At 68.7% G+C, this 54,685-nt stretch carries 57 protein-coding genes (2 of these 57 running past the window's edge); 27 read left to right on the top strand and 30 right to left on the bottom strand.

Features of this window, described 5'->3' with window-relative positions; genetic code table 11:
* The 4 genes from JKL49_RS05880 to ubiG all read right to left on the bottom strand — a co-directional run.
* Positions 1–686, bottom strand: the 5' portion of a protein-coding gene (locus JKL49_RS05880) for an alpha/beta fold hydrolase (protein WP_215338947.1). The gene continues 238 nt to the left of window position 1, outside the view; the window shows 686 of its 924 coding nt (coding positions 1–686); the start codon lies at positions 684–686; the stop codon falls past the left edge of the window.
* 75 nt (positions 687–761) lie between these two features.
* Positions 762–2,384 carry a long-chain fatty acid--CoA ligase gene (locus JKL49_RS05875; protein WP_215338946.1) on the bottom strand — a complete coding sequence of 541 codons (1,623 nt, stop codon included), beginning with the start codon at positions 2,382–2,384 and terminating at the stop codon, positions 762–764.
* 69 nt (positions 2,385–2,453) lie between these two features.
* Positions 2,454–3,257 (bottom strand): FkbM family methyltransferase, encoded by an 804-nt coding sequence (locus JKL49_RS05870; protein WP_215338945.1) that lies wholly within the window; start codon positions 3,255–3,257, stop codon positions 2,454–2,456.
* A 26-nt stretch (positions 3,258–3,283) separates the two neighbouring features.
* Positions 3,284–4,030 carry a bifunctional 2-polyprenyl-6-hydroxyphenol methylase/3-demethylubiquinol 3-O-methyltransferase UbiG gene (gene ubiG, locus JKL49_RS05865; protein ID WP_215338944.1) on the bottom strand — a complete coding sequence of 249 codons (747 nt, stop codon included), beginning with the start codon at positions 4,028–4,030 and terminating at the stop codon, positions 3,284–3,286.
* 115 nt (positions 4,031–4,145) lie between these two features.
* Between ubiG and JKL49_RS05860 the strand changes: the two genes are divergently transcribed.
* A complete protein-coding gene (locus JKL49_RS05860) occupies positions 4,146–5,396 on the top strand; it encodes an aspartate kinase (RefSeq protein WP_215342699.1) in 1,251 nt (416 codons plus the stop codon).
* Here the strand turns inward: JKL49_RS05860 and JKL49_RS05855 are convergent.
* Positions 5,393–6,796 carry an MFS transporter gene (locus JKL49_RS05855; protein WP_215338943.1) on the bottom strand — a complete coding sequence of 468 codons (1,404 nt, stop codon included), beginning with the start codon at positions 6,794–6,796 and terminating at the stop codon, positions 5,393–5,395. The genes JKL49_RS05860 and JKL49_RS05855 overlap by 4 nt on opposite strands.
* 75 nt (positions 6,797–6,871) lie before the next feature.
* Between JKL49_RS05855 and JKL49_RS05850 the strand changes: the two genes are divergently transcribed.
* Together JKL49_RS05850 and JKL49_RS05845 are read left to right on the top strand one after the other, a co-directional pair.
* Entirely contained in the window at positions 6,872–7,486 is a 615-nt protein-coding gene (locus tag JKL49_RS05850; RefSeq protein ID WP_215338941.1) for a helix-turn-helix transcriptional regulator, read from the top strand.
* A gap of 71 nt (positions 7,487–7,557) precedes the next feature.
* Positions 7,558–7,956: an RcnB family protein gene (locus tag JKL49_RS05845; protein ID WP_215338939.1), complete on the top strand. Its 399-nt coding sequence runs from the start codon at positions 7,558–7,560 to the stop codon at positions 7,954–7,956.
* Positions 7,957–7,993: 37 nt separating this feature from the next.
* Here the strand turns inward: JKL49_RS05845 and JKL49_RS05840 are convergent, their stop codons facing one another.
* Positions 7,994–9,730 (bottom strand): alpha/beta hydrolase, encoded by a 1,737-nt coding sequence (locus JKL49_RS05840; protein WP_215338937.1) that lies wholly within the window; start codon positions 9,728–9,730, stop codon positions 7,994–7,996.
* A gap of 264 nt (positions 9,731–9,994) precedes the next feature.
* On the opposite strand from JKL49_RS05840, the gene JKL49_RS05835 reads away from it, so the two are divergent.
* The 5 genes from JKL49_RS05835 (at position 9,995) to ptsP (ending at position 16,328) form a co-directional block, all read left to right on the top strand.
* On the top strand, positions 9,995–11,293 hold the full coding sequence (locus tag JKL49_RS05835; RefSeq protein ID WP_215338935.1) for an O-acetylhomoserine aminocarboxypropyltransferase/cysteine synthase family protein: 1,299 nt from the start codon (positions 9,995–9,997) through the stop codon (positions 11,291–11,293).
* Positions 11,294–11,555: 262 nt separating this feature from the next.
* Positions 11,556–12,560 (top strand): TIM44-like domain-containing protein, encoded by a 1,005-nt coding sequence (locus JKL49_RS05830; RefSeq protein ID WP_215338934.1) that lies wholly within the window; start codon positions 11,556–11,558, stop codon positions 12,558–12,560.
* Between the two features lie 122 nt (positions 12,561–12,682).
* A complete protein-coding gene (gene folE / locus JKL49_RS05825; RefSeq protein WP_215338933.1) occupies positions 12,683–13,378 on the top strand; it encodes a GTP cyclohydrolase I in 696 nt (231 codons plus the stop codon).
* Between the two features lie 7 nt (positions 13,379–13,385).
* Positions 13,386–13,814 carry a BLUF domain-containing protein gene (locus JKL49_RS05820; RefSeq protein ID WP_215338931.1) on the top strand — a complete coding sequence of 143 codons (429 nt, stop codon included), beginning with the start codon at positions 13,386–13,388 and terminating at the stop codon, positions 13,812–13,814.
* 249 nt (positions 13,815–14,063) lie between these two features.
* Positions 14,064–16,328, top strand: coding sequence for a phosphoenolpyruvate--protein phosphotransferase (gene ptsP / locus JKL49_RS05815; RefSeq protein WP_215338929.1), 2,265 nt, complete (start codon positions 14,064–14,066; stop codon positions 16,326–16,328).
* 20 nt (positions 16,329–16,348) lie between these two features.
* Here the strand turns inward: ptsP and JKL49_RS05810 are convergent, their stop codons facing one another.
* The 3 genes from JKL49_RS05810 to JKL49_RS05800 all read right to left on the bottom strand — a co-directional run bounded on the left by JKL49_RS05810 (position 16,349) and on the right by JKL49_RS05800 (position 18,920).
* The gene (locus JKL49_RS05810) at positions 16,349–17,134 is read right to left on the bottom strand and encodes a hypothetical protein (RefSeq protein ID WP_215338927.1); all 786 of its coding nucleotides are present in this window, start codon (positions 17,132–17,134) and stop codon (positions 16,349–16,351) included.
* A gap of 109 nt (positions 17,135–17,243) precedes the next feature.
* Positions 17,244–17,723: a transcription elongation factor GreA gene (greA, locus tag JKL49_RS05805; protein ID WP_215338925.1), complete on the bottom strand. Its 480-nt coding sequence runs from the start codon at positions 17,721–17,723 to the stop codon at positions 17,244–17,246.
* 45 nt (positions 17,724–17,768) lie between these two features.
* Entirely contained in the window at positions 17,769–18,920 is a 1,152-nt protein-coding gene (locus JKL49_RS05800; RefSeq protein WP_215338923.1) for a saccharopine dehydrogenase family protein, read from the bottom strand.
* A 243-nt stretch (positions 18,921–19,163) separates the two neighbouring features.
* Here JKL49_RS05800 and JKL49_RS05795 point away from each other — a divergent pair, with 243 nt between their 5' ends.
* Positions 19,164–19,928: a hypothetical protein gene (locus tag JKL49_RS05795; protein ID WP_215338921.1), complete on the top strand. Its 765-nt coding sequence runs from the start codon at positions 19,164–19,166 to the stop codon at positions 19,926–19,928.
* 150 nt (positions 19,929–20,078) lie between these two features.
* Here JKL49_RS05795 and JKL49_RS05790 read toward each other — a convergent pair whose 3' ends face one another.
* Positions 20,079–20,870 carry a class I SAM-dependent methyltransferase gene (locus tag JKL49_RS05790; RefSeq protein ID WP_215338919.1) on the bottom strand — a complete coding sequence of 264 codons (792 nt, stop codon included), beginning with the start codon at positions 20,868–20,870 and terminating at the stop codon, positions 20,079–20,081.
* Between the two features lie 426 nt (positions 20,871–21,296).
* Here JKL49_RS05790 and JKL49_RS05785 point away from each other — a divergent pair, with 426 nt between their 5' ends.
* The 4 genes from JKL49_RS05785 (at position 21,297) to JKL49_RS05770 (ending at position 24,543) form a co-directional block, all read left to right on the top strand.
* Positions 21,297–22,223, top strand: a complete 927-nt coding sequence (locus tag JKL49_RS05785) for a helix-turn-helix domain-containing protein (RefSeq protein ID WP_249778036.1) — start codon at positions 21,297–21,299, stop codon at positions 22,221–22,223.
* A gap of 65 nt (positions 22,224–22,288) precedes the next feature.
* Positions 22,289–23,422 (top strand): flavodoxin-dependent (E)-4-hydroxy-3-methylbut-2-enyl-diphosphate synthase, encoded by a 1,134-nt coding sequence (ispG, locus tag JKL49_RS05780; protein WP_215338915.1) that lies wholly within the window; start codon positions 22,289–22,291, stop codon positions 23,420–23,422.
* A 146-nt stretch (positions 23,423–23,568) separates the two neighbouring features.
* Positions 23,569–23,862, top strand: coding sequence for a hypothetical protein (locus tag JKL49_RS05775; protein ID WP_215338913.1), 294 nt, complete (start codon positions 23,569–23,571; stop codon positions 23,860–23,862).
* A 198-nt stretch (positions 23,863–24,060) separates the two neighbouring features.
* On the top strand, positions 24,061–24,543 hold the full coding sequence (locus tag JKL49_RS05770; protein WP_215338912.1) for a hypothetical protein: 483 nt from the start codon (positions 24,061–24,063) through the stop codon (positions 24,541–24,543).
* A gap of 118 nt (positions 24,544–24,661) precedes the next feature.
* On the opposite strand, the gene JKL49_RS05765 is transcribed toward JKL49_RS05770, so the two are convergent.
* On the bottom strand, positions 24,662–24,964 hold the full coding sequence (locus JKL49_RS05765; protein WP_215338911.1) for a hypothetical protein: 303 nt from the start codon (positions 24,962–24,964) through the stop codon (positions 24,662–24,664).
* 166 nt (positions 24,965–25,130) lie between these two features.
* Positions 25,131–25,739 (bottom strand): hypothetical protein, encoded by a 609-nt coding sequence (locus JKL49_RS05760; protein ID WP_215338909.1) that lies wholly within the window; start codon positions 25,737–25,739, stop codon positions 25,131–25,133.
* Positions 25,740–25,933: 194 nt separating this feature from the next.
* On the opposite strand from JKL49_RS05760, the gene prfA reads away from it, so the two are divergent.
* A complete protein-coding gene (prfA, locus tag JKL49_RS05755) occupies positions 25,934–27,010 on the top strand; it encodes a peptide chain release factor 1 (RefSeq protein WP_215338907.1) in 1,077 nt (358 codons plus the stop codon).
* On the opposite strand, the gene JKL49_RS05750 is transcribed toward prfA, so the two are convergent.
* Positions 26,968–28,218, bottom strand: a complete 1,251-nt coding sequence (locus JKL49_RS05750) for a YihY/virulence factor BrkB family protein (RefSeq protein WP_347340358.1) — start codon at positions 28,216–28,218, stop codon at positions 26,968–26,970. The two genes, prfA and JKL49_RS05750, sit on opposite strands and share 43 nt — an antisense overlap.
* A 162-nt stretch (positions 28,219–28,380) precedes the next feature.
* Between JKL49_RS05750 and JKL49_RS05745 the strand changes: the two genes are divergently transcribed.
* From JKL49_RS05745 to JKL49_RS05730, 4 genes are all read left to right on the top strand, one after another.
* Positions 28,381–29,157: an MOSC domain-containing protein gene (locus JKL49_RS05745; RefSeq protein ID WP_215338905.1), complete on the top strand. Its 777-nt coding sequence runs from the start codon at positions 28,381–28,383 to the stop codon at positions 29,155–29,157.
* Complete coding sequence (gene prmC / locus JKL49_RS05740) at positions 29,154–30,023, top strand: peptide chain release factor N(5)-glutamine methyltransferase (protein ID WP_215338903.1); 870 nt, start codon at positions 29,154–29,156, stop codon at positions 30,021–30,023. Before JKL49_RS05745 ends, prmC begins: the two co-directional genes overlap by 4 nt.
* Positions 30,024–30,291: 268 nt before the next feature.
* On the top strand, positions 30,292–31,380 hold the full coding sequence (locus tag JKL49_RS05735) for a DUF4167 domain-containing protein (protein ID WP_249778035.1): 1,089 nt from the start codon (positions 30,292–30,294) through the stop codon (positions 31,378–31,380).
* Positions 31,381–31,486: 106 nt separating this feature from the next.
* Positions 31,487–31,963, top strand: coding sequence for a Fur family transcriptional regulator (locus JKL49_RS05730; RefSeq protein WP_215338899.1), 477 nt, complete (start codon positions 31,487–31,489; stop codon positions 31,961–31,963).
* A gap of 152 nt (positions 31,964–32,115) precedes the next feature.
* On the opposite strand, the gene JKL49_RS05725 is transcribed toward JKL49_RS05730, so the two are convergent.
* Entirely contained in the window at positions 32,116–32,607 is a 492-nt protein-coding gene (locus JKL49_RS05725) for a GNAT family N-acetyltransferase (protein ID WP_215338897.1), read from the bottom strand.
* Positions 32,608–32,809: 202 nt separating this feature from the next.
* Here JKL49_RS05725 and arfB point away from each other — a divergent pair, with 202 nt between their 5' ends.
* Positions 32,810–33,235 carry an alternative ribosome rescue aminoacyl-tRNA hydrolase ArfB gene (arfB, locus tag JKL49_RS05720; RefSeq protein WP_215338895.1) on the top strand — a complete coding sequence of 142 codons (426 nt, stop codon included), beginning with the start codon at positions 32,810–32,812 and terminating at the stop codon, positions 33,233–33,235.
* 62 nt (positions 33,236–33,297) lie between these two features.
* A complete protein-coding gene (locus JKL49_RS05715) occupies positions 33,298–33,843 on the top strand; it encodes a hypothetical protein (RefSeq protein ID WP_215338893.1) in 546 nt (181 codons plus the stop codon).
* Between the two features lie 133 nt (positions 33,844–33,976).
* Here JKL49_RS05715 and JKL49_RS05710 read toward each other — a convergent pair whose 3' ends face one another.
* On the bottom strand, positions 33,977–34,315 hold the full coding sequence (locus JKL49_RS05710; protein ID WP_215338891.1) for a hypothetical protein: 339 nt from the start codon (positions 34,313–34,315) through the stop codon (positions 33,977–33,979).
* Positions 34,316–34,485: 170 nt separating this feature from the next.
* On the opposite strand from JKL49_RS05710, the gene JKL49_RS05705 reads away from it, so the two are divergent.
* The gene (locus tag JKL49_RS05705) at positions 34,486–34,842 is read left to right on the top strand and encodes a BA14K family protein (protein ID WP_215338889.1); all 357 of its coding nucleotides are present in this window, start codon (positions 34,486–34,488) and stop codon (positions 34,840–34,842) included.
* A 64-nt stretch (positions 34,843–34,906) separates the two neighbouring features.
* Here the strand turns inward: JKL49_RS05705 and clpB are convergent, their stop codons facing one another.
* From clpB to JKL49_RS05685, 4 genes are all read right to left on the bottom strand, one after another.
* Positions 34,907–37,489, bottom strand: a complete 2,583-nt coding sequence (gene clpB / locus JKL49_RS05700; RefSeq protein ID WP_215338887.1) for an ATP-dependent chaperone ClpB — start codon at positions 37,487–37,489, stop codon at positions 34,907–34,909.
* Positions 37,490–37,620: 131 nt separating this feature from the next.
* Positions 37,621–38,103: a nuclear transport factor 2 family protein gene (locus JKL49_RS05695; RefSeq protein ID WP_215338885.1), complete on the bottom strand. Its 483-nt coding sequence runs from the start codon at positions 38,101–38,103 to the stop codon at positions 37,621–37,623.
* Positions 38,100–38,735 carry a pyridoxamine 5'-phosphate oxidase family protein gene (locus JKL49_RS05690; protein ID WP_215338883.1) on the bottom strand — a complete coding sequence of 212 codons (636 nt, stop codon included), beginning with the start codon at positions 38,733–38,735 and terminating at the stop codon, positions 38,100–38,102. Before JKL49_RS05690 ends, JKL49_RS05695 begins: the two co-directional genes overlap by 4 nt.
* Before the next feature lie 54 nt (positions 38,736–38,789).
* Positions 38,790–39,344: a carboxymuconolactone decarboxylase family protein gene (locus JKL49_RS05685; RefSeq protein WP_215338881.1), complete on the bottom strand. Its 555-nt coding sequence runs from the start codon at positions 39,342–39,344 to the stop codon at positions 38,790–38,792.
* A gap of 117 nt (positions 39,345–39,461) precedes the next feature.
* On the opposite strand from JKL49_RS05685, the gene JKL49_RS05680 reads away from it, so the two are divergent.
* On the top strand, positions 39,462–40,352 hold the full coding sequence (locus JKL49_RS05680) for a LysR family transcriptional regulator (protein WP_215338879.1): 891 nt from the start codon (positions 39,462–39,464) through the stop codon (positions 40,350–40,352).
* A 10-nt stretch (positions 40,353–40,362) separates the two neighbouring features.
* Here the strand turns inward: JKL49_RS05680 and JKL49_RS05675 are convergent, their stop codons facing one another.
* The gene (locus JKL49_RS05675) at positions 40,363–41,334 is read right to left on the bottom strand and encodes a class I SAM-dependent methyltransferase (protein ID WP_215338877.1); all 972 of its coding nucleotides are present in this window, start codon (positions 41,332–41,334) and stop codon (positions 40,363–40,365) included.
* Positions 41,335–41,487: 153 nt separating this feature from the next.
* Between JKL49_RS05675 and JKL49_RS05670 the strand changes: the two genes are divergently transcribed.
* The gene (locus JKL49_RS05670; RefSeq protein WP_215338875.1) at positions 41,488–42,009 is read left to right on the top strand and encodes a TetR/AcrR family transcriptional regulator; all 522 of its coding nucleotides are present in this window, start codon (positions 41,488–41,490) and stop codon (positions 42,007–42,009) included.
* A gap of 4 nt (positions 42,010–42,013) precedes the next feature.
* Here JKL49_RS05670 and JKL49_RS05665 read toward each other — a convergent pair whose 3' ends face one another.
* From JKL49_RS05665 to JKL49_RS05635, 7 genes are all read right to left on the bottom strand, one after another.
* Positions 42,014–44,245: an arylsulfatase gene (locus JKL49_RS05665; RefSeq protein ID WP_215338873.1), complete on the bottom strand. Its 2,232-nt coding sequence runs from the start codon at positions 44,243–44,245 to the stop codon at positions 42,014–42,016.
* A 76-nt stretch (positions 44,246–44,321) separates the two neighbouring features.
* Entirely contained in the window at positions 44,322–45,728 is a 1,407-nt protein-coding gene (locus JKL49_RS05660) for a M20/M25/M40 family metallo-hydrolase (RefSeq protein WP_215338871.1), read from the bottom strand.
* 116 nt (positions 45,729–45,844) lie between these two features.
* Entirely contained in the window at positions 45,845–47,068 is a 1,224-nt protein-coding gene (locus tag JKL49_RS05655) for a DUF3617 domain-containing protein (protein WP_215338869.1), read from the bottom strand.
* A 74-nt stretch (positions 47,069–47,142) separates the two neighbouring features.
* Complete coding sequence (locus tag JKL49_RS05650) at positions 47,143–47,571, bottom strand: DUF1178 family protein (RefSeq protein ID WP_215338867.1); 429 nt, start codon at positions 47,569–47,571, stop codon at positions 47,143–47,145.
* Positions 47,568–48,401 (bottom strand): carbon-nitrogen hydrolase family protein, encoded by an 834-nt coding sequence (locus JKL49_RS05645; RefSeq protein WP_215338865.1) that lies wholly within the window; start codon positions 48,399–48,401, stop codon positions 47,568–47,570. The genes JKL49_RS05650 and JKL49_RS05645 overlap by 4 nt, the downstream gene beginning before the upstream one ends.
* 142 nt (positions 48,402–48,543) lie before the next feature.
* Positions 48,544–48,801, bottom strand: coding sequence for a glutaredoxin 3 (gene grxC, locus JKL49_RS05640; RefSeq protein ID WP_215338863.1), 258 nt, complete (start codon positions 48,799–48,801; stop codon positions 48,544–48,546).
* Between the two features lie 33 nt (positions 48,802–48,834).
* Complete coding sequence (locus JKL49_RS05635; RefSeq protein ID WP_215338861.1) at positions 48,835–49,620, bottom strand: ComF family protein; 786 nt, start codon at positions 49,618–49,620, stop codon at positions 48,835–48,837.
* On the opposite strand from JKL49_RS05635, the gene JKL49_RS05630 reads away from it, so the two are divergent.
* Positions 49,619–50,530, top strand: coding sequence for a methyltransferase domain-containing protein (locus tag JKL49_RS05630; protein ID WP_215338859.1), 912 nt, complete (start codon positions 49,619–49,621; stop codon positions 50,528–50,530). The two genes, JKL49_RS05635 and JKL49_RS05630, sit on opposite strands and share 2 nt — an antisense overlap.
* Positions 50,531–50,592: 62 nt before the next feature.
* Here JKL49_RS05630 and JKL49_RS05625 read toward each other — a convergent pair whose 3' ends face one another.
* Positions 50,593–51,336, bottom strand: coding sequence for a glutathione S-transferase family protein (locus tag JKL49_RS05625; RefSeq protein ID WP_249778033.1), 744 nt, complete (start codon positions 51,334–51,336; stop codon positions 50,593–50,595).
* Between the two features lie 84 nt (positions 51,337–51,420).
* Between JKL49_RS05625 and JKL49_RS05620 the strand changes: the two genes are divergently transcribed.
* Entirely contained in the window at positions 51,421–52,155 is a 735-nt protein-coding gene (locus JKL49_RS05620; RefSeq protein ID WP_215338857.1) for a helix-turn-helix transcriptional regulator, read from the top strand.
* A 147-nt stretch (positions 52,156–52,302) separates the two neighbouring features.
* Here the strand turns inward: JKL49_RS05620 and JKL49_RS05615 are convergent, their stop codons facing one another.
* Both JKL49_RS05615 and mutT read right to left on the bottom strand, forming a co-directional pair.
* Entirely contained in the window at positions 52,303–53,166 is an 864-nt protein-coding gene (locus JKL49_RS05615) for a kinase (protein WP_215338855.1), read from the bottom strand.
* A 2-nt stretch (positions 53,167–53,168) separates the two neighbouring features.
* Complete coding sequence (gene mutT, locus JKL49_RS05610) at positions 53,169–53,579, bottom strand: 8-oxo-dGTP diphosphatase MutT (RefSeq protein ID WP_215338853.1); 411 nt, start codon at positions 53,577–53,579, stop codon at positions 53,169–53,171.
* A gap of 130 nt (positions 53,580–53,709) precedes the next feature.
* Between mutT and JKL49_RS05605 the strand changes: the two genes are divergently transcribed.
* Positions 53,710–54,399, top strand: coding sequence for a glutathione binding-like protein (locus JKL49_RS05605; protein WP_215338851.1), 690 nt, complete (start codon positions 53,710–53,712; stop codon positions 54,397–54,399).
* Positions 54,396–54,685: the 5' end (the start) of a 2-hydroxychromene-2-carboxylate isomerase gene (locus tag JKL49_RS05600; protein WP_215338849.1), read on the top strand. Its footprint extends 322 nt past the window's final position; the window shows 290 of its 612 coding nt (coding positions 1–290); the start codon lies at positions 54,396–54,398; the stop codon falls past the right edge of the window. Before JKL49_RS05605 ends, JKL49_RS05600 begins: the two co-directional genes overlap by 4 nt.

The following is a 54,685-nucleotide window of genomic DNA, read 5'->3' as shown; positions in this document are numbered from 1 at the left end:
TCGTCCTTGTCGCCGTGAACGACATGGACCGGGACCTTAAGATTGCGCAGGGCCGCGTGCATCCCCTCCAGCTGGCCGGCCTGGTTGGTGACCTCCAGCACGGCATGGCGGACGTCGCGGGGGATGATCTTCAGCATCCGCGCCCCAACCTTCAGCAGCCACTCGGCGGTCGGTCCCGGCTGGCCGTAGTAGCCCGACAGCAGCACCAGGCCCGCGACCCTGCCGGGGTTGGCCGCCGCCATCAGGGTGGCGATGGCCGCGCCGTAGGACTGACCCACCAGCAGGATCTTCTGGCCAGACCGGGCCTGCAGCAGGGGGCTGAGCGCCAGGGCCTGCTGGCGGATGTCGCCGACATAGTCGACGGGTTCGGAGCCAGCATAGCCGGGGCGGTCCACCACCACCATCTCGCGGTCCAGCGGCAGGGCGGCGATCGCCGGCGCCCAATACTCGGCCCAGGACGGCGCGCCGGTGACGACGACGATCTTCCAGGGGGCGGGCTTGGCGCGCGGGCTCTCGATGGCCGACAGCTTCCAGCCCAGACCGCCGCCGGCGGCGAAACTGATGCGGCGCACCACGGTGTCGGGATAGTCGGCGCCGACCGGGACATGCTCCTTGCGGCCCGCCGCAGCGGACTCGGCCACGGCCCAGGTGATTTCCAGAACGCCCTTGGGCCGTTTACGCGCCACGTCTCGCACTCCAACCTCAGACTCAACTGGGAGTGTGAACGCGGGATCACAAGGCGGGTTCGGCCTCGCGGGGGCTTAGTTTTCCGGGGCTGTGCTCAACTGGTCACGCAGCTCCCGCTTGAGCACCTTTCCGGTCGGGCCGATGGGCAGGGCCTCGACGATCCGCACCTCGTCGGGCGTCCACCACTTGGCGACGCGGGCGGCGACGTGGGTCTTCAGCTCTTCCGGATCGGCGGTCTGGCCGGGGCGCAGGGTGACCAACAGCAGGGGCCGCTCGTCCCACTTGGGATGCGGCACGCCGATGGCGGCGGCCATGGCCACCGCGGGATGGGAAGAGACCGCGTCCTCCAGGTCCAGGGTGGATATCCACTCCCCGCCCGACTTGATGACGTCCTTGGCGCGGTCGGTGAGGCGCAGGTAGCCTTCAGGGTCGAGGGTGGCGATGTCACCGGTGTCAAACCAGCCGTCGTCGGTGAAGGCCTGGGCCCCCTCGTTCTTGAAATAGGCCGACGAGACCCAGGGACCCCGCACCTGCAGGGCGCCGGGGCTGGCCCCATCGCGGGGCTGTTCCGAGCCGTCCTCGGCCAGGATGCGCATCTCCACGCCCCAGAGGCCGCGGCCCTGCTTCAGCTTGCGGGTGGTCGCGACGGCGGCGTCCTCCCCGGCATGGGTCGGCAGGGGGGTGTTGATCACCCCCATGGGGCTGGTCTCGGTCATCCCCCAGATCTGGCGCACGGTGGCGCCCATCTGGTCCTCGATGCGGGAGATCAGGGCCGCGGTGGGGGCCGAGCCGCCAACGGCGACGGTGCGCACGCTGGTGAGCTTCTGCTGGGTCTGGTCCAGGTGGTCCAGCACCCCGATCCAGATGGTGGGGACGCCCAGCAGGAAGGTGGCCTTCTCCGCCACCGCCAGTTCGCAGATCGAGGGGCCGTCCAACTGGCGGCCCGGCAGGATCAGCTTGGCCCCCACCAGCGGCGCGCCATAGGGCGTGCACCAGGCGTTGGCGTGGTACATCTGAGCACACGGCAGGACCGCGTCGCGGGCCCCCAGGTCGAAGGCGTCGGGCTGCACCATGGCCATGGCGTGCAGCACGGTGGCGCGGTGCGAATAGAGCACCCCCTTCGGATTGCCAGTGGTGCCCGAGGTGTAGCAGAGGCCCGAGGCGGTCCGCTCATCAAGCTCGGGCCAAGTGAAGTCGGCCGTATTGGCGGCGATCAGGTCCTCATAGACCAGGGTCCCGGCCGGCGACTCCGGCGGCAGGTGCGCGCGGTCGGTGAGGGCCACGAAGGTCTTCACGGTGGCGAGCTTCGGGGCCAACTCGCCCACCAGCTCGCCGAAGGTGATGTCGAACAGCAGCACGCTGTCCTCGGCGTGATTGGCCACCCAGGCCACCTGGTCGGGATGCAGGCGCGGATTGATGGTGTGCAACACGGCGCCGATGCCGCTGACGGCGTAGTACAGTTCGAAGTGGCGGTGGGTGCTCCAGGCCAGGGTCGCGACCCGGTCGCCGCGCTTGACGCCCAGGGCCGTCAGGGCCTTGGCCATCTGCTTGGCGCGGACAAGGGCGTCGGCATAGGTATAGCGGTGGATCGGCCCCTCGACGGTGCGCGTCACCACCTCCCGGTCGCCGTGATAGGTCGCCGCGTATTCCAGGATGGACGGCAGGCTCAGCGCCCGGTCCATCATCAAGGCCAGCATCGCTGTCCCCTCCCCGATATCGTTGTTGCGGTGAGGTTTAGGACGCGGGCCCGGCTGCGGCTAGGGGCTCTACGCCGCCATCCGCGCCTTGAAGACGCCGTCGGGGAGTTTGGGGCCCCGGCTGGGGTGGACGAAGAAGTAGTCCTTCCAGGGCAGGTTGGGCACCACGGTGGTGCGCTCCTCCAGCCGGTCGCCGTTGAGGGCGAACATGCGATAGCCACGCGAACGGAACATCTCCACCACCGCTTCCGCCGAGCCGCCGAAGCGGGCCTCCAGCATGGCGGGGTGGATTTCCAGCAGCACGTGGGGACGGTCGCGGTCGATGATGCCCAGGGCGCCGGTCAGCGCCTTCTGCTCGGCGCCCTCGATATCCATGCGGATGAAGTCGACCCGGCCGATGCCGTTGGCCGCGCAGTAGCCGTCCAGGGTGACCACGGGGGTGGGTTGCAGCTCGACGCCGGTGTCCTCCAGGTCGGGGCGCACCTTGCCCTCCGGCGCGGTGTCGGAGACGAAGGCGTAGGCGCGGCCCATGCGCCCGGAGGTCTTCTTCGGCGTCACCAGCAGCATCTCGCCCTCGGTGTCGGAGACCGCGGCGTGCACCGGGGTCACATGGCGAGAAATGCCGTGCCAGGCCAGGCAGTGCTGCAGCACCTCGAAGGTGAAGGCCGAGGGCTCAAAAGCGTAGATGCGCGCATCGGGCGCGACCTGGGTCATGACGTAGGAATGGCGGCCATCGCTGGCGCCGACGTGCAGGCACACCGGGGCGCCGGACAGCAGGTCGGCCAGATATGGCGTTTCCGGCTCGTGCTTGGCCCACTTCATATTGCGCCGCCAAGCGCGGAAAGCGTGACCGAGCACGCGTATCGAAGCCATGGATAGGTCCTTTGAACGGGCCGTGTTTACGACGCGTCGCGGGTGACAGTCATCATGTAGTTGATGTCGCAGTCCGAAGACCGGCACCAGCGCCCATTCATGGGGTCGAAGGCCACCCCGAAGGGTCCCTGGACTTGCAGCTTCTCATCCTTGAGGAAGCCGCGCAGTTCGTCGGGCTTGAGGAATTTGGTCCAGTCGTGGGTGCCGGCCGGCAGCCAGCGCAGGACGTACTCCGCACCGACCTTGGCCAGGGCGAAGGCCTTGAGGGTGCGGTTCAGGGTCGCCACGATCATCAGGCCACCGGGCGCCAGCAGACGCGAGCAGCTGCGCAGATATTCGCCCGGATCGGCCACGTGCTCGATCACCTCCATATTGAGGATCACGTCGAAGGGGCCGGCGCCGTCGGCCTCCAGGCCCTCGGCGGTCCCGGCGCGGTAGTCGATGTCGAGCTTCTGTTCGTCGGCGTGGGCCTTGGCGGTGCCGATGTTGCGCTCCGAGGCGTCGACACCGGTGACCGAGAAGCCCAGCCGGGTCATGGGCTCGCTGAGCAGGCCGCCGCCGCAGCCGATATCCAGCAGCCTCAGACCCTCGAAGGGCTGACGCGCCTGGCTGTCGCGGCCGAAGCGGACCAGGGCCTGCTCGCGGATGAAGGACAGGCGCACAGGGTTGAATTTGTGCAGGGGCGCGAACTTGCCCTTCGGATCCCACCATTCGGCGGCGATGCGGGAGAAGCGTTCGACGTCTGCGGGGTCGATGCTGGAAGCGACGGTCATGGGCGCCCTTCTACGCCTCTCCGGGCTCCGCGCGAAGCCCAGCGTTGCCCCGCGCGCCGAGCGTCGCTAGAACGCGGCCCTTCCCTCTCCCCTCAAGGAGCTTGTGACCACGCCCATGTCCCGGCTGGTGATGAAATTCGGCGGTACGTCCGTCGCTGACCTGGAGCGCATCCGGCGCGTGGGTCGGCTGGTGGCCGCCGAGGTGGCCGCGGGCCATCAGGTGGCCGTGGTGGTTTCGGCCATGTCCGGCAAGACCAACGAGCTGGTGGCCTGGACCGACGGCGCCGGCGCAGCAGGCCAGGGCCTACCGCCCTCCGACGATGAGTACGACGTCGTGGTGGCCTCGGGCGAACAGGTGACCGCCGGCCTGCTGGCCATGACCCTGCGCAACATGGGCATCCCGGCCCGCTCCTGGATGGGCTGGCAGATCCCGATCATCGCCGACGACGCCCACGGCCGCGCGCGCATCGATGACGTGCCGCCGGAGAACCTGATCGAGGCCATGGACAAGGGTCAGGTGGCGGTGATCGCCGGCTTCCAGGGCGTCACCCGAGACGGCCGCATCGCAACGCTTGGGCGCGGCGGCTCCGACACCAGCGCCGTGGCGATCGCGGCGGCCGTGAAGGCCATCCGCTGCGACATCTATACCGACGTTGACGGCGTCTACACCACCGACCCGCGGATCGAGAGCAAGGCGCGCAAGCTCAACAAGATCTCCTACGAGGAGATGCTGGAGATGGCCTCCCTGGGCGCCAAGGTGCTGCAGACCCGCTCCGTCGAACTCGCCATGGCCCAGAACGTGCCGGTGCGGGTGCTGTCCAGTTTTGTCGAGCCCGGCGAAGCGCCCGGCCAAGGCACCATCGTGTGCGACGAGGAAGAGATCATGGAAAAGCGCATCGTGAGCGGGGTCGCCTATAGCCGCGACGAGGCCAAGATCACGCTGTACGGCCTGCCCGACCATCCCGGGGTTTCCTCGGTGATCTTCGGGGCGCTGGCCGACGCCAACGTAAATGTGGACATGATCGTCCAGAGCCACGCCCGCACCGCCGACACCGCCAATATGGAATTCACGGTGGGCAAGCGCGACGCCGCCCGCGCCGTGGAGATCGTCCGCGCCGCCCAGCCGCAGATCGGCTTCGAGGACGTGGCGGTCAACGAGGACGTGGCCAAGGTCTCGGTGATCGGGGTCGGCATGCGCAGCCACACCGGCGTCGCCAAGACCATGTTCGGCGCCCTGGCCGAGAAGGGCGTCAACATCCAGGTGATCTCGACGTCCGAGATCAAGATCAGCGTTCTGATCGATGCGGCCTATACGGAGCTGGCCGTGCGAGCGCTGCACGCGGCCTACGGGCTGGACCAGCTCTAGGCGGACTCGGCGCGATAGCTCGCCAGGCGCCGCGCGGTCCAAAGGCCCGCCAGCGCCACCGGCAGGGCCGCTGCGAAGACCCAGACGCCGGCCGACCTGGCCGTGGCGTCACTCAGGCCGTGGGAGAAGCCCACCAGATTGGCGACGGCGGCCGCGAGCGCTGCGCCCGCCGCCGAGCCGGTCAGGCGCACGGTGGTCATAGCTGCAGCCCCGATGGCGCGCTCCTCGTCGGGCAGAGCCGCCAGGATGGCCTGGCTCATGAAGGCCCAGGACAGGCCGAACCCCGCCCCCAGCGCCGCGCCGGCAAGCACGATCCCGAGAACCGAGCCTGTGGGGAAGACCAGGGCGCTGACGCCTATGCCCGCGGTGGCGCACACCGCGCCGGTGAGGATCATGCGCCCCGGCCAGCGCCCGGTGAGATGGGCGACGGCCAGACCCGCGAGGGTCCAGGCCGCCGCCTCTCCGGCGATCACATAGCCGGCGGTCAGGGCAGACAAACCGGCGAGCTGTTGCAGGATCGCGGGACCGTAGATGGAGAAGCCCATGGAGGCCGCCGTCAGCAGGAACATGGTCGCGTAGCCGGAGCCCGGGATGGTGCGCAGGGAGCCCGAGCCCTTGGGCAGCAGGCGGACCACGGCGCGCTCGTCCAGCCAGACCATGGCCAGCAGCAGGACGACGCCCACCAGGGTCAGGCCCGCCGAGCGGCCGAAGGTTCCGGCCACGTCGGCCGCGCCGATGGCCACGACGCCGCCGGCGATGAGACCGAGCTGGCCCCAGGCGACGCCCTGGCCCTGGTCGCCGTTGTCGCCCTTGGGCAGCATGACGAAGGCCGCGCCGGCGACGGCCACAGCCTGGATGGCGAAGAACCAGAAGACCCAGCGCCAGACGCCCAGGTCGGCGAAGATGCCGCCGATCATGGGCCCCACCAGGCTGGCGATGCCCCAGACGCCGGTGATGGCGGCGTAGACCCGGGGCAGCAGGCGGTTGGGGAATAGGAGGCCGATGGCGACCGAGCAGAAGCCGGTGACCCAGCCGCCGCCGATCCCCTGCAGCAGGCGGCCGATGAGGAAACTGGCCATGTCAGGCCCAGCGGCGCTGAGCGCGCAGCCGGCGGCGTAGAGCAGGGCCGCGCAGGCCGTCGCGCGCCGCAGGCCGAAGCGCCGGGCCAGCAGGCCCGAGCTCGCGCCGGCCATCACCGAGCCCAGCAGGTAGCCCGCCGTGGCCCAGCCGAAATAGGCGTAGCCGCCGAGGTCGGCGCCGACGCTGGGCATGATGGTGGCTGTGACCAGGCTGTCAGCGGCGCCCAGCCAGACCCCAAGACAGATCAGGGCGAACAGCGGCAGCCGGCCGTCGGCAACGACGTCGGCCCAGCTTCCGTCCTGGGCTTGGGCAGGTTCCATTTCGACAGGCTCAACAGGGCGAATGGCGCTCTGACTAGACGGGGCGGCGAAGATTTGCAATAGATCGATTGTCAAATGCGAAGCACGCCCGACGACCTGCTGTTCCAGATCAAGACCCGGGGGCCGAGCCGGACCCTGGCGCTTGCGCAGACGCTTGGGATCAGCCGGCAGGCGGCGCTTCAGGGCCTGGAGAAACTGACCACCGAGGGCTTGGTGGAGCACGCCACAGCCCGCGCCGGCGTGGGCCGGCCGCGCCGGTCCTGGTCGCTGACGACCAAGGGCCACGGCCGCTTCCCCGACACCCACGCCCAGATGACGGTGGATTTGATCGAGGCGGTGCGGGCCGAGTTCGGGCCCGCGGTCCTGGACCGGCTGATCGCGCGGCGCGAGCGGGTGGTGGGCGAGGGCTACAAGGCCGCCCTGCCCGACCAAGGCCTGGAGTCCAGGCTTGCCAAGCTGGCGCAGCTGCGGGCCGCCGAGGGCTACATGGCCGAATGGAGTGCGCAGGAGGACGGGTCCTACCTGCTGGTCGAGAACCACTGCCCGATCTGCGCGGCCGCCACCGCCTGCCAAGGCTTCTGCCGCGCCGAGCTTTCCCTGTTCCAGATGCTGCTGGCCCCGGCCAAGGTCGAGCGGCTGGACCACATCCTGGCCGGCGCGCGGCGGTGTGCGTACCGGATTGTCGTCTAGTCGACGGACCTTCTGACCGCGCACGGCGTTAGGGAGCCCACGAGGGACTGCGCTCCAGAAGGATCCACGCCATGAAAACCATTCTCATCGCCGCCGCCGCCGCCAGCCTGGCCCTGGCGGCCCCCGCCTTCGCCGACCCCGGCGGCCACGGTCACGACAAGGGCCACGACAAGGGCGAGAAGCACCACGATGGCGAAGACCGCGACGAACACCACGGCGCCTGGGGCCCCCCGGGCCTGGCCAACAAGCCCGGCCACATGCCCCCTGGCCAGTACAAGAAGATGTACAATCGCGGCCAGCGTCTCCCGACCACCTACATCACCCAGCGCTACTATGTGACCAACCCGCAGACATATCGCCTGCGCACGCCGCCCTACGGCTATCGCTGGGTGCGTGTGGACGACCAGTACTACCTGGCTCAGACCCGAAGCGGCCTGATCTCCGAGGTCGTCTCGGCCCTGCTCCGCTAGACCGACGCGCGCGCCGGGGCGATCCCCGGCGCGACGCCTATTTCGACGTCGCCGGCGCCCCCGGCAGCCTGAACTCCGGCGACCAGTGGGTGGCGGTGCCGGCCGTCACGTACCAGCAGATCACCATGGCGCAGATCAGGGCGCCCGGCACGTAGCTGTTGGTCCGTCGGTAGGTGAAGGCCGCGATCACGCCCACCATGGCCAGCAGGGGCACGAACTGGATGGCGATGATGGTGTTCAGCGACGCCGACGGCACGGCCAGCAGGCCGGTGGAAAACAGGCTGCCGTACTGGAGGGCCAGCAGGACGACGAAGCCCAGGCTCATGGCCAGGGCCGCGGTCAGGTAGGCGCGCACCGCCCCCTCCCCCTTCACGGCCAGGTTGGCGTGCAGGGCGCGCAGGGAGACCAGGAAGAAGCCGGTCCAGAGCGGCAGGTAGGCGAGCGCCATCACCAGGTGCGGGGCGTCCAGCGGCTTCAGCCCCAGGACCCAGAACCGGTAGTCGACCCCGAACACCGCCTGGACGGCGGCCAGCGACAGGTGCCCCACCGCCACGGTGATCACCGCGATGGCGAGGCTGCGGGGCCAGTCGTGGCTGAAGGCGCTCTTGCCGCCCTTGAGGACCAGCCCCAGCCCCAGGGTCAGCAGCCCGTTCAGCAGGGCCCAGACCAGCAGCTGGTTGGTGATGTATTGCGGGAACAGCTTCATGGGGAAGAACAGGTTTCCCACCTCCATGAAGGCGAAGAAGGTGGCGGCGGGCACGACCGCCGTCAGCATGGCCGCCAGCCACCACTTAGCCCCGCGCTCGGTGCCGACGGGCTCGGCGGGGCGGGCCAGGCCCGCCAACACCGGGACACCGAGCAGGACCTGGAAGGTCCCCAGCAGCAGGATCACAAAGCCCAGGAAGCCCGCCCCCGTGCCGACCTCCTTCCAGAGCCAGATCTGGTCGCCGGGCGGCAGGGGCCGCGCCGCGCCGGTCAGCCTGGTCTGGAACCAGTCCACCGCGTGGCCGATCCCGGCCGAGGAGAAGTGCTCCCACGGGTGGGTGATCGGGGGATTGTACAGCACCCGCGCGGTGCCCGCCGCCGGGTCGCCATAGAGGCGGCCCTCCACCACCGGACCGGTGGCGCCGAAGATCGCCTGCAGGGACTTCGACGTCTCGACGTCGCCGCCCTTGGCCACCTGCCACATCAGGGGGGCGAACTCGTCATATTGGCCGAACACGACGGCGAGGTTGCGCAAGCTACCCTTGGCGGCGGCCCCGAATACCGCCCCGATGGCGGGCGTCGAGCCCTCCAGCACCACGGCCTTGTAGGACCGCGGATAGGTCTCGGCCGCGGCCACCACCGGCCCGCCCCCCAGACTGTGGCCCTCCAGGCCGATATTGCCAGCGTCCACATAGTCGAGCGCCCGCAGGTAGCGCAGGGCGGCGGGCCCGCCGAAGCCCTGCTGGCCGACGGCGGCGCCGGAACCACCATGCCCGGTCATGTCCATGGCCAGCACCACGAAGCCGCGCCGCGACAGCTCGATGGCGAAGGGGCTCTGCATCTCGCGGGTGTTGATATAGCCGTGGCTGGCCAGGACCGCCGGCGCCGGCGTGGCCGCCGTGGCCGAGGCCGGCCGATAGAGCAGCCCGCTCATGACGACCCCCTTGTCGCCGGCGAACCGCACATCGGTGACCGTGACGCCGTGGGTGGTCTGGACGGCATGGGCGAGAACCGACCCCGCCAGGATCAGGATCAGCCCCAGGGCCAGGAGCCCGTATCTGCGTAGCATGGTCGCCTCCCCAGACGGTTGTTGGGGAGGACTATGGGGGTGGTGGGGAGGCTTGGTCCAGGGTGAGCGGTGCGGAGGCGGGAAGCGAACCTGCGCAGGGGTAGCGAAGAGCCGAGAATGGACCTCGCGAACGCCGCCTTCTATATGGCTGAACGCTGACAGTCGCTGCTGATCGAGGCCGCGATCCCGCTTGACTAGCGCGGCCTGCTCGGGCCGAAGCTGACAGCGAAATGATCGACATCTTAGAGATCGACGAGGTGAACCATGACGGCCCGATCCCTGCATCCTGAGACCCTGGCCCTGCACGCCGGATGGCGCGCCGATCCGACGACTGGTTCGGTGGCCGTGCCGATCCACCAGACGACGTCCTACCAGTTCCGGGATACCGACCATGCCTCGGCGTTGTTCGCCCTGCAGGAGATGGGCAACATCTATACGCGGATCATGAACCCGACGACCGATGTGCTCGAACAGCGCATCGCCGCTCTGGAAGGCGGCGCAGCAGCGCTGGCTGTCGCCTCGGGCCAGGCGGCCTCCGCGCTCGCGTTGCAGACCTTGGCCAAGGCCGGCGATAACGTCGTCAGCTCGACGGCCCTTTACGGGGGCACCTGGAACCTGTTCGCCAACACACTGCGCGACCAGGGCATCGAGGTGCGCTTCGTCGATCCCGCAGACCCTGAGAACTTCCGGCGCGCCACGGACGACAAGACGCGCGCCTACTACGCCGAGACCTTGCCCAACCCGAAACTCGAAGTGTTCCCAATCGCTGAGGTGGCGGCGATCGGTCGGGCATTGGGCGTCCCGTTGATCATGGACAACACCGCGGCCCCGCTGCTCTGCCGCCCCCTCGAGCATGGCGCGGCGGTGGTGGTCTATTCGGCGACCAAGTACCTCGGCGGCCACGGCACCTCGATCGGCGGCGTGATCGTCGACGGCGGCGCCTTCGACTGGGAGGCGACAGGAGATCGCCAGCCCGCTCTCAACAGTCCCGACCCCTCCTATCAAGGCGCCATCTGGACCCAGGCGGTGAAGCCGATTGGACCCGTCGCCTACATCATGCGTACGCGAACGGTGTTGTTGCGCGACCTCGGCGCTGCGATCTCACCCTTCAACGCCTTCCAGATCCTACAGGGCGTCGAGACCCTCCCCTTGCGCATGCCCCGACACTGCGAGAACGCCGACAGGGTTGCCGCCTGGCTGGCCGGGCGCGCCGGCGTCACGCGGGTCATTCATCCCAGCCAGCAGTCAGGCGAACCGCGGGCGCGGGCCGAGCGCTACCTCAAGAACGGCTTCGGCGGTCTCTTAGGCTTCGAGTTGGCCGGGGGCGTGAATGCGGGCCGCAAGTTCATCGATGGCCTGAAACTTCTCTACCATGTGGCCAACATCGGCGACGCGCGCAGCCTGGCGATCCATCCCGCATCAACGACTCACTCCCAGCTTGATGCGGAGTCGCAAACCGCCGCCGGCGTCTCCCCCGGCTACGTGCGCCTGTCGATCGGCCTTGAGCACATCGACGACATCCTGGCCGATATCGACCAGGCGCTGACAGCCGCAGGCTCCTGAACCCGCCACCCAGCCGGCGCGGTTCGTCACGGTGTTGGGGGACGGGACGAAGAAACGCCGGGCAAGGTGCGGCATCGCCCGATGCTCCCTGGATCAGGGCGTGCGGGCGTCTCCCTCTTCCGCTGGGTTCGGCCCTCGCCGGCAAGAGCGGATTTATCGTTAGCGAGCGCAACCTTCGGAGCTCACGCTGACAATCGCGTCATCGGCCCTGTCGGTGGCGCTTGTGGCGCCTTACATGCGCGGTAAAGGGAGACTTCCGACCATGAGCCGCACCGCCGCCAAACTGACCTCCATGCTGGGGGTGACCCTCGTCCTGAGCCTGATGGCGGCGGAGACCGCTGAGGCGCGGCGGGGCGGGAGCTTCGGCAGCCGGGGGATGCGGACCTATAGCGCGCCGCGGCCGACCGCGACGGCGCCTCAGGCGACCGCGCCGATCCAGCGCTCCATGACCCCCAACACCCAACGTCCGGGCGCGACGGCGCAGGCGCCGGCCAATGCGGCGGCGCAGGCCCAGGCGCCGCGGCGCGGCGGGTTCCTGGGCGGGATGGGTGGCGGCATCCTCGGCGGCCTGGTGGCCGGCGGGCTGCTGGGCATGTTCCTCGGCCACGGCTGGGGCGGCGCGGGCGCCGGGATGATGAACACCCTGATGCAGTTGGCCATCCTGGGCCTCGGCGTCGGCCTGATCGTGATGCTGTTCCGCCGCCGGCGGGCGGCGACCGCCGGCCCCGCCGGCTATGCGCGGGACAATGTGGCGCCCTTCGGCGGGGCGCGCGGGTTTGAACAACCGGCCAACAGCGGCCTGGGCGCGGGCTTCGGCGGCGGCGCCAGCGCCGTACCGCCGCCTCCCGAGCCGGAGACCGTGGAAATCGGCGTCACCCAGGCCGACCGCGACCGTTTCGAGGAACTGCTGAGCGAGGTCCAGTCCGCCTTTGGCCGCGAGGACTACGCCGCCCTGCGCGAGCGGACGACCCCGGAGATCATGAGCTACCTGTCCGAGGAGCTGAGCCAGAACGCCACCCAAGGCCGCCGCAACGAGGTGTCCGACGTGCGCCTGCTGCAGGCCGACGTGGCCGAGGCCTGGCGTGAGGACGACACCGACTACGCCACCGCCGCCCTGCGCTATTCCAGCATCGACGTGATGCGCGACCGGACCAGCAACGCGGTGCTGGAGGGCGACGCGGGCAAGGCCACCGAGACCACCGAGCACTGGACCTTCACCCGGCCACGCGGCGGGGCCTGGAAACTGTCGGCGATCCAGGAGGCCTGAGGGCCGGTCGACCCGGGAGTCGTTGCATCCGGGGCTCCGTGGGCGTCGTATAGGTTTGGGCTCGGGCCCCGGGCGGCGGACGGGCCGCGCGGGCCCGCCCAGAGTTCAGGAGCAGAGACCCGGTGAGTGAACCCCCGACCGACGAACCGGTCTCCGCCAAGATCCGCGCGCGCCTGCGGAAGTCCAAGAAGCGCTTCCACGCCAATGACAATATCGCCGCCTTCCTGGAACCCGGGGAGCTGGAGGCGCTGCTGGCCGAGGTCGAAGGCAAGTTCAAGGGCGTGCTGGAGAGCCTGGTGATCGACACCGAGAGCGATCACAACACCCAGGACACCGCCAAGCGCGTGGCCAAGATGTACCTGACCGAGGTGTTCCGCGGCCGCTACGCCGCCCCGCCGCCGGTGACCGAGTTCCCCAACGCCGAGTCGCTGAACGAGTTGATGATCGTCGGACCGATCACGATCCGCAGCGCCTGCAGCCACCACTTCTGTCCGATCATGGGCAAGCTGTGGGTGGGTCTGATGCCCAACGAGCACTCCAACCTGATCGGCCTGTCGAAATATTCGCGCCTGGCCGAATGGGTGATGTCGCGGCCGCAGATCCAGGAGGAGGCCATCACCCAGATGGCCGACCTGCTGATGGAGAAGGTGCGCCCCGACGGCCTGGCGGTGGTGATGGAGGCTGACCACTTCTGCATGCACTGGCGCGGGGTGAAGGACAACGAGACCATGATGATCAACAGCGTCATGCGCGGCTCCTTCCTGAAGGACCACCACCTGCGCAGCGAGTTCCTCTCGCTGCTGAAGCACAGATCCTGAGGCCGAGATGCTCGTTCGCTGCCTATATGCCAGCCGCCCCGCCGCCGCCCTGCAAGGCGCCGGCCTGGACCTGATCCTGGCCCAGTCGCGCAAGAACAACCCCGCCCTGGGCATCACCGGCCTGCTGTGCGTCTCGGACGACCTGTTCGTCCAGGTGATCGAGGGCGGGCGCGACGAGGTCTGCGAACTGTTCAACGCCATCGTCCGCGACGATCGCCACCAGAACGTCCGCCTGCTGACCTATGAGGAGATCAGCGAGCGGCGGTTCGGCAACTGGACCATGGGCCACGTCAGCATCGCCAAACTCAATCCGGCCCTGCTGCTGAAGTATTTCAAGAGGGTGGAACTGGACCCCTTCGACTGTTCGGGGGCGGCGACCATGGCCCTGCTGGGCGAACTGGTGGCCACCGCCTCGATCCTGAACCGCGCGGAATAGGCCCGCTTTCGCCGGGGGCGGCGTTGCGGGTGGACGGTCCGAGGCGCAGACGCCCCGCGCCGGCCCTCATCGCGCCCGGGGAAGACGGCGCTCAGCGCCCAAACTTCCACCACTCGCGACAATCCTGCACACACACTCCTCATTTCCGTCTCCGTTCCGACGTTCAAAGCTGCTAGGGAGCGGTCAAGACGGCCGGGCTGGCCGCGGGCCGTCCGGAGGGGCGCCAGTTTAGGGAGAGACGCGGGGACGATGGCCCAGCAAGGCATCGCCATTCGAGGACAGCGGAGTCTGCTGCGGCAGATCCGTGAGGCGCTGGCCGGCGGCGGGCCGGCTCAGTCACGCCTGGACATGGTGGTGCGCATCATCGCGCGCTCGATGGTGGCCGAGGTCTGCTCGCTCTACATGCGCGGCGCCTCCAACGACGTGGAGCTGTTCGCCACCGAGGGCCTGGACCCCACCGCCGTCCACGTCACCCGGCTGAAACCCGGCGAGGGCCTGGTGGGCGAGATCCTGCGTCTGGGCCGCCCGCTGAACCTGTCGGACGCCCCCAACCACCCGGCCTTCTCCTACCGCCCGGAAACCGGCGAAGACCCCTTCCACGCCTTCATGGGCGTGCCCCTGCTGCGCGGCGGCCGGGTGATCGGGGTGCTGGTGGTCCAGAACCGCACCGAGCGGGTGTATTCCGACGACGAGGTCGAGGACCTGCAGATCGTCGCCATGGTGCTGGCCGAGATGGTGGCCGGTAGCGAACTGGCCAGCGAAGGCGCGCTGAAGAACGCAGAGCTGGTGCCGCACCGCCCCGAGCGGCTGAAGGGCGCCAAGTTCGCCGACGGCCTGGCGATCGGGGTGGTGGTCCTTCACGAGCCGCCAGTGGCGACGTCCAAGCTGCTAAGCGACGACGTCCAGGCCGAGGAGCTGCGGCTGGCCGCGGCTATCGCCAGCCTGCAGGCCCAAATCGACCAGATGCTGGAGGGCCAGCACGGACTCGTCGAAGCCAGTTATGAGGTGCTCGACACCTACCGGATGTTCGCTCACGACCGCGGCTGGAACCGCAGCCTGGAGGACGCGGTGCGCAACGGCCTGACCGCCGAGGCCGCCGTCGAGCGGGTGCGCTCCGAACACCGCGCCCGGCTGGGCCAGGCCCGCGATCCCTATCTGCGCGAACGGCTGCACGACCTGGAAGACCTCAACGACCGGCTGCTGCGCCACCTGTCGGGCGAGGGCCACAAGCGGCGCGAGCTGCCGCCCAACGCCATCCTGATCGCCCGGAATCTGGGGCCCGCCGACCTGCTGGAATACGACCGCACCAAGCTGAAGGGCCTGCTGCTGGAGGAGGGCTCGGCGGCGAGCCATGCGGCCATCGTGGCCCGCGCTCTGGACATCCCCTGCGTGGGACGGCTGGCCGGCCTGCGCGACAAGGTGTCGGAGGGCGACGCGGTCATCGTCGACGCCGAGACCGGCGAGGCCTATCTGCGGCCACGTCCCGACGTCATCACGGCGCTGCAGGCCAGGCTGGAGGTTCGCACCCAGCGGCGGGCGGAGTTCGCCAAGCTGCGCGACACCCCGGCCTTCACCCGCGACGGGGCCAAGATCACGCTCTTGATGAACGCGGGCCTGGACGTCGACCTGGACATCCTGGCCGAGACCGGGGCGGAGGGCATCGGCCTGTTCCGCACCGAGTTCCAGTTCATGGTGGCCGAGGAGATGCCGCGCTTCAACGCCCAGACCGCCCTCTATGGCCGGGTGATGGACGCGGCGGGCGACATGGCGGTGACCTTCCGGACCCTCGATCTCGGCGGCGACAAGGTGCTGCCCTATCTGGAGGCCGAGCGGGAAGACAATCCGGCCCTGGGGTGGCGGGCGATCCGCATGGGGCTGGACCGGCCGGCCCTGCTGCGGCTGCAGCTGCGGGCGCTGATCGCCGCGGCGCGCGGCCGGCCACTACGGATCATGTTCCCGCTGGTGGCCAATGTGGACGAGTTCCGCGCCGCCCGCGCCCTGGTGGACCACGAGATCGCCTGGGCCCAGCGGCGGGGCCGCGCGGCGCCCTCGCGGCTGGAGGTCGGCGCCATGATCGAGGCGCCGTCGCTTATCTGGCACCTGGACGCCCTGCTACCGATGACCGACTTCGTCAGCGTCGGGACCAACGACCTGATGCAGTACCTGTTCGCCGCCGACCGGGGGAACCCCCGCGTGGCCGACCGCTACGACTTCCTGTCGCCGCCGGCCCTGCGCGCCCTGCAGCAGATCCAGCAGGCGTGCGCCGAGACCGGCACGCCGGTGTCGGTCTGCGGCGAGATGGCGGGCCGGCCCCTGGAGGCCTTCGTCCTTGTGGCGCTCGGCTTCGAGCGGCTGTCGATGCCGCCGGCGGGTCTAGGCCCCGTCAAGCAGATGGTGCTGTCCTGCGACCGCGAGGCCGCGCGCCGTGGCGTCTCGGCCCTGATCAAGAGCTCGGCCGGCTCGATCCGCAACGAGATCGAGACCCTGGCGCGCAAGACCTCCGTCGCCATCTAGACGGGCCCGTCAACCTGGGGCTAGGGCGCGGGTGGCGGCCCTGGCGGGGGCGCAAAGGCCAGCGGGGCCACGGCCTCGCCCGGCGTTCCCGCCACGACAGCGTCGTAGATCGCCCCGCCGACCGGGCTGTAGGTGATCGCCTCGGTCATCAGCAGGCATCCGATCATCGCGGCGAGTCCCCAGAGCCAGGCCGGGTGAACCCGACCGCTGCGCCGCTTGTCCGACCACATCCCAACCAGGGGGAAGATCATGCAGACCGCCAGGGTCGCCTCCCAGGCCCAGGGCGCGATCAGCGGCATGGGCAGCAGCCGCCCGAAGCCGGGGCCGAGCAACACCGACATCGCACAGAAGTGCAGGCGTCGGTGCCAGTCGCTCTGGCCCCGCATCAGGATCGCGGCCACGGTCAGGCCGGCGAAGGTCAGCAGCGACACAGGGTCGAAGACCAGGAACTGCAGCGGCTTGAAGAAGAACGGGACCCCGCCACGGCGTACGATCGCGATTGTCACAGCGAACCCCAGGACGAGCATGGGCACAACCCAGGCCGCCGCGAGCCAGCCAAGACGGCGGTGAAGGGCGGTGCGGCCCGTCGCGGCAAAAACGTTCTGCAGCAGGTAGATCACCACCCAGCCCATGAACACGATGGCATGGGCGTGGACGAGCGGCGGTGAGGAGAAGCTCGACCGCCCCATCGCCAATTGCACCGAGAAGCCGGCGACGATCACCAGAGCCATGGCGCCGGCGCCGCGCAGGAAGAAGCCCTCGTCCCGGCCGGCCGGCGCGGGCGATCCATCAGATACAGCAGCCATCTCATCCCCCCCGGGACTGTGACGCCGACCGATCGGCCCGGCCGGCTGACCATAATGTCGCAGCTTGTCGGCCTTGCGCCAAGTCTTGAGGGTCGTCTCGACCTGGGCCTCAGCTGACGGCGACGATCTCCACCTCGGCGCCTGCCAGCATGGCGGTGTCGCCGACGTGCTTGCCCATCAGGGCGCGGGCCAGGGGCGAGACGTGGGAGACGCTGCCATGAGCCGGATCGGCCTCGTCCTCGCCGACGATGCGGAAGGTCTGACGGCGGCCGTCCTCCCGGTCGATGGTGACGCCGCCGCCGAAGCGGACGGTGTCGGTCTCGGCGCTGGGTTCGATGAGCTGTGCGTTGGCGCGGCGGGCGGCGTAGTAGCGCAAATCCCGCGTCGCCCGCGCCATGGCCGTGCGGTCGGCCTCGATACCCCCGACATGCTGAGCCGCCGCATAGGCGGCGCGCGCGTCGGCCAGGGCCGCCTCGATGGCGGCCATGCCGGCGGGCGTCACCAGGTTCGGGTGCGGCGAGATCGGGCGGTCGGGGAGGTCAGCGGCGGTGGCCTCCGCATCCCCTTCCTTGGTGAACGCAACGCTCATGGAAAATCCCTCAGGGTCCGGAGCGTCTAACGCGCCAGACTGCCTTTAGCTCTCGACCTTGAAGGTCAGGCCCGCCTTGTCCGACAGCCGCTGCACCAACCGGTCGCCGAGCGCCGCGCCGGGCACCCAGATGCCGCCGGCCACGTCCGGCGCATTGACCAGCGCGATGGCCGTCTCGGCGATGATCTTGGAGGTGGACCCGTAACCCGGATCCTTGTCGCCATAGACCGAGACCTGGACCTTGCGGCCGTCCGGGGCGATGCCGATGAAGAGGCAGTCGTAGAAGCCCGCCTCGCGCTCGGCCTTGCTGGGACCCTCGCCCGGCTGCGGACCGCCCTCGGCCGGCATGTCGGCGAAGGCGGCCGGCGTCTTGGGATCGATGATCGACATCTCGTCATAGACGAAGTCGGTCCCGTAGGGGTGGCCCTGCAGCAGGTTCGAGCGGTGGACGTTCTTGGTGTTGATGGCGGCCATCATGAAGGGGCCGACGTCGGCGTCCACGTCCGGGTCGTGTTCCTGCTTGGCGCCAGTCGGCTGGGCGGGGCCCTCGAAGCCCGGGGTCAGGGCGAAGGGATTGATCATCAGGGCGAAGAGGCTGGGGTCCTTCTGCAGAGCCGCCATGGTGGCGCGGCCCGAAGCCGCCGTTCCGCCCGAAAGTCCGCCGAGCATCTTGCGCATCCGGCCCTTCACGCGCGGGACCATGGCGCCAAGTTTTTCCTTGGCGGTCTTCTGAGCGAAGTAGACGCCCAGCTCGAAGGGAATGGAGTCAAAGCCGCAGGAGAACAGGATGCGCGCGCCGCTCTGCTTGGCGGCGGCCTCATGCTTGCCGATCATCTCGGCCATCCAGTTGGGCTCCCCCGACAGGTCGAGATAGTCGGTCCCCTGGGCGGCGCACTCGGCCACCAGCTCGGAGCCATAGAGCTGGTAGGGGCCGACGGTCGTCAGGATCGCCTTGGCGCGTGCGACCATGGCCTTGACCGAGGCGGGGTCGGCGGCGTCGGCCACGATCAGGGGGGTGTCCTTGGGCGCGCCGATCTCGTCGCGGACGGCCGCCAGCTTGTCGGCGCTGCGGCCGGCCATGGCCCATTTGACGTCGCCGCCGACCCCGTAGGTCTGGGCGAGGTACTCGGCCACCAGCCGGCCGGTGAAGCCGGTGGCGCCATAGACGATGATGTCGAATTCGGCCTTCACGTTCATGGACGCGCCCTCCCGTTTGAATTGGCGCGGACCCTGCCGCGATTGAGGCCCATACGCAATTCTAGCCGAGCGCCAAAAGAAGGCGCTCTCACCTTTTGCTTGCGCGCTTTCGGACGGCGAACCGGCGTCCACTTCGCCTGAAAGCGCTGCGTGTGGCGCCCAGACCCATTGCGCAGTCGGCCTTCGGACGGCAGAGAACGGACATAGCCTTTTTCATTTCAACGAACCTGAGATCCATTTCCAATGTCTGAGATCATTGTTCCGAGACAATTCCGCGGCCCGCCCGTCACCGCCAACGGCGGCTACATCTGCGGCGTGCTTTCCAACGCGGTCGGCGGCCGTGGCAGCGCCATGCTGCGCAGCGGGGTCCCGCTGGACGTCGCCGTCACCCTGACGCCGTCCGAGGACGGTGGCGTGGTGCTGAGCAACGCCGAGGGCCAGCCGCTGGGCTCAGCCAAGCCCGCCGCCGACGACGCCATTCCGATGCCCCCCAAGCCCCCCACCGTGGAAGAGGCCAAGCGCTACGCGGCGGCGTCGCGCTTCGCCGAAAAGTCCCTGCACCGCGGCTGCTTCTCCTGCTGCATCGAGCGTGAGGACGGCGAGGGCCTGGGCGTACATGTTGGTCAGATTGATGGGGCCCCTGAGGGGGTGTGCGCCGGAACCTGGACGCCGCACGCCAACTTCGCCAACCCGGACGGCACGATGCCCGACGAGATCACCTGGGCGGCCCTGGACTGCTCGGGCTCCATGGCATGGTGGATCAAGACCGACACCCATGTGGGCCTGCTGGGCACCATGGCCGGCGAGGTCCTGGTCAAGCCGAAGGCTGGCGAGACTTATGTGGTGGTGGCCTGGGCCGACAAGGTCGACGGCCGTAAGTTCTTCGCCGGCGTCGCCCTGTTCGACTCCGCGGGCCAGGTGATGGCCCGCAGCGGCCAGATCTGGATCGGCCGCAATCCCAACGCCCCGCCCTATCAGATGCCCGCGGCGGCGACGGCGAACGCGTAAGACTTCTTGATCGTCATGGCCGGGCATGTCCCGGCCATCCATGATCTCCGAGGTTCAGCAAGCGTCCACGGCGGACGCCGTGCGCTCTGCGGTGAAACGGAGATCCTGGGTCCCCGGGACAAGCCCGGGGATGACGATTGTAATTTGATATCAAGCCGCCGGCTTGATCCCCCGTGTCGCCATACAGGTGGGGAAGTAGGCCGAGCGTACGTTCGCAGGCGCGCCGCCATCGCGGTCCTCGAACATGTGGGTGAGCACGAAGCCGGCCTGGAGCTGGCCGCCGATCTGCGCCTCCAGGGTGTGGCTGAACTCCACGGTGTGGTCGCGGGCGATCAGGCGCTGCAGGTCGTCGGCCGGCAGGTGGGTGATGTCGGCATAGGGCAAGGCGTGCTTCACGATCAGCTCGCCGCGATCCTCGGCCGCGGCGTCGAAGACATAGACCATCGGGTTCATGAAGCCCGCCAGCAGCGCCCCGCCGGGCCGCAGCACCCGGTACGCCTCGCGCCACACCGGCAAGATTTCCGGGGCGAAGCAGTTGGAGACCGGGTGGAAGATCAGGGTGAAGCTGTCGTCCGCGAACGCCGACAGATCGTGCATGAAGCCCTGGCGGGTGGTGAGGACCAGGCCGTCGCGGGCGGCGACCGCCTGGTCCTGGGCCAGCTGACGCTCGGAAGCGTCAAACACCGTCACCTTCGCGCCCGCCGCCGCCAGGATCGGCCCTTGCTGGCCGCCGCCCGAGGCGAGGCCCAGGACATCCCTGCCGTCCAGGTCGCCGAACCAGTCGCGCGGCACGGGAATGTTGGGTGTCAGGAACACCGACCAGTCGCCGGCCCGCGCGCGGGCGACCACCTCAGGTGAAACCGGCCGCGTCCAGACGTCCTGTTCTTCCACGCGGCGGTCCCAGCCCTGCTGGTTGTTTCGGGAAACCTCATCGGCGTGCATCTAATCTTCCCCCAGGCTGGCGCGCGTTATAGACGATCCTTGCCCGCACCCAGGCCTGGAACGGCACGTTCGTCGCGATAAGCGCTAGGGTGAGGGAACGGGGTCACGCCGCCGGCCGGCCAACCTGTCCCAATTTGGCGCAGGCGGCGGCAGATGACGCAAAATAACGGCCAAGCTTTCGGGTCTCGCCTGAGACGCGAGTTAACCATCAGTGGCCAAATAACGCATTGAATTCCGTAGTCTAGCGTGATATCTCGTCAGTTGTATTAACAACTCCGCACTAATGCGGAGTGGGGCAAGGCCGCGAAGTTAAGCCGCGGTCAAACAGTGGGGTGTCAGGTAGCCATGCCTCTCGATACTGGCGGGGTTACAAATCTGAATTTGCGAGCGGACGGGGAACGCGATCCCGGTCTGCCGGACTCCTATATGCCCACCATGGACACCGGACCTGACATTGGCGCGGCCCTGAAGTCGGCGCGAGAGTTCCGCGGCCTGACGCTGCAGGACGTCGCTGACACCACGCGCATCCGCCGCGCCTATCTGGCCGCGATCGAAGAGATGCGCCTGGACGAGCTGCCTTCGCGTCCCTTCACCATCGGCTATGTGCGGGCCTACGCCAATGCCCTGGGCATGGACGGCGAGGCGGCGGTCGAGCGTTTCAAGCTGGACGAGCCGGCCCATGACGAGCCGCTGCGCGCGCCGGTCGGCGTGCGGCGCGACGGCGACCCGCGGGTCATGGCCATCGTCATCGTCGGCCTGCTGATCGTCGGCGCCATCATCATGTGGAATATCGCCCAACGCGCCATGAGCGAGCAGGCCCCGCCGGCCGCCACCGCGCCGGAAGCTTCCGCAATCGGCCTGCAGACCCCCGCCGCGCCCGGCGGTCCGGTGTCTCTGGGCGCGCCCCTGCCCGCGCCGGTGGAGTCCACCACGCCCACCCCCTATGAAACTCCGGGCCTGGAAGCGGCCACAGCCGGCGACGGCTCCAGCAAGGCCGCCGACGACGCCGCCAAGTTGGCCAAGGACCATCCGGAAAACGTCATCGCCGCGCCCAGCGCGCCGCTGGCCCCGACCTTCGTCGCCAACGGCCCGGTCTATGGCGCGCCGGCGGCAGGCTCCATCGTCACCCTGCAGGCTCGCAAGCCCACCTCGCTTATCGTGCGCGGCGCCGACTCGTCGGTCTATTTCGCCCGCCAGCTCGCGGCCGGGGAAGCCTATCGGGCCCCCATGCTCAAGGGCCTGACGGTGGACGTCGCCGAGCCCTCCTCGGTCCAGGTCTTCGTGGGCGGCCAGAGCAAGGGCCTGCTGCCGGCGGCCCAGACCCTGGTCTCCAAGCTCGCCGCCCCGGAATAGTCGCCCCCCAAATTTGCGGGGGAAGCCGCTTGGGATTTCACGGTGACAGGCTTATTTTGTCGGCCATGACCGCTCACGATCACACCCATCTCCGTCCGTGGCGCACCATCACGCGCCGGCCCTCACGCAAGATCCGGGTGGGTAATGTGGAGGTCGGCGGCGACGCCCCGATCACCGTGCAGTCGATGACCAACACGCTGACGGCCGACGCCAACGCCACCATCGGCCAGATCCGTCAGCTGGAGGAGGCCGGCGCCGACATCGTCCGCGTCTCCTGCCCCGACGTGGAGTCCACCGCGGCGCTCTCTACGATCGTCAAGGCCTCCAAGGTCCCGATCGTGGCCGACATCCATTTCCACTACAAACGCGGCATCGAGGCGGCCCAGGCTGGCGCGGCCTGCCTGCGGATCAATCCGGGCAATATCGGCCGGCCCGACCGGGTGCGCGACGTCATCCAGGCGGCCCGCGACCACGGCTGTTCCATGCGCATCGGCGTCAACGCCGGGAGCCTGGAGCCCCACCTGCTGGAGAAATACGGGGAGCCCTGTCCAGAGGCCATGGTGGAGAGTGCGCTCGACCACGCCCGTATCCTGCAGGACCACGACTTCCACGAGTTCAAGATCAGCGTGAAGGCCTCGGACATCTTCATGACCGTGGCCGCCTATCAGATGCTGGCCGACGCCATCGACTGTCCGCTGCACGTGGGCGTCACCGAGGCCGGCGGCCTGCGCTCGGGCACCATCAAGTCCGCCATCGGGATGGGCAACCTGCTGTGGGCCGGGATCGGCGACACCATCCGGGTCAGCCTGGCCGCCGATCCCGTCGAGGAGATCAAGGTCGGCTTCGACATGCTGAAGTCGCTGGGCCTGCGCCACCGCGGGATCAACATCATCGCCTGCCCGTCCTGCGCCCGGCAGGGCTTCAACGTCATCAAGACCGTGGAGGCCCTAGAGGCCCGCCTGGCCCACATCGCCACGCCCATGAGCCTGTCGATCATCGGCTGCGTGGTGAACGGCCCAGGCGAGGCCCTGATGACCGATGTCGGCTTCACCGGCGGTGGCAAGGGGGCGGGCATGGTCTATCTGGCCGGCAAGCCCGACCACAAGATGGACAACGACCGGATGGTCGACCACATCGTCGAACTGGTGGAGGCCAAGGCCGCCGAACTGGACGCCAAGCGCCTGGAGGCCGCCGAGTAAGCTTGGCCGCTCTTGGGCCGCTTTTGGCTTGAGTCACCGGGCGGGCGAACCCGTTCACCGATAAATGCAAAGTTGACGCCTGCGTCACCACTTGCGCGGCGGCGATAGCCTTGATTAGGTGCCGGCCACCATAAGGGAGGGACACCATGTCCGCTGACGGCAACTGGAAGATCACCATCAACTCGCCCATGGGCGCGCAGACGGTTACGGCCTCTATCACCACCAACGGCGGAACCTTCACCGGAACCACCCAGACCCCGGCCGGTGAGCAGGCCATCGAAGGCAAGGTCGACGGCGACAAGCTGACCTGGTCGACCTCGATCACCTCGCCCATGCCCATGACGCTGGAATTCGAAGCCACCGTTTCGGGCGACGCCATGTCGGGCAATGTGAAGCTCGGCGCCTTCGGCAATGCGCCGCTGACCGGCACGCGCGCCTAGGCTCTCACGAGCGTCGGAAGTTTTGAAGGGCGGGTCGACCGATGGGTCGGACCGCCCTTTTCCGTGCGCGTTCGACCGAATGTAAACCATTGTCAAAACACCCCAATTTGGGGACCGAAGGCATCGCGCTCGAGCGAGGCTTCACCATAATGGGGTTCGACAGCGGCCCTCCGCCGCTGCGGAAACCGGGGTTTGATCGTGGACACTGAACTGAAGGAACGCCTCGCCGTGCGTATGGCGATCGGGTCGATCCTCCGGGCCGTAGATATGGTCAACCGCGAGTATGGCGGGGATATCACCGCGGCCCTGGTCTTCGCCTCGGTGGTGGAGGCCAATGTCGGCCACCTGGCCACAAATCCCGAGGCCACCGCCCAACTCGCGACCGTGGTGCGCCTGCCGCCCAACGAGATGCGCCGGCCGGTGACCGGGGTCGCCCTGGCTGCGACCCTGGGCATTCCCAACGAGACGGTGCGGCGCAAGATCAAAGGCCTCATTGATGCCGGCCTGCTGGTGCGGATCGACGGCGGCCTGATCGTCCCAACCGAAATCATGGCCAGCGAGAAGATGACCCGCCTGACCCGGGCGAGCTTCATCAACCTGCGCCGCCTGTTCATCCAGCTGCGCCGGATCGGTGTCGATATGAGCGATGACGGCGCGGAGCTGGCGGAAGCGGTGGCCTAGCGATTCCGCTCATCCCGGCGAAGGCCGGGACCCAGGTCGTAGATCTCGGCCTGAGCCAACAATCCTGAATGCGGCGGATGTATCCGGGTCCCGGCTTTCGCCGGGATGAGCGGATCTCTTACAGACTCGCCGACGCTTGCACGTCGCGGGCCGCACCGCCGGCGCGCAGGAAGGCTTCGGCCTCGGCGGTGAGCGCCCAGCGGTGGGAGCCCGGGCCGAAGGGCTTGCGGAATAGGGGCCGCACGCCGCGGCTGTCGCGGTCGGATCCGGAATGGGCGTCAAAAGCGGCCACGGCGCGGGCCCGCAGGCTCAGCTGCAGCTCGCCGTCGGCCGAGCGGTTCATGGCCAGGACTTCGAGCACGCGATCACGATGCGCCGAGCCACCCAGATGCAGCAGGGCCTCGGCGATTTCGCCGACCATGGGATCCACCCCCTTGCGGGGAAGGGTCCGGCGCGGCCTTCGGTTTTCGGGCTCTAGGATCGACGGCATGGGCTGAGCATAAGCACGGCTGCGACGCCGGGGAAGCCGGCAACCCTCAGTAGGCGAACCTTGGGCGCCCAGATTGGGTGAGAGGCGAACATCTCCCTCAATGACCGTCCTTGGCGTCGGGAACCACACGCAGGGGGGCCTCTCCGGTGCGGCTCCAGCGGTCCTGTTCGAATCCCTGATCGGCCACCTGCCAGATCAGGTTCATGTAGTCGCGGGCCTGGGCCGGATCGCCCATGGGATAGAGGATGTTGACCTCCGAGCCCGGCTCCAGCTGGGAAATCCGCTTGGCCAGATCGGCGACGCCCTTCAGCAGGACACCCTTCGTCACCAGCGAATCGATCTTGGTCTTCATGCCGGTCTTCGGCGGCTGGCGGACGTACCACTCAGACTTCGGCGAGGCGGCGCCGTTGCGGCGCTCCAGTTCGGTGAGCAGGACGGCCAGCAGCATCCGGCAGTCGGCGATCAGGCCCACAGGCGAGCGGCCGGCGGCGACGCCCGTCCACACGTCTTTGAACCCCTTGGCGAAGGCCTCGGGCACCTGGTCGCTGAAGGCCGGCGGGGCGGGCTTCTTGGGGGCTTCCGGCTTGGCCGGGGCCGGGTGGACCGGACAGGTGCAGATCATCACCGGTTGCGCGAAACCGCAGCGGCAGATGGCGTGGGCCTGCGGATGCGCGTCCGCCTTGGGCGGCGTCGGATGATCACTCATCTCCGCCCTCCCCACGCGCAACGGCGCAAGACCAACCTGAACAACACGCCCCCATGATGATGGTTAACGAGCATCAAAGCGGGAGCTTGGCAAGCCGAACACCCGTCTCGGGCGAGTGACCCGCGATCAGATGTTTGGCAAGGGGGCGGAGGGGGGGTAGAGGAAGCCTCCGTTTTCTCCCCGGTGATCCCTCCGTGCGCCTTCCCCAAGCCAGACTCGACCAGGTCCTCGACCGCTTCCGCGAGATCGAGGCCCGCATGGGCGCGGCCACCGATGGCCAGGAGATCGTGCGCCTGTCCAAGGAGCACGCCGAGCTGAAGCCCGTGGCCGACGCGGTCGTGAACCTCGCCCGGGTGCGCGCCGAGGCGCCTGAACTGGAAGAGATGGCCGCGGCGGGCGATCCCGAGATGGCGGCCATGGCTCGCGACGAACTGCAGATTCTCAGCGACAAGCTGCCGGGCCTCGAGCGCGAGGTGGCCCTGCTGCTGGCCCCCAAGGACAAGGACGAAAACGCCTCGGCGATTCTCGAAGTGCGCGCCGGCACCGGCGGTGACGAGGCGGCCCTGTTCGCCGGCGACCTGTTCCGCATGTACCAGCGCTACGCCACCACCCGGGGCTGGAAGGTGGAGATCGACAGCGTCTCGGAGGGCGAGGTCGGGGGCTACAAGGAAATCATCGCCTCGGTCACCGGGGACGGCGTGTTCGGCCGCATGAAGTTCGAGAGCGGCGTCCACCGCGTGCAGCGGGTGCCCGACACCGAGGCCGGCGGCCGCATCCACACCTCGGCCGCTACCGTCGCCGTCCTGCCCGAGGTGGAGGACGTGGAGATCGACATCAACCCGTCGGACCTGCGGATCGACACCTACCGCTCGTCCGGAGCCGGCGGCCAGCACGTCAACAAGACCGACTCCGCCGTGCGCATCACCCACCTGCCCAGCGGCATCGTCGTGACCTCGTCAGAGAAGTCGCAGCACCAGAACCGCGCCCGGGCCATGAAGGTCCTGCAGGCGCGCCTGTACGACCAGCAGCGCGACGCCCTGGACACCGCCCGCGCCGACGCCCGCAAGAGCCAGGTGGGTTCCGGCGACCGCTCGGAACGCATCCGCACCTACAACTTCCCGCAGGGCCGGGTGACGGACCACCGCATCAACCTGACCCTCTACAACCTGGCCAAGGTGATGGAAGGCGAGAGCCTGGACGACGTGATCAATCCACTGATCGCCGAGGATCAGGCCGCCCGGCTGTCGGCCCTGGAAGACGAGTTCGGCTGAGGCTTGCGCAGCCGCGCCGCCGTCAGCACCTTCTCGGCCTGATCGGTCCCGTCCACCCAGACCTTGGACAGCACTTTCTTCGCATCAAAGTGGAAGGCCAGGCCCACGGTGTCGGCCATGGCCGCGCCGCGCACACCCATGGGCTGGGCCGGGCCTGTGGTGGAATCCAGCGCCGTCTGGTGCTCGATCTCGGCGTTCAGCTCGGCGCCGATCAGCACCACCATCACCGAGAACCAGATCCACATCATGAATCCGATCACCGCCCCCAGGGAGCCGTAGGTGACGTCGAAGTGGGCGACGTTGTTGACGTACCAGGAGAAGCCCAGGGAGCCCCCCAGCCAAAGCAAGGCGGCGCAGGCCCCGCCCGGGCTCACCCACCGCCAGCGGGCGCGGGCGCGGCAAGGGCCATAGCGGTAGACCATCGAGAAGGCGGTGGCCGCGAGGCCCAGGATCACCAGCCAGCGCAGGGGGACCCAGACCAGGGGGAAATCCGCCAGGCCCGCGTCCTTCAGATAGAGCGGCACCGCCACCAGGATCGCGCTGACCAGGGTCAGGAAGACCAGCAGGCCCAAGGTGAAGGCGTAGGTCATGGCTGTGCGGACCACGTAGTTGCGCTTCTCGGCCTCGTCATAGGCGATGTTCAGGCCGTCGAAGAGCGCCTTCATCCCGGCGTTGGCGCTCCAGACCGAGAGCAGCAGGCTGATGATGAAAGCCGCGCTCAGGGAGGCGTGAGGCCGGGTCGCCAGCCGCAGCATCTGATCGCCGACGATGTCGATCACCGAGGTCGGGATGACGGCGGCGAACTGGTTCAGCTGGCTCTGGACGGCCGAGACGTCGTTGAACAGGCCGTACAGCGAGACAAACACACCAATGGCCGGGAACAGGGCCAGCAGGGTGTAGAAGGTCACGCCGCCGGCCACCGCGCTCAGCCGGTCGCAGGTGATCTCGCGATAGGTGCGCCACAGCACGTCCTTCCAGCCGCGCATGGGGATGCGGTGCGGGGCGTCGGCCAGGCGACCGCGGCCGGGCTCGGCGACTTCGAAGGATTCGGGGTCAGCGTGGGCCTGGACGCTCAAGCCCGGCTTGGGCTTGGCGTTCTTCCGCGGCCAGAAGGCGGCCACGGCGGCGAGCGCCACCCAGGGCGCGGCCTGGAACGCCAGCGGCGCCAGTCCTTCCTTCGTCCATTTTTTCGAGAACAGCTTGCGCACGTTCCCCCACCCTCCCGGCGCTAAGCCACAGCTTGAACACCCAGTGGCGACGCTCGTTCCGTGCGGACGCCGCTGTGTGACCCGCAGGCTGATCCCAAGCGGCGCCATGATTGTGGCGCGGCGCCGGTTGCGCGCGGCGGGAGCTTGCGGCAACAGGGCGGGATGACCGGTCACGTCGCCGCCCTCTACCGCCACCCGATCAAGGGGTTCACGCCCGAGCGCCTGAACCAGGCGATGCTGAGCGTCGGCCAGCCCTTCCCCTGCGACCGTATGTGGGCGGTGGAGAACGGCCCCTCGGGTTTCGATCCCGCCGCGCCGGCCTTCATCCCCAAGCAGAAGTTCGCCGTGCTGATGGCCATCGCCCACGTGGCCAAGGCCCGCACCGCCTATGACGAGGCGACAGGAATCCTGCGGGCCACCGCGCAGGGCCAGCCCGACTTCGAGGGTTCGATGGCCGACGCGCCTGGCCGCGCGGCTTTCGCCGCCTGGTTGACCGCCCTGCTGGGGGACGAGGTGCGTGGCGAGCTGAAGGTCATCCAAGCGCCCGGCCACCGGTTCATAGATCACCCCCTGGGCCACGTCTCGATCATCAACCTGGCCAGCCTGCGCGACCTGGAACAGAAGATCGGCCGCCCGGTTGATCCCTTGCGGTTCCGCGCCAACCTCTATGTCGAGGGCTGGGCGCCCTGGGCGGAGATGGACTGGGTCGGCCGGGAGCTGATGCTGGGCTTCGCGCGCGCCAAGGTGTTCAAGCCCATCGTCCGCTGCGCCGCCATCCACGTGGACCCAGAAACCGCCGAGCGCGACATGGACCTGGTAAAGGCCCTGTTCGACAACTACGGCCACATGTTCTGCGGCATCTACATGCACGTCACCGACGCGGGCCAGATCACGGTGGGCGACGCCTGCACCGCCCCCCAGATGGAGCCTGTCCGATGAGCCTGACCCTGCTGCAGGCCTGGCAGAGCGCCAAGAAGCGCCTGGAAGCCGCCCGCCTGGACGGCCCGGTGATCGAGGCGCGCCTGCTGGTGGAGGCGGCCGCCGACGCCACCCGCGCCGACATCGTCGCCGATCCCTACCGCGAGCTCACGCCCGAGCAGGAGGCGACGCTCGCCGACTACCTGCAGCGCCGGGAGAACCGCGAGCCGGTCAGCCACATCCTGGGCCGCAAGGGCTTCTGGAAAATCATGCTGTCGGTGACGCCCGATGTGCTGACCCCGCGCCCCGACACCGAAACCATCATGGACGCCGTCCTGCCGGCCTTCCCCGAGGCGATGGCGTTCTCGGTGCTGGACCTGGGGGTCGGGTCGGGCGCGATCATCCTGGCGATTCTTTCGGAGCGGCCGGCCGCCAAGGGTTTGGGCATCGACGTCTCCGAGGAGGCGCTGGCGGTCGCCCGCGAGAACGCCGCCAACCTGGGCTTGGCCAGTCGCCTGGCCCTGCTGCGCGGCGACTGGACGGCGGGCCTGGGGGACGCCAGCTTCGACCTGGTGGTCTCCAATCCACCCTACATCGCCAGCCACGTCATCGAGACCCTGGAGCCGGAGGTGCGCGACCACGAACCGCGCCTGGCCCTGGACGGCGGGGCCGACGGCCTGGACCACTACCGCCTGCTGGCGCCGGAGATTTTGCGGGTGCTGAAGCCCGGCGGGATGTTCGCCGTGGAGATCGGCTTTGACCAGAAGCTGGCGGTCGAGGCGCTGTTCAAGGCGGCCGGTGCGCAGGGGGTGTCGACCATCCCGGACCTGTCGACACGCGATCGCGTTGTCACAGGCACGAAAAACCCCTTGGAAACTCGGGGCTGAATCGCTAGATCAGTTACCTGTCTCCACCCAATTCGTCGGCGCCCGGGGTTAGGCCTCCTGAAAAACAGGATCCAGCACCACACCGACAGGCGCGGCTTTTAAGTGGCGCTCGCCTCAAGACAGGGCGGATGACGGGGAACACTTACGTCTTCAACACGAATTCTCGGGTCTTCGGGACCTGAGCAAGACGAAAAGGCAAGCCCGCGCATCTCGGCATGAGCTGGAGCGCCGGCGGAACGGTTAGCGAATAATGAGAGATTTCAAGGGTATGAAGCGTCAGCGCGGTCGCAATCGCGGCGGCGGTGGTGGTGGTGGCGGCGGGAAGCCCCAGCAGCAGAACGCCAATCGGGCGTTCGATTCCAACGGGCCGGAAGGCTCGAAGGTCCGCGGCAACGCCCAGCACGTCTTCGAAAAATACCAACAGTTGGCGCGAGACGCCTCCACGGCCGGGGACCGGGTCCTCGCCGAGAACTACCTGCAGCACGCAGAACACTATTTCCGGGTCGTCCGCGCCATGCAGCCGACCCGTGCGGCCAGCGAGATTCTGGGCCGTGACCAATTCTCCTCCGGTTTCGACATCGACTTCGAAGACGAGAGCGGCGCCCAGGCCGCGGCCCAGGCCGACGCCGACGCAGCTGAAAAGGCCGACAAGGAAGAAGCAGCCGGTGAAGGCGGCGAGGCTGTCGAGGCCCGCAGCAACAACGGTTGGCAAGACCGTCCTCAGAACGAGAATCGCAGCCGCGACGACCGTCCCCGCGACCAGGACCGCAATCGCGACGACCGCCCACGCAATGACCGTCAGGACCGCAACGACCGTCCGCGCGACGATCGTCCCCGGGATGACCGGCCCCGCGACGAGCACCGCAGCCGCGATGACCGCCCCCAGGGTGAGAACCGCAACCGCGACGACCGCCCCCGCGACGATCGTCCTCGGGATGACCGGCCGCGCGAAGACCGCCCCCAGGGCGAGAACCGCCCACAGGGTGAGAACCGTAACCGCGACGACCGCCCCCGTGACGACCGTCCGCGCCGCGACCGCTGGCGCGACCGCGATGACCGCCCGCGCGAAGACCGCCCCGAGCGCGATCCGCTGGCGGTGGTCGAACCGCAGGCCGCGCCGCTTGTGCCCGCTGAAACCCGCAGCTCGCCTGTGCTGCGCGACGACGATGGCGGCGAGAGCCACGCTCCGGCCTTCCTGAAGGCCCCGACCACTCGGGCGCCCCGCGCGCCCAAGGCCGAGACCCCGGCCGCCGTCGCCTCGACCGAGGACGCGCCGGCCAAGCCCAAGCGTCGCCGCGCCCCGCGCAGCTTCGAGGGTGGTGAAGGCGGTCCGCCTTCGGAAACCGAAGACGCGTAGCGAGAAAGCCAAGGCCGGGGTCATTGATCCCGGCCTTCGCATTTGGGGCCTGCGACACCATATTCCCCTGGTTGCGGGAAACCGCGCGGACAGGTAGCCAATAGTCATGGGAACCGAGTGCCACCATGAAGACGGCGCGCATCCGGGCATCAAGGGTGTGGACCTTCGCCATGCCCTGGTATCGGCGGAGAGCCGCTGCGTGCAGGCCCAGGAGCGCCTGACCACCCCGCGCCGCCGGGTGCTGGAGCTGCTGCTGGAGGCCAACGCGCCGCTGAAGGCCTATGATCTGATCGCCGCCTTCGGCGCGCACGGGGAACCGGCCAAGCCCCCCACCGTCTACCGCGCCCTGGAATTTCTCGAACGCCTGGGCTTCGCCCACCGCATAGAGAGCCTCAACGCCTATGTCCCCTGCCGCCGCGACAAACAGGGGCACCGGGCCGCCTTCCTGATCTGCGAGTGCTGCGGCGCGGCCGAGGAGTTCGAACCCGAGCTCGACGCCCAGATCGCCGCCGCCGCGCCCGCGGGCTACGCGGTGCGCGCGGTGACGCTGGAGGCGCGCGGGCTTTGCCTGGCGTGCCAATGAGCGCCCTCCCTTCTTGATCGTCATCCCCGGGCTTGTCCCGGGGACCCATGATCTCCGCTTGCCAGCAGATCGCGCGGCCCGCGCCGCGGATCCTTTCTGAACGACGGAGATCATGGGTGGCCGGGACAAGCCCGGCCATGACGATTCAACTTTCACGGCCTCAACCGCGCCATAGCCACCGAGTCGGCATAGGCGCCGTCGCGCCAGGCGTAGTTCCGGAACAGCCCTTCCCGCTCGAATCCGAAGCGTTCGTAGAGCGCGATGGCGCGGCTGTTGTCGGACCAGACGTTGAGTTCCAGCCGCTTGAGGTTCAGCCAGTTGTCGGCCTGGCCGACCAGGCCCGCCATCAGGGCCGTGCCCGCGCCACGCCCGGCATAGGCGTCGTGCACGGCCATGCCGATGGACCCGGCGTGGACCCGACGGTTCTCAAACCGGTTGAGGCTCGCCGAGCCTATGACCTTGCCGTCGATCACCGCCACCAGGTGCAGGTCGCCCGGCGAGCCGGCGGCGGCGCGCTTTTGGCGAGCCTCCAGGCTGACGAAGGGCATCTGCAGCGTGCCCCAGATGGCGCGTGGCTGGTTCAGCAGCTCGGTCATGTCGGCCAGGTCGGCGGGCTCTCGGGCCCGGATCAGGATGTCGCTCATGTCTCTCTCCAAGATTATCGGCGGAGAGGGCCCATGAAAAAGCCCCGTCCGTTGCCGGCGGGGCTGGTGGTCTGCGGTGTGTCTCGCTCGTCCTAGCGCACAGCAGTTCCCATCAGCCCGGGCCGGGCGGTGCAAATCTGCATAAGGGTCGCTACGTGACGCATGATGTGAGACTAGCGGCTCACAAGCGCTGCTGGAAGCCATGATCGAAGTCACCCCCGACATCACCCTGAACGACGACGAGGTCCAGGAGCGGTTCATCCGCGCCGCGGGTCCCGGCGGGCAGAACGTCAACAAGGTGTCCACGGCCGTCGAGCTGCGCTTCGACGTGCGCGGTTCGCCCTCCCTGCCCAACGACGTGGCCATCCGCCTGATGAAGCTGGGCGGGCGCAAGATCACCCTGGACGGGGTGCTGGTGCTGGTGGCCATGACCCATCGGACCCAGGAGCGGAACCGGGCCGATGCGCTCGCCCGGCTGCTGGACCTGATCCGCGAGGCCGCCAAGCCGCCGCCCCCACCCCGCAAGAAGACCAAGGTCAGCAAGGCGGCCAAGGCGCGGCGGGTGGATTCCAAGGTCAAACGCGGCGGCGTCAAGGCGACCCGAGGGAAGGTTCGCGGCGACGACTGATGTCGCGGGCGCGACGAACCCCCTTGGCGCGCAGCCCTCCCCTTGCCTATGGTGGCCGGGACATGACCCCCGCTCGTCTCCTGATCATTTCCGCCGCCCTTCTTGGGCTTTCGGCCTGCGCCACCACAGCTCCGCTGGGTCCGCCGCCGCCTCCGCCGCCGGGTACGGGCGGTCCGCCGTCGGCTGGCCTGTTCCGTCCGGGCGACTTCGCCTGGTCGGCGATCCCCGGCAAGGGCCGCATCGATGGGCGCATGACCTTCCGCAGCGGTGTTGCGCGCTACACCTGCGCCGGGGCCGGCGTGGTGCTGACGCCTGAGACGCTGTGGACGCGCCGGCGGATGACCATCCTCTACAACTCGCCCGACCGCTCGGCCCTGCCGGCCGAACAGGTGCGGGCCCGCACGCCCTCGGCCCCCAACGGCGACTATTCGGCCTTCGTGCGCCGCACCACCTGCGACGCCAGCGACCACTTCAGCTTCCAGGGCCTGGCCAATGGGGCGTGGTTCGTGATCACGGTCGCCAAGCCCGTGGGCGGCGAAGGCCCGGACATGGCCATCATGCGCCGCGTGGAGATCCGCGCGGGCAAGCCGGTGGCGATCGAGCTGTAAAATCCGCTCGTCCCGGCGCAGGCCGGGATCCAGATACATCCACCGCTTTCAGGATTCCTGGCTCGGGCAGTGACTTACGACCTGGGTCCCGGCCTGCGCCGGGATGAGCGGGCTTCCGAAGCCGCGAGCGGCTTCAGAAGCGGGCTGCGCCGCGCTTCTCGGGTTCGGCCAGCTCGGAGTCGAGCATGTCGGCCACGCGCACCAGGAATTCCTGGCGACGCGCGGCGGCGGCGATGGGGTCGGGGGTGTTCTTCACCGCCTGGGACGCGTCCTTCTTGGCTTCCGAACGCAGGCGGTCGATGACGGCGGCCAGATGGCCTTCGGCCTTGCGCGCGTCCATCAGGGCGGCGTGGGAGCGGGTTTCGGTGATGCGCTTGTTGAGCTGGGCCTCGATGTCGGACCCGGCCTCGACCCGCGACGCCATGGTGGCGAAATCGCGGACGTACATCTGGATGAATTGTTCCTCGGGCATCGTGCCGACTCCTTACTGGTCTTGGAAAACGCGCGAACGTTCGCAGACGCGAACAGCAGGGGCGCGATCAGTCATGGCCCCCTATAGCACAGATCGTCAGCTTTTGCCGAACTAACCCATTACCAGGGCGTTAACCCCATCGGGACGGATACCCACAAGGGAGACACCTGATGCGCAAACTCATCACTATCGGCCTGGCCGCCATGTCCATCGCCGCCTCGATCGGCGTTGGCGCGGCGTCCGCCCAGCCAAGGCCCTACGGCGACATGGACCGAGACGGCGTTCCGAACCGCTACGACCGCGACCGTGACGGTGACGGCGTTCGCAACCGCCACGACGGGTATGACAATCGCTACGGCCGTTGGGACAACCAGTGGGGCCGCCACCCAGCTCCCCCGCCGCGTCACTGGCGCAAGCACAATGGCTGGTACGGCCATGTCCGCGCCTGCCAGATGCGCTATCGCAGCTACAGCCCGGCCCGGGACATGTACTTCACCGGCCGCAGCTGGGTCCGCTGCCGGCTCTAGGCTGGCCTGACCCTACGTAGAATCAGGCCCCGCTCAGCGATGAGCGGGGCCTTCTTCTTGAGAGCTAGTGAACCTTGGCCTTGCCGATCTGCAGGCCTTCGTCGGTGGCGCCGACCTCGATCACCGAGCCATCCTGGAAGTCGCCGGCCAGGAGCTTCTTGGCGATGGGGTCGATCAGTTCTTTCTGGATCACCCGCTTCAGCGGCCGCGCCCCGTAGACCGGGTCGTAACCGCGCTCGGCGATCCAATGGTTGGCGGCCGCGTCCAGAGCGATGGACATCCGCCGATTGGCCAGCAGCTTCTCGACCCGCTGCATCTGGATGCCGACGATGTTGTCCATCTCCGAACGACCCAGCCGCTTGAAGAGGATGATCTCGTCGATCCGGTTGAGGAACTCGGGCCGGAAGTGGCGGCGCACGACGTCCATGACCATCGGCCGTACCTCCTCGACATCCTCGCCATCGGCCTGACCGGCCAGGAATTCCGAGCCGAGGTTGGAGGTCATGATCAGGATGGTGTTGCGGAAGTCGACCGTGCGGCCCTGGCCGTCGGTCAGGCGGCCGTCGTCCAGCACCTGCAGCAGGATGTTGAAGACGTCGGGGTGAGCCTTCTCCACCTCGTCGAACAGCACGACCTGATAGGGCCGGCGGCGCACGGCCTCGGTCAGCGCCCCGCCCTCGTCATAGCCGACATAGCCGGGGGGCGCGCCGATCATGCGGCTGACCGAGTGCTTCTCCATGTACTCGCTCATGTCCATCCGGGTGATGGCGGCCTCGTCGTCGAACATGAATTCGGCCAGCGCCTTGGTCAGCTCGGTCTTGCCCACGCCCGTGGGGCCGAGGAACAGGAACGAACCAATGGGCCGGGCAGGATCCTGCAGACCCGCACGCGCGCGGCGCACGGCGTCGGAGACGGCGACCAGCGCCTCCTCCTGGCCCACCACGCGGTGGCGCAGGCTGTCTTCCATGGCCAGCAGCTTCTCGCGCTCGCCCTCCAGCATCCGCTCGACGGGAATGCCGGTCCAGCGGCTGACCACGGCCGCGATCTGTTCGGCGTCCACCACCTCGGGACTGACGGCGTCGGTGGGCTCCTGAGCCTCCTCCTCCGCCAGACGGCGTTCGAGGCCGGGGATTTCGCCATAGGCGATCTCCGAGGCGCGCTGCAGGTCACCGCGGCGCTGGGCGGCGACGAGCTCGGCCCGCAGGCGGTCGACCGCCTCGCGGAGCTGGGCGGATTGGCCGACCTTCTCTTTCTCGGCGCGCCACTTGGCGGTCATCTCCTCGGACTCGGCTTCGAGCTCGGTGAGTTCCTCCTCGAGCTTTTCGAGGCGATGCTTGGAGGCCGCGTCGGTTTCCTTGGTCAGGGCCTCGCGCTCGATCTTCAGCTGCACGACGCGGCGGTCGATCTCGTCGAGTTCCTCGGGCTTGCTGTCCACCGCCATGCGCACGCGGCTGCCGGCCTCGTCGATGAGGTCGATGGCCTTGTCGGGCAGGAAGCGGTCGGTGATGTAGCGGTGCGACAGGGTCGCGGCGGCCACGATGGCGGAGTCAGAAATCCGCACCCCGTGGTGCAGCTCGTACTTCTCCTTCAGGCCGCGCAGGATGGAGACGGTGTCCTCCACGGTCGGCTCGTCCACGAAGACCGGCTGGAAGCGGCGGGCGAGCGCCGGGTCCTTCTCCACGTGCTTGCGGTACTCATCGAGGGTGGTGGCGCCAACGCAGTGCAGTTCGCCCCGCGCCAGGGCGGGCTTCAGCAGGTTGGAGGCGTCCATCGCCCCCTCGCTCTTCCCGGCGCCCACCAGGGTGTGCATCTCGTCGATGAACAGGATGATCGAACCTTCAGCGGCGATCACCTCGTTGAGCACCGCCTTCAGGCGCTCCTCGAACTCGCCGCGATACTTCGCCCCGGCGATCAAGGCGCCCATGTCCAGGGACAGGAGCTTCTTTTCCTTCAGGCCCTCGGGCACGTCGCCATTGATGATGCGCAGGGCCAAGCCCTCGACGATGGCGGTCTTGCCGACCCCGGGTTCGCCGATCAGGACGGGGTTGTTCTTGGTGCGGCGCTGCAGGACCTGGATGGTGCGGCGGATCTCCTCGTCGCGGCCGATCACGGGATCGAGCTTGCCGTCGCGGGCGGCCTGGGTCAGGTCGCGGGCGTAGCGCTTGAGGGCGTCATAGCCCTCCTCGGCCGAAGCGCTATCGGCGGTGCGGCCCTTACGGACGGCCTTGGCGGCCTCCTCCAGGCCCGAATTCGTGGCGCCGGCGGCCGACAAGGCCTTGCCCGCCTCGCCGCCCTCCTTGGCGATGGCGATCAGCAGGCGCTCGGTGGTGACGAAGGCGTCGCCGGCCGCCTTGGCGCCGGTCTCGGCCTCGTTGAAGACCCGCGCGGTCTCCGGCGCCATATAGATCTGGCCCGAGCCGCCCTCGACGCGGGGGCGCTTGGAGAGCAGGGCGTCGGTGGCCTGTTCGACGACGTCGGGACGTCCGCCGGCGCTCTCTATCAGGGCGCGGGACAGGCCGTCCTTCTCCTCAAGCAGGACCTTGAGCAGATGTTCGGGGGCGAGTTGTTGATGGCCACGGGCCATGGCCAAGCTTTGGGCGGACTGGATCGCTTGCTTGGCGCGATCGGAATAGAGGTCGATGTTCATGAGGTCCCCTCGTAAGGCGGATTAGCGGGGCCGCCTTGATCAAGCGCAACCTCCACGCGCTCGATGTAGGTGTGGCGCTTTCGCCACACAAGAGTGGCCGCCTGGATTTCCGGCCCGTGAGGCTCGCCGCCTCACAGGCCGAGCTGGGACAGCCCGGGATGGTCGGCCGGACGCGAAGCGTCCTGCGGCCAGTGAAACAGCCGGTCGCCCGCCAGGATGGCCACATCATTGATGCTGGCGTGCCGCTCGGCCATCAGGCCGGCGGCGTCGAAGGCCCAGTTCTCATTGCCATGGGCGCGGAACCAACCCCCGTCGGCGTCGCGCCACTCGTAGGCGAACCGGACGGCGATCCTCTCGCCCGTGAAGGCCCACAGTTCCTTGATCAGCCGATACTCATGCTCCTGCGCCCACTTGCGGGTCAGGAAGTCGATGATCGCGGGGCGGCCCTGGAGAAAGCTGCTGCGGTTCCGCCAGCGGCTGTCGGGCGTGTAGGCCAGGGCGACCTTGGCCGGGTCGCGGCCGTTCCAGGCATCCTCGGCCCGGCGGACCTTCTCGGTCGCGGACGCCAGGTCGAAGGGCGGCAGGGGTGGCCGGGGGGCGTCGGGGGTGGTCATCGGCGGGCGTCCGTCAGGGCGGCGACCTGCGCGCGCAGGGCCTGGTTCTGGGTCTCGAGTTCGGCGAGCTCGCGTCGCAGCGGCGTGAGCACGGTCTCGATCTCCGGGCCGGTGAACCGGCGGGTGATATGCTGGGGACAGTTCCAGTCGAAGGCTTCCAGCGTCAGCACGAAGCCGCGTTCCGGACGACCCTTATAGTCGGGGTCCGCCAGACGGTCCGCCAGCGCAGGGTCGGCCGCCAGATCGCGGGCCTCCATATGGGCCAGGATCTTCAGCCGCGCCTGGTTGGGATAGTCCATCAGGATCAGCGACACCCGGTCGTCGGCGGCCGTATTGCCCAGGCTGATGTACTGGCGGTTCCCGCGATAGTCGGCGAATCCCAGGGTGGTTTCGTCCAGGACCTTGAGGAAGCCCACGGGCCCGCCCCGATGCTGCACATAGGGCCAGCCGCTCTCTGAGACGCTGGCCAGGTAGAAGCTGTCGCGGTCGCCGATGAAGGCGGCCTCGGACGGGGTGAACCGCTCCGACGCCCGGTCGCCATCGAAGCGCTCCCAGATCTTTCGCGCGCCGTTGGCGGTCTGGGCCGCCTGCACACTCGGGGTGGAGAGCGGGTCGAGGAATCCATAGGCCATGGGATGGAGCTCCGGATTTGGTCCATCGACGGCGACCGCCGATGGACCCAGGGATCAGGCGGCTTGAGCGAGGTCGGCGGCCAGCACAACCGGGAAATCGATCGGGGTCCGGGCGACATTGTTGAGCAGGTTGGTCAGGAAGTTCTCCGCCACCAACGCGACGATCTCCACGACCTGGGCGTCGGTGATGCCCGCGAGCCGCACGTCGGCCAGGTCGGCGTCGGCCACCTTGCCGCGAGACTGGGCGACCTTGGCGGCGAAGGCGACCATGGCGGCGGCCCTCGGGTCGGTGGAGTCGCCCTTGCGGTTCAGGGCGATCTCGCCGGCGTCCAGCTTGGCCAGGTTGAGGCCGAGATAGGTGTGGGCCGAAAGGCAGTAGTCGCAGCCGTTCACCTGGGCCACCACCAGGGCGATCCGCTCGCGGGTCTTGACGTCCAGGGTGCGGGCCAGGGCTCCGCTGAGGCCGAGCATGCCTTGCAGGACAGCGGGGCTGAGGGCGGCCAGGCGGAAGAGATTGGGTACGACGCCGAGCTGCTTCTCAACGCCGTCGAGGAAGGGTTGGGCGGCGGCGGGAGCGGCTTCACGGGCAGGAACGGCGACACGGGACATGGGGTTCTCCAAGGTTCTGGCCGGGGTGTTCCGGCGACCCGTGAAATCTCCTACATATCTTCAGATGCGATAATATATTCATTTGACAAGTCATTATTGCGAGTTACGCAATTATCTATGGATCAATTCGACGCCATGAAGGCCTTCGTCGCCGTCGCGACCTGGGGCAGTTTCGCCGAGGCGGCGCGGCGGTTGCGGATCTCGCCTTCGGCGGTGACCCGGTCGGTGGCGCAGTTGGAGGACCGGCTGGGCCTGACCCTGCTGAGCCGCACCACCCGATCGGTACGTCTGACCGAGCGGGGCCAAATCTATCTGGAGAGCAGCCGCCGGATCCTGGAGGACCTGGAGACGGGCGAGCGGCAAGCCCGGGGCGAGAACGCCGAGCCAAGGGGCGTCCTGCATGTCGCCGCCCCGATCGTCTTCGGTCGGTTGCACGTCCTGCCGATGGTCGGGCGCCTGCTGGCCGACCACCCGTCCCTCGCCGTGCGCCTGAGCCTGTCTGACCGAAATGTCCATCTGGTGGATGACGGTGTCGACGCCGCCCTGAGGATCGGGGCGTTGTCCGACAGTAGTCTGACAGCCGTAAAGCTGGGGGCTGTGAGCCGGGTGCTGGTGGCGAGCCCCGCCTATCTGGCGGCCCGAGGTTCGCCCTCGCGACCCGCCGACCTTGAGGACCATGACCTGGTCGCCTTCGAAGGCCTGGAGGCCACCGACGCGTGGCGCTTCAGCACGACGGACGTGCGGGTGACACCCCGGCTGTCGGTGAACAGCGCCGACACCGCCATCGCAGCGGCCGAGACGGGGCTGGGGATCACCCGCGCCCTCTCCTATCAGGTCACGGCGGCGATCCAGGCCGGACGCCTGGTTCCCCTGCTCCAGGCTTTCGCGCCCCCGGCCATGCCGGTGAGCGTGGTGTCGCAGGCGCGGCGGGTGGGCTCGGCCAACGTGGCGGCCTTCGTCGCCGCGGCGCGGGACCACCTGCGGAGCAATCCCCTGGCGCCAATCTAGCTCTCAAGCCTCAGGCGGAGGGCTTTTCCAGCAGCACGAACCAGGCGTGGTTGAACATGCCCTCGTCGATCACCCGGAATCCCGCCTGCTCGGCCAGGGTCCGCCATTGCGTCTTGGTGGTCAGGAACAAGGACAGGATGTTGGCCACAGCGAACATGGTCAGGCCAGGGACCCAAACCCCCATCAGGAAGCGGCCGCCGGGCTTGAGCACGCGACGGGTCTCGCACAGCGCCTTCAGCTTCTGACGCCCCAGATGGTCGTAGACGTGGGTGCTGACGGCGGCGTCGAAGTGGTTGTCGGCGAAGGCCATGTCGGTCAGGTCCCCGGTCTCCACCCGGACCTTGCCCGCGAGGCCGGCGAGCCTGAGGTTGTGGTCCAGCAGAGCACGGCCGCCATCGTCGATATAGCCGGCGTCGAAGCGGTCGAGGCCCACGACCCTGCCCTTCTTCAGGATGCGGGAAAGCGCGATCGCGGTCCGCCCGCTGCCGCAGCCGGCGTCGAGCACCAGGTCATGGTCGCTCGACAGCAGGTCCACCATGGGCAGGACCACATGATCGGTTCGGCGGAAGCAGCGCATCACCGCATTGCCCGTCAGCAGCAGGCCCGAGGCGGCCACCAGGGCGAAAGCGAGGGGCCAGGCGCCCGGATGGGTGAGTTGCAGGACAACGGCCGTGGCCAGGGCGATGAGAGCGGCGATGGCCAGGCCGTTCATCCAGCCCGGCCCCCAACCGAAGTCGTAGGTTCGCGCCGGCCGCGCGCCGCCGCCAAGCCGGCGGACCTGATCTCTGAGGCCGGCGACATAGAGGGTGCTCAGCAGGACCACCCCGCCGACGATGTGGAAGCCGGCGAACAGCAGCAGGGACTTCGACACCACCGTCAGCCTCGGAACGAAGATCATGAAGGCCAGGCCGGCGGCGACGCCGATCACGGCCATCAACCACATGTGGCTGTGCGGGTTTCGGCGGGCGGGTTCGGCGGTCATGGGCGGGCTCCGGCGGGATCAGCGGGGCCTTGCATCGCCCCGCCCTGGCCCTAACCTCTAGCGCCAGTCCGGCCTGCTGCGGCCGGACACGGCGGGGAGATTGTCCGGTTTCCGGACATCGCGCCTGCATTGTCCGGGCCGGAGGTGATCGTGGTGGATCTCGCAGACAGCCGGCCGGTCCAGCGCACCAAGGCCGCCCTGTTCGACGCCTTCGTCGAACTGGTGCTGGAGCGCCGCTACGACCAGCTAAAGGTCGCCGACATCATCGCCCGCGCGGGGGTCGGGCGCTCGACCTTCTACGAGCACTATGAGGGCAAGGACGAGCTGCTGAGGGAAGGCCTATCATCGCCCTTCGGGGTGCTGGCCGACATGCTCGGGCCGCAGCACGACGACGCGCGCCTGCTGGCGGTGGTGGAGCACTTCTGGGAGAACCGCCGGGTGGGCAACGTCCTGTTCGCCGGCCCGACCCGGCCCCTGTTGGCCAAGACCCTGGCGGGTCTCATCGAGGCGCGGCTGCGGACGCGGCCTGAGGTCCAGAACCCCGGCCTGCTGGCGGCGCAATTGGCTGGGGGACAGATGGGCCTGCTGAGCACCTGGCTGGCGGGCGCCGCGCCGGCCAGCCCGCAAGCGGTCGCCGACATGCTCCACGCCGCGGCCCAAGCCGTGGCGACGTAGCGGCCTACTGCCGCGCCATCTCCGCCTCGCCCAGCAGGTCTCCGTCCAGTTCCTGATCGGCGTCCATGGTGACGATCACCCGGCGCAGCTTGCCGGTGAAGGTGAAGGGCGCCGCGTAGGGGGCGACGGGGCTGCCCCGGTCACGGCCGATGTCCAGGCCCGACCAGGAGATGAAGGTGGCGAAGCCGATATGGGTCTTCGTCTCACCCACCACCTGGCCATCGACGGCCAGGGTGAAGGTGCGCCCGTCGGAGCCCTGGCGGCAGCGCAGGGCTAGCTTGTGCAGGCCTGCCGGAATGGCCCCGGCGGAGCTCACTGTCGCCAGTGCGCCGCCGACGTTCAGGGTGTGATGCAGCCGGCCGTCCTGGACGTAGAAGCTGTAGCCGCAGGTGGCGTCGCCATGGGAGAGCAGCACGCCCTCCGCGCCGCCGGGCGGGATGATCGCCTCGGCCTCGATGATGTAGGAGCGGCTACGTACGTCGGGGGCCACGTCGGCCGGCAGATGCCCCATGCCGGGGTGGAAGACGAAGCGCTTGCGGGCGCCGTGATAGCGCAGGGCGTTCTCGGCGAAGCGCGGGCCGAAGCGGTCGTCCAGGGGCAGGACCTTGTAGGTCTCGGCGGCCTTCCACCAGTCGGCGACCAGGGCGGCCAACTTTTCCGGCTCGGAGGCCGCCAGGTCCTTCGTCTCCGAGAAGTCGGCGTCGAGGTGGTAGAGCTCCCAGACATCGGTATCGAAGGGCGTGCCCGGAGGGTGGAAAGCCACGGCCTTCCAGCCATCCTTCCAGAGGCCCCTGTGGCCGAACATCTCGAAGTGCTGGGACTTGCTCTTGCTGGGGACTGCGGGGTCCTTCAGCGATGCGGCGAAGCTGACGCCCTCCAGCGGCATCTGCGGGACGCCGGCGATCACCGTGGGCGGCTCGATCCCCAGGATGTCCAGCAGGGTCGGGGTGAAGTCGCTGACATGGGCGAACTGGGTGCGAAGCTCGCCGCGCGCGGCCAGGCCGTTCTTCCAGCTGATCACCAGGGGATCGCGGATGCCGCCGCCGTGGGTGTTCTGCTTGTAGCGGCGCAGCGGGGTGTTGGAGGCCATGGCCCAGCCCTGCGGGAAGTTGGAATGGCTGTCGGGGCCGCCGATGTCGTCCAGCCGGGCCAGCTTCTCGGCCATGGGCTCGAACTTCAGATTGTAGGGGCCCATGGCGTTGACCATGCCCAGGGGTCCGCCCTCCTGGCTGGCGCCATTGTCGGACATGACGACGATCAGGGTGTCGTCCTTGATCCCGGCCTCTTCGAGGAAGGCCACCAGCCGGGCGATGTGGCGGTCGGCATGGTCGAGCATGCCGGCGAAAGCGCTCTGCAGGCGGGTGAAGACACGCTTATCGTCGGGCAGGCAGTCGTCCCAGGCGCGAATGCCGTCGTTGCGGTCGGGCATGGCGGTGTCGGCGGGCACAATCCCCATGGCCTTCTGGCGGGCCAGGCGCTGTTCGCGCTCCACGTCCCAGCCGTGTTCGAAGAGCGGATCGTAGCTCTTGATGATCTCCTGCGGCGCCTGGTGCGGGGCGTGGCAGGCGGCGGGCGCCAGCCACAGCAGCCAAGGCTTGTCGGGCGCATCGGCCTGATGGTCGGCGATGAAGCGGATCGACTGGTCCACCAGATCGGCGGTGAGGTGATAGCCCTCGGCGTAGCTCGTGGGCTGCTCGATAGGTGTGTTGTCGCGCACCAACTCGGGAGCGAACTGGTCGGTCTCGGCGTCCATGAAGCCGTAGAAGCGGTCGAAGCCACGGCCCAGGGGCCAGCCGTCGAAGGGGCCCGAGGGCCCCGTCTCGGTCAGCGGCGTCGCATGCCACTTGCCCACCATGTAGGTCGAGTAGCCATGGGGTTTCAGCATCTCCGGCAGGGTCCCGGCCTCGCGGGCGATCTTGCCGCGATAGCCGGGGAAGCCTGAGTCGAAGTTCGACAGGCAACCCATCCCCACCGAGTGGTGGTTGCGCCCGGTCAGCAGCGCCGCCCGGGTCGTCGAGCACATGGCCGTGGTGTGGAAGCCTGTATAGCGCAGGCCGTCGGCGGCCAGCGCATCGATGGTCGGCGTCTTGATGGGCGAGCCATAGCAGCCGAAGTCGGAAAAGCCGACATCGTCGAACAGCACCACCAGGATGTTGGGCGCGCCCTTCGGCGGCGTCGGCGCGGGCGGCCAGTAAGGCGTGGAGTCCGCCAGGGTCGCCCCGATCTTCGCAGCCATGCCATCCTCCCGAAAACTACTGGCAGGAGAGATGCCAGTTTTCCGGGAGGACGGAAAGGGGCCGGCGGCGCGGCGCCTACTTCTGCATCGCGTAGAGCTTGACCACCGAATAGAGGAAGTCGCGGCCTTCATAGAGCGAGCGGACGCGGATGCGCTCGTTCAGGCCGTGGACCCCGCCGCCGTCCGGGTCGCCGAACATGCCTGAGAGGCCGTAGCTGGGGATGCCGGCGGCGTTGGTGAAGCGGCTGTCGGTGGCGCCGGTGGACATGGCGGGCACGAAGGGCACGCCCGGCCACATCGCCTTGGACACCTGCTCGATGGGGCCGACGATGGCCTTGGTGAGCGGCGGCGGCGGCGACACCGGGCTGGGGGTTCCCACCAGGGTCACGGCGATCTTGTCGTCGGCGAACACCTTGATCAGCTGGGCCTTCACCGAGTCCAGGCTCTCGCCCGGCAGGATGCGGCAGTTGACGTTGGCCTCGGCCCGCTGCGGCAGGGCGTTGGGCGCGTGGCCCGCATTGACCATGGTGGCCACGCAGGTGGTGCGCATCATCGAGTTGCGGCTGGCGTCCTTGACCACCTCGGCCACGGCGGCGGCGTCGGTGGGGTCCTTGGCCACGGCGGCCATGGCCGCGCCCGAGGCGCCGCCCTCGATCACCGACATCTTCTCGAAGTGGTTCTTGGTGGCCTCGTTCAGATGGATCGGGAAGTCATAGGCGCCCAGGCGGCTGAGCGCGGCCGACAGGTGGTAAATGGCGTTGTCCTTGGACGGCCGCGAGGAGTGGCCACCGGGGTTGGTCGTGACCAGGGTGAAGTCCTGATAGACCTTCTCGCCGGCCTGGATGCCCAGGAACTGGCGATTGCCCTTGGCGTCCAGGCGGCCCGCGCCGCCCTCGTTCAGGGCGAACTGCGCGTCCATCATCGGGCGGTGGGTCTTCAGCATCCACTCGACTCCGTCGAAGGTGTCGGAGGTTTCCTCGCCGCAGGTGAGCACCAGCTTCAGGCCGCGCCGGGGTTTGAAGCCCTCGGTCTTGTAGCGGATCATCGAGTCGGTGAAGACCGAGGCCATGGCCTTATCGTCGCTGGCGCCGCGGGCGTAGAAGTAGCCGCCCTCCTCGATCAGGGTGAAGGGATCGCGCTCCCAGTCGGCGCGGTTGGCCTCCACCACGTCGATGTGGGCCAGCAGCATGATGGGTTTGGCCTTGGCGTCGGTCCCGGCCAGCGTCGCCACCAGGGCGCCGTCCTTGGGACGCTCGGTGGGGACCAGGATCGTCACGTCCTTGTCGGCGTAGCCAGCGGCCTTGAGACGCGCGCCCATCTTCTCGGCGGCGGCGGTGCAGCTGCCCACCGAAAGCGTGGTGTTGGTCTCCACCAGCTCCTTGTAGAGCGCCCGGAAGGCGACCTGGTCGGGCCGGCTCTGAGCCTGGGCGGAGGAGGCCGAAAGGGTCGCGGCGCCGATGGCGGCGAGGAGGGTGAGTTTCATGGACGGGCCCTGGTTACGCTTTGCGCAGATCGTAGGCGCCGCTCGAGCGCGCGACAAGGTGCAGTACGGCAGTTCCGCAACGGCGTGCCTGGACGCTCAATTTGGGCGCAACAGTCTCAGGCCACAGGAGCCGTGCACGCCTCAAGACGTTTGATGATTCCGCCAAGCCCCTTGAGCGAATACCGCACGGTCACGGGCCCCTTGGCGTCCAGCGCGGATATGGTCAGATCACCGCCCTTCGCCGCGACCCGGTCGAAAGCCTTGAAGAACCGCTCGCCCTCGCCGTCCGAGGTGAAGCAGGACTGAAGGTCGCAATTGGTTTCGCCGCGTTCGTCCGCCACCTTGCGGGCGAAGTCCTTGGCGCGCGCCTTGGACGACATGGACGGGTTTCCGTGCGCCGTGACGCTGTCGTGCTGGGCGATGGGCGGGGTGAAGACGTAGTCCCTGCCCACGCGCACGGTGTAGTTCGGCTCTGTATCGAACTCCTCCACCGCCAGGTCCGCAGTGTCGACATGCCAGATCAGCAGATGCTCACCCAGCGCCGAAACGCCAATCTCGGGCCGGGCGCGCCAGTGCTGGTTGGGCGCACCGAAGGGGAACACCTCATCGGCAACCTTCAACCGGCCCCACTTCCGGGAGGATGAACAGACCACCTCGAAGCGCCCCTCGACCACGCGTTTCGATTCCGGCGTGACGACGATGGGCGGGGGGACGATCGCGGCCAGACGTACCTTGTCGGCGGCGATCTCAGCCTCGGTCGGAGGCTTGAACAGGCTGTTCATCGGATCGTAAATTTCGCCGTCCGGCGTCAAGTACTGGCCCGGTTTCACATTGAGCGGGCACTCGCCGATATAGACCATTCGCGTTTCGGTGAAGTGCGGCTTGTCGAAGTCCGGCCCAAACCCCTCGCTTCGTGTCTCCATGCGCGTGTGGAGATCATGGGGCGTACCCCAAGTCTTGAACAGGCTATGCATGATGAGGGTCTCGCTCAGCTTCATCTTGCAGGACATTTCCGAAACAGAGGTCCCGTCGGTGGCCTGGGCAACCTTGTGCGTACACTCCTGAAGTCCAGAGACAGAGACCGCCTTGGCGAAAGCCGTGAACTCGGTCGGCAGTTGCTTGTACATGCAGAACTTGGAGTCCGGCATGTCCTGCCGTTTGTCGCCGGTCTGGGTCACCTGCCAGTAAGTAGGGGTCGTCTCACGACTCGCCCCGGCTGAGGGGGCTGGTGTGGAGACGATATCGGCGGGCTTGGCCTCGGCTCCCAGCAGGGCGACGGCCAGGGGCGCCGCCGTCAGCGCGAACCACGGACGCGCGTTGCGCCAATCTGATTTCCACATCGCTCGCCCCAACCCCAAGCTGGTGACGATGGGTCGCGCTCAGGCCAGGGTCAATCCGGACCGGTCAGGGACGCCTAGTTCAGCGACGCCTTCTTCACCGGAGCGGGCGGGAGCGGCGCGATGTTGACGCCCTCCTGCGCCAGTTCGCGGACCTCGGCGGGGGATGCCTCGCCGTAGATGCCGCGCTGCTCGGAGGCGCCGGCGTGGATGGCTCGGGCCTCGGCGGCGAAGTCCTCGCCGACATAGTCGAAGTTGTCTTCCACGTGCTGCCGCACCTGCGCCATCGCCTGCATCATCACCTCGCGGGCGGCGGGCGTCATGTCGGGGCTGTTGCGCTTGGTGCCGGCCACCATGGGGGCCATGATCTGCTTGGTGACCGCCGTGGAGCCGCAGGTCGGGCAGCCGATCTGGTCGGCGGCGGTCTGGGCCTCGTAGTCGTCCGACGAGCCGAACCAGCCCTCGAACTCGTGGGCGTGGTCGCAGGCCAGGGCATAGCGGATCATGCGAGGGCCGCGGGCGGGGCGAAGGCCCGTGCATTGGCGAGCGCCGGGATCGCCGACCGCGCCTTGGCGACGGCGGCCAGGTCGAGGTCCACCACCAGGACGCCGGGCTCGTCGTGGGCCAGTTCGCCGAGGATGTCGCCCCAGGGAGCGATGGCGATCGTATGGCCCCAGGTGCCGCGGCGATCCTCGTGGAAGCCGCCCTGGGCCGGGGCCAAAACGAAGCTGCCGGTCTCGATGGCCCGGGCGCGCAGCAGAATCTCCCAGTGCGCCTCGCCCGTCGGCCGGGTGAAGGCGGACGGGACCAGCATGACCTGGGCGCCGGCGAGCGCGAGGGCCCGATAGACCGCCGGGAAGCGCATGTCGTAGCAGATGGTCAGGCCGAGCGGGGTGTCGCCGGCCAGGGCCGTGACCGCCCGGTCGCCGGGCTCGTAGGTCTCGCTCTCCCGGGCGCTCTCGCCGGTGGGCAGGTCGACGTCGAACATGTGCAGCTTGTCGTAGGTGGCGGTGATCTCGCCGGCCGGCGAGATGAGCGCCGCGCGGTTGGCGGCCTTGCCGTCCTCGCGCAGCACCAGGGCCGAGCCGATCAGCAGCCAGACGCCGAGCTCCTTGGCCAGCGCCTGCAGCCCCAGCACCACCGGGTCTTCCGCCAGAGCTTTAAGCTGCGGCAGCAGGGCGGCCTTGTCCTTCTGCAGGATGTTGCTGGCCTCGGGCGTGGCGATGAAGGTCGCGCCCTGGGCCGCGGCCTCGCGCACCAGCGGCGTCAGGTGTTCGAGCGCCGCGGCGTGGCTGGCGGGGGTCCGGGTCTGGATCAGTCCGACGCGCAAGGTCATGGGTCCAGTTCTAGAGCGCTATTCGCTCCGATGAAATCGGAGCCGCGCTCTAGATTCATACTTGGCGCGCTTTCGGGCGGCGAACCGGTCTCCACTTCGCCTAAAGCGCGCTGGAAGCCCCTCAGCCCGACCTTGGCAAGGCTCAAGCGGCCAGCAGGGGGTCCAGCTTGCCGTCCCGTTCAAGGGCCATCATGTCGTCGCAGCCACCGATGTGTTCCTCGCCGATGAAGATCTGCGGGAAGGTGGCGCGGCCGCCCGACCGCTGCATCATTTCCTGGCGCTTCTCTGGATCGAAGGCGGCCTCGATCTCGGTGAACGCGACGCCCTTCTTCTCCAGCAGGGAGACCGCGCGGACGCAGTAGGGGCAGTAGGGCTTGGTGTAGATGGTGACTTGGCTCATGTCTCAACTAACGCCGAAAGGGGTTGATGGGTCCTATATGGGGGAGTTCGCGGCTTCTTTCACCCTGGCGACCACCGCCACGTCGACGCAGGCCGCGCCCGCCTTGAGCAGGGCCCGCGCGCAGCCTTCGAGGGTGGCCCCGGTGGTCATGACGTCATCAATCAGCAGGATTCGCCGTCCCGCCACCAGTTTCGCCCGCGACGGGGGCACGGCGAAGGCCGCCGCCACATTGCGCCGCCGCCCGCCGCCGGACTTGCCGCCCTGCGTCTGCGTGGCCCGCACACGGATGAGCGCGTCTGGCAGGTAGGGCACACCCGTGAGCCGGCTCAGCGGCCGGGCGATCTCGGCGGCCTGGTTGTAGCGGCGGCTGAACAGGCGGGTCGGATGCAGCGGCACCGGCGCGATGGCGTGGGCCTCGGCGATCAAGTCGCGGGCCGAGCGGCTGATCCAGCGGGCGAATAGGGGGGCCAGGTCGGTGCGGTCGGCGTGCTTGAGCTGCAGGATCGGCCCGCGCGAGGCGTCGTCATAGAGGCAGGCGGCCCGCGCGCGGGAAAAGGCGCGGGGCTTGGCCATGCAGGAAGCGCAGCGCACCCCCTCCCCTAAGGCGTAGTCGAAGGGCGTGCCGCAACCGTCACAGACCGGATCGTCGAGGAAGGTGATCTGGCTCCAGCCGCTCGCCGTGAGGCCCGTGGCCAGCGGCCGGGGCCCGTCATCCAGGGACTGGGGCGGGAATAAAAGGTCCAGGGCGGACCGCGCGGCGGATTTCATGCGCGGCCCTGGTTTCCACCAGGCCTCCGACACGCCATCTTGCAGGCTCATGTCCGCCCCGCCCCTGCTCTTCGACCGCGCCCAGCTGCGCGCCCGCCTGACCCGCGCCGCACCCGGCTACGGAAACGCCGACTTCCTCAAGCGCCGCGCGGCGGAGGACGCCGTGGTGCGCCTGGAGGCGATCCTGCGGGACTTTCCCCGCGCCGTCGACCTCGGAGCCCGCAATGGGGCGTTCCGCGAGGCCTTGGCCTCGAGCGACGCCGCCAGCCGGGTGGCCCTGCTGGTGGAGGCCGACCTGTCTCCCGCCATGCTGGCCGGCCGGGGCGGCCCCCGGATCGTGGCCGACGAAGAGCGCCTGCCCTTCGCCTTCGGATCGCTGGATTTGGTGGTCTCGACGCTGGCCCTGCACTGGACCAATGACGTGGTCGGCGCCCTGATCCAGATCCGCCGGGCCCTGAAGCCGGACGGACTGTTCATCGGCTCGATGTTCGGCGGCGCGACCCTGACCGAGCTGCGGGCCTCCCTGCTGTCGGCGGAGATCGAGCTGACCGGGGGCGCGGCCAGCCGCATCTCCCCCTTCGCCGACGCCTATGATGCGGCCGGGCTGCTTCAGCGGTCCGGGTTCGCCCTCCCCGTCGCCGACGTCGACAAGGTGACCGTGCGCTATTCGCACCCCATCAAGCTGCTGGCCGACCTGCGGGCCATGGGGGAGACCAGCGTCCTGGCCGATCGTCACCCCCGGGCGCTCACCAAGACCGTGCTGGCCCGCGCCATGGAGCTCTATGTCGAGCGGTTCGCAGAGCCGGACGGCCGGGTTCCCGCCACGTTCGAGATCCTCACCCTCACCGGCTGGACGCCGGACGCCAGCCAGCAACAGCCCCTCAAGCCCGGCAGCGCCAAGATGCGGCTGGCCGACGCCCTGGGGGTGGTCGAACAGCCGCTGCCGAGGGACGAGGACTGACTCAGCTTCCTTCTCCCGCAGGGGGAGAAGGATTCACATAGTCGACGCAGCCTGCTCTGGTCCTACGCCGCGATCGCCTCGTCCGCCTGCGCCCGGGCGAAGTCCGGGTAGAAGCGGGCCATCATCCGGCTCGTGTAGCAAACGAGGCGGGGGAAGCGCTCGGCCCGGCGGCGCAGGGGGGAGTCGAAGAAGGGCGTCAGCATCCCGGCCAGGGTGGCGAAGACGAAGGCGTCCACGCTGGTGGGCTCGTCGCCCATCATGAAGGGCTTGTCGCCGAGCAGGGCGTCAAGCGCCATCAGGGAGCGGGCCGCCAGCGCCAGGATCTCGTGCTCGGAATGGCGGCCGACGCCGACGGCGCGGATATTGGCCGAGACCGCCTCCAGGAGCTGGGCCTTCAGCACCGGCCGCGCGGTCTCGGGCGCGGTGTCGAACCAGTGGGCGGGCCCCTTGTCGAAGTTCTCCGGCAGCAGGAAGCGGAAATAGCCGGAGGTCCAGGCCAGGTGGTTCTCGCACATCCGCTCGATGGCCCAGGCCTGGGCGCGCTGCACGGTGTCGAGGCCAGCGTCCAGGTCCACGCCATAGCGGGCCTCGAGGTGGCCGCGGATGAAGGTGGAGTCGGCGATCTTCTCGCTAGCGTCCTCGATGTAGGGCAGCTGGCCCTTGGGGGAGTCCTCGCGCCAGCCCTGGACCTTCACATAGGCCACGCCCGCCATCTGCAGGTGGATCTCGCTCTTGGTCACATAGGGGCTGACTTCCGGCAGGCCGAAGCCTTCGCCGCAGGCATAGAGGGTGATCAGCTTGGTCATGGCGTTTCTCCGGTTGCGTTGATCCCGGTTCTATTGCCATCCTGCTGCCAACATGGTGGCAGCAGTGGTGGAGCTTCTGGACGAATGAGACGCGCCGACCGCCTGTTCCAGATCATCCAAATCCTGCGTCGCTCCCGGCGTCCGGTGACCGCCGACGCGCTCGCCGAGGAACTGGAGACCTCCAAGCGCACCGTCTATCGCGACGTCGCCGACCTGATGGCCCAGCGGGTGCCGGTGCGGGGCGAGGCGGGCATCGGCTATGTGCTGGACCAGGGCTATGACCTGCCGCCGCTGATGCTGACGCCCGACGAGATCGAGGCCGCGGTGCTGGGCGCGCAATGGGTGGCTGGCCGCGGCGACCCGGCCCTGGCCATGGCCGCCCAGGACCTGATCGCCAAGATCAGCGCCGCGATCCCCGAGCGCCTGCGCCCCTATATCGACGCTCCGTCGCTGGGCGCCGCCAAGTCCTGGAAGCTGCAGCCCGACGCCATCGACATGGCCCAGGTCCGCGCCCAGATCCACGCCGGCCGCAAGATCGCCATCCACTACAAGGACGAGCAGGGTCGCGACAGCGAGCGCACCATCTGGCCGGTGACCATCGGCTATCACGACACTGTCCGGATGCTGATGGCCTGGTGCGAGATGCGCCAGGACTTCCGCTCGTTTCGCGCCGACCGGGTGACGGGAGCCGCGTTCCTTGAGGACCGCTATCCCGAACGCCCCGCCGTGCTGCGGGCCAAGTGGCGCCGCGTGATGGACGAGCGGCGGGCGGAAATGGTGAAGGCGTGGAAGAAGACCGAAGCGGCGGACAAGCCCTAGCCCCCTCCGTCTCTTCGCTGCGCTCAGATCCACCTCCCCCGAACCAGCCTGCGGCCTGGGGGAGGAAATAGAAGCGCCAAATTCCTCCCCCAGCGCGAAGCGCGTATCGGGGGAGGTGGCGCGCGCGTCAGCGCGTGACGGAGGGGGCTAGGCCCTCGGTCGTCGCGCGTCATCCAGCGTCACCAACACATCGGCCCGCCCCGGCATCTCAGCCAGGATGTGGCGCGTCAGGCGTTCGTAGTGGGCGATGAAGTCGGCGACTTGGTCGTCGGTCATGGCGCGCTTGAGGTTGCCGCCCTCGCGGGCCAGGCGGGCGCGGAGCTTGGCCTCCTGTTCCTGGCGCCAGGCCAGAACCACCTCGAAGCTGGGCGCCTTCAGCAGAACCAGCAGGCCGATGCGGGCGAAGAGCGCCTGGTAGGGGCCGGCGAGGGCGGCGTTGACGAAGGTCCGCCAGCGGCCGTCAGCGTCGCGCTCGCGCTCCAGGGCGTTGATCGGCGCGGCGACATCGGCCTGCGGGACCGCCCCGACGCACCAGCCTTCGAAAAGGATCACGTCCACCGGTCCAGAGGCGGGAACACCGTCTGGCCGGCGGTCGTCGGCGGCCTTGTCGAAGGCCGGAAGCCGGGTCTCGTCGGAGCGGGCCAGGCCGTCGAGGACCGCCAGGCCAAGCTCGACATCGTGGGTTCCGGGGACGCCCCGCGTCGCCAGCAGCGGATGGATCTCGCGCGCCAGCGCCTGGCGCTCCGCATGGGTCAGGTAGAGGTCGTCCAGCGACAGGGCGGCCACCACCAGGCCGTGGTCCTCCAGCATCGCGCGCAGGACCGCGGTGAGGGTGGACTTGCCGCTGGCCTGGGCGCCGCAGATGCCAACCACGAGACCCGGTTCCCCGACCTGGGACAAGATCCGCTCGGCGAGGGGCGAGCAGATCGCCAAGGCGGTCTCGGCGAAGTCCGGCGGCAGGCCCTCGGCGGCGATGAAGTCAGTGAGCCAGGGGTCCACGCCGGCTCCCATGGTCAGATGAGATCGCGCAGCCAGGCCACCAGCGGCGCGTCAGCCGGCGGCATAGGATAGTCGCCAAGCTTGGACGGCTTCACCCAGGCCAGCGCCGCATGTTCCTTGGCGGTGATCACGCCCTCCCACCGGCGGCACAGATAGAGCGGCATCATCAGGTGGAAGGTTTCATAGCTATGACTGGCGAAGACGAAGGGCGCCAGGCAGGCCTGGGTGATGACGATGCCCAACTCCTCCTCCAGCTCGCGGATCAGGCATTGCTCCGGGGTCTCGCCCGGCTCCAGCTTGCCGCCCGGAAATTCCCAGAGGCCGGCCAACTGCTTGCCCTCCGGCCGCTGGGCGATCAGCACGCGACCGTCGCTATCGATCAGGGCGGCGGCGGCGACAAGCACCATGGGTTTGGGATCGGCCATGACGCCTGCATCGCGGGGCTTGGCGAGAAATGCAACAGCTGGAGGCCGATTGACGCGCGGTGACGGTGGCGTCGCGCGATCAGCCGGGTAGTCTAGGAACCAAGGCCCTCCAGAGGCCCGGGAGACGCCGGTGATCGACCTCTACTATGCCGCCACGCCCAACGGCTGGAAGATCAGCATCATGCTGGAGGAGTGTGGGCTGCCTTACACGGTCCACCCGGTGAACCTGGGGCGCGGCGAGCAGTTCGCACCGGACTTTCTGAAGCTCAGCCCCAATAACCGCATCCCGGCGATCGTCGATCAGGACCCGGAGGACGGCGGAGCCCCGATCCCGATCTTCGAGACCGGGGCGATCCTGGTCTATCTGGCCGAGAAGACCGGGCGCTTCCTGCCCGCCGATGTGCGGGGGCGCTCAGCGGTGATGCAGTGGCTGATGTGGCAGGTGGGGGGCCTGGGGCCGATGCTGGGCCAGAACGGCCACTTCAAGCTCTACGCCCCGGAGAAGATCGCCTACGCCATCGACCGCTATGAGCGCGAGGCCGCCCGGCTGTACGGCGTGCTGGATGGCCAGTTGGCGCGGACCGGCGCCTATGTGGCGGGCGACGACTATTCCATCGCCGACATGGCCTGCTTCCCCTGGCTGATCACCCACAAGGCCCAGGGCTTCACCCTGGACGACTATCCCAACCTCAAGCGCTGGTTCGCCGCGGTGCGGGCCCGGCCCGGCGTGGTGGCGGGCACCGCCGTCGGGCGGATGGCGCGGCCGGGCGAGATGGACGCGCAGACCAAGCAGAACCTCTTTGGGATCGCCGCAAAATGATCGAGTGCTTCTTCGACTGCTCCAGCCCCTGGACCTATCTGGCCTTCCACAACCTGCAGCCGATGGCCGCTGAGCTGGGGGTGGAGATCGAATGGCGGCCGATCCTGGTGGGCGGCATCTTCAACACCGTGAACCCCTCGGTCTATGAGCAAAGGGCGACGCCGGTGCCCGCCAAGGCCCGATACATGAAGAAAGATCTGGAGGACTGGGCGCGCCACTCGGGGATCGCCATCACATTTCCGCCCAAGGTCTTCCCGGTGAACAGCGTCAAGGCCATGCGCGGCTG

The organism is Phenylobacterium glaciei (assembly GCF_016772415.1).
Taxonomy (GTDB): Bacteria; Pseudomonadota; Alphaproteobacteria; order Caulobacterales; family Caulobacteraceae; genus Phenylobacterium; species Phenylobacterium glaciei.
Note: the sequence above shows the minus strand (reverse complement) of the source record. Positions and strands in the feature narration are given on the sequence as shown.

Bases quoted from the DNA above. Each gene is read 5' to 3' on its own strand.
- JKL49_RS05875 (WP_215338946.1), bottom strand. From the start codon at position 2,384: ATGCTGGCCTTGATGATGGACCGGGCGCTGAGCCTGCCGTCCATCCTG.
- JKL49_RS05870 (WP_215338945.1), bottom strand. From the start codon at position 3,257: ATGGCTTCGATACGCGTGCTCGGTCACGCTTTCCGCGCTTGGCGGCGC.
- ubiG (WP_215338944.1), bottom strand. From the start codon at position 4,030: ATGACCGTCGCTTCCAGCATCGACCCCGCAGACGTCGAACGCTTCTCC.
- JKL49_RS05860 (WP_215342699.1), top strand. From the start codon at position 4,146: ATGTCCCGGCTGGTGATGAAATTCGGCGGTACGTCCGTCGCTGACCTG.
- JKL49_RS05855 (WP_215338943.1), bottom strand. From the start codon at position 6,796: ATGGAACCTGCCCAAGCCCAGGACGGAAGCTGGGCCGACGTCGTTGCC.
- JKL49_RS05850 (WP_215338941.1), top strand. From the start codon at position 6,872: ATGCGAAGCACGCCCGACGACCTGCTGTTCCAGATCAAGACCCGGGGG.
- JKL49_RS05845 (WP_215338939.1), top strand. From the start codon at position 7,558: ATGAAAACCATTCTCATCGCCGCCGCCGCCGCCAGCCTGGCCCTGGCG.
- JKL49_RS05840 (WP_215338937.1), bottom strand. From the start codon at position 9,730: ATGCTACGCAGATACGGGCTCCTGGCCCTGGGGCTGATCCTGATCCTG.
- JKL49_RS05835 (WP_215338935.1), top strand. From the start codon at position 9,995: ATGACGGCCCGATCCCTGCATCCTGAGACCCTGGCCCTGCACGCCGGA.
- JKL49_RS05830 (WP_215338934.1), top strand. From the start codon at position 11,556: ATGAGCCGCACCGCCGCCAAACTGACCTCCATGCTGGGGGTGACCCTC.
- JKL49_RS05820 (WP_215338931.1), top strand. From the start codon at position 13,386: ATGCTCGTTCGCTGCCTATATGCCAGCCGCCCCGCCGCCGCCCTGCAA.
- ptsP (WP_215338929.1), top strand. From the start codon at position 14,064: ATGGCCCAGCAAGGCATCGCCATTCGAGGACAGCGGAGTCTGCTGCGG.
- JKL49_RS05810 (WP_215338927.1), bottom strand. From the start codon at position 17,134: ATGGCTGCTGTATCTGATGGATCGCCCGCGCCGGCCGGCCGGGACGAG.
- greA (WP_215338925.1), bottom strand. From the start codon at position 17,723: ATGAGCGTTGCGTTCACCAAGGAAGGGGATGCGGAGGCCACCGCCGCT.
- JKL49_RS05800 (WP_215338923.1), bottom strand. From the start codon at position 18,920: ATGAACGTGAAGGCCGAATTCGACATCATCGTCTATGGCGCCACCGGC.
- JKL49_RS05795 (WP_215338921.1), top strand. From the start codon at position 19,164: ATGTCTGAGATCATTGTTCCGAGACAATTCCGCGGCCCGCCCGTCACC.
- JKL49_RS05790 (WP_215338919.1), bottom strand. From the start codon at position 20,870: ATGCACGCCGATGAGGTTTCCCGAAACAACCAGCAGGGCTGGGACCGC.
- JKL49_RS05785 (WP_249778036.1), top strand. From the start codon at position 21,297: ATGCCCACCATGGACACCGGACCTGACATTGGCGCGGCCCTGAAGTCG.
- ispG (WP_215338915.1), top strand. From the start codon at position 22,289: ATGACCGCTCACGATCACACCCATCTCCGTCCGTGGCGCACCATCACG.
- JKL49_RS05775 (WP_215338913.1), top strand. From the start codon at position 23,569: ATGTCCGCTGACGGCAACTGGAAGATCACCATCAACTCGCCCATGGGC.
- JKL49_RS05765 (WP_215338911.1), bottom strand. From the start codon at position 24,964: ATGGTCGGCGAAATCGCCGAGGCCCTGCTGCATCTGGGTGGCTCGGCG.
- JKL49_RS05760 (WP_215338909.1), bottom strand. From the start codon at position 25,739: ATGAGTGATCATCCGACGCCGCCCAAGGCGGACGCGCATCCGCAGGCC.
- JKL49_RS05745 (WP_215338905.1), top strand. From the start codon at position 28,381: ATGACCGGTCACGTCGCCGCCCTCTACCGCCACCCGATCAAGGGGTTC.
- prmC (WP_215338903.1), top strand. From the start codon at position 29,154: ATGAGCCTGACCCTGCTGCAGGCCTGGCAGAGCGCCAAGAAGCGCCTG.
- JKL49_RS05735 (WP_249778035.1), top strand. From the start codon at position 30,292: ATGAAGCGTCAGCGCGGTCGCAATCGCGGCGGCGGTGGTGGTGGTGGC.
- JKL49_RS05730 (WP_215338899.1), top strand. From the start codon at position 31,487: ATGGGAACCGAGTGCCACCATGAAGACGGCGCGCATCCGGGCATCAAG.
- JKL49_RS05725 (WP_215338897.1), bottom strand. From the start codon at position 32,607: ATGAGCGACATCCTGATCCGGGCCCGAGAGCCCGCCGACCTGGCCGAC.
- arfB (WP_215338895.1), top strand. From the start codon at position 32,810: ATGATCGAAGTCACCCCCGACATCACCCTGAACGACGACGAGGTCCAG.
- JKL49_RS05715 (WP_215338893.1), top strand. From the start codon at position 33,298: ATGACCCCCGCTCGTCTCCTGATCATTTCCGCCGCCCTTCTTGGGCTT.
- JKL49_RS05710 (WP_215338891.1), bottom strand. From the start codon at position 34,315: ATGCCCGAGGAACAATTCATCCAGATGTACGTCCGCGATTTCGCCACC.
- JKL49_RS05705 (WP_215338889.1), top strand. From the start codon at position 34,486: ATGCGCAAACTCATCACTATCGGCCTGGCCGCCATGTCCATCGCCGCC.
- clpB (WP_215338887.1), bottom strand. From the start codon at position 37,489: ATGAACATCGACCTCTATTCCGATCGCGCCAAGCAAGCGATCCAGTCC.
- JKL49_RS05695 (WP_215338885.1), bottom strand. From the start codon at position 38,103: ATGACCACCCCCGACGCCCCCCGGCCACCCCTGCCGCCCTTCGACCTG.
- JKL49_RS05690 (WP_215338883.1), bottom strand. From the start codon at position 38,735: ATGGCCTATGGATTCCTCGACCCGCTCTCCACCCCGAGTGTGCAGGCG.
- JKL49_RS05685 (WP_215338881.1), bottom strand. From the start codon at position 39,344: ATGTCCCGTGTCGCCGTTCCTGCCCGTGAAGCCGCTCCCGCCGCCGCC.
- JKL49_RS05680 (WP_215338879.1), top strand. From the start codon at position 39,462: ATGGATCAATTCGACGCCATGAAGGCCTTCGTCGCCGTCGCGACCTGG.
- JKL49_RS05675 (WP_215338877.1), bottom strand. From the start codon at position 41,334: ATGACCGCCGAACCCGCCCGCCGAAACCCGCACAGCCACATGTGGTTG.
- JKL49_RS05665 (WP_215338873.1), bottom strand. From the start codon at position 44,245: ATGGCTGCGAAGATCGGGGCGACCCTGGCGGACTCCACGCCTTACTGG.
- JKL49_RS05660 (WP_215338871.1), bottom strand. From the start codon at position 45,728: ATGAAACTCACCCTCCTCGCCGCCATCGGCGCCGCGACCCTTTCGGCC.
- JKL49_RS05655 (WP_215338869.1), bottom strand. From the start codon at position 47,068: ATGTGGAAATCAGATTGGCGCAACGCGCGTCCGTGGTTCGCGCTGACG.
- JKL49_RS05650 (WP_215338867.1), bottom strand. From the start codon at position 47,571: ATGATCCGCTATGCCCTGGCCTGCGACCACGCCCACGAGTTCGAGGGC.
- JKL49_RS05645 (WP_215338865.1), bottom strand. From the start codon at position 48,401: ATGACCTTGCGCGTCGGACTGATCCAGACCCGGACCCCCGCCAGCCAC.
- grxC (WP_215338863.1), bottom strand. From the start codon at position 48,801: ATGAGCCAAGTCACCATCTACACCAAGCCCTACTGCCCCTACTGCGTC.
- JKL49_RS05630 (WP_215338859.1), top strand. From the start codon at position 49,619: ATGTCCGCCCCGCCCCTGCTCTTCGACCGCGCCCAGCTGCGCGCCCGC.
- JKL49_RS05635 (WP_215338861.1), bottom strand. From the start codon at position 49,620: ATGAGCCTGCAAGATGGCGTGTCGGAGGCCTGGTGGAAACCAGGGCCG.
- JKL49_RS05625 (WP_249778033.1), bottom strand. From the start codon at position 51,336: ATGACCAAGCTGATCACCCTCTATGCCTGCGGCGAAGGCTTCGGCCTG.
- JKL49_RS05620 (WP_215338857.1), top strand. From the start codon at position 51,421: ATGAGACGCGCCGACCGCCTGTTCCAGATCATCCAAATCCTGCGTCGC.
- JKL49_RS05615 (WP_215338855.1), bottom strand. From the start codon at position 53,166: ATGGGAGCCGGCGTGGACCCCTGGCTCACTGACTTCATCGCCGCCGAG.
- mutT (WP_215338853.1), bottom strand. From the start codon at position 53,579: ATGGCCGATCCCAAACCCATGGTGCTTGTCGCCGCCGCCGCCCTGATC.